Source organism: Bradyrhizobium sp. SZCCHNR1098 (assembly GCF_032489375.1).
In the GTDB taxonomy this organism is placed as follows: Bacteria; Pseudomonadota; Alphaproteobacteria; order Rhizobiales; family Xanthobacteraceae; genus Bradyrhizobium.
In genome coordinates this window covers 56,387-113,279 of record NZ_JAUEXY010000007.1, presented here as the reverse complement: position 1 = coordinate 113,279, position 56,893 = coordinate 56,387, and the positions used below count along the sequence as shown (strand labels likewise).

Here is a 56,893-nt window from a genome sequence, read left to right as displayed (position 1 = left end):
GGTATCGGTGGTGAAATAGGGATTGCCGGTGCCGCCCCCGAGCACCACGATGCGCCCTTCGGCCAGCGACTTGTGCGCTGCAGCGCGCGTGAACAGCTCGCAAACCTCCGGCATCACGAAGGCCGAGAGCGCCTGCGCCGGGGTACCCTTGCGCTGAATCGCGGCTTCGAGCGCCAGGCAGTTCATGACGGTCGCGAGCATGCCCATCGTGTCGCCGGTCGGGCGCGATACGCCCTGCGACGAGACCTCGACCCCGCGCACCATGTTGCCGCCGCCGACGACGACGGCAATCTCGACGCCCAACTTCTGAGCCGCAATGAGGTCGTCGGCGATGCGGTCGATGGTCGGCTGGTCGATGCCGAAGGAATGAGGGCCCGCGAGATATTCGCCGGACAGCTTGACCACGACGCGACGATAGACCGGCTCAGCCATGTGCCAATGCTTCCCTGTCTCGCGCGTTGGGATCCGGCGCACGCATGCGCCGGATCGAACCAGGTTCAGTCGTTACTTCTTGCCGCTGGCGGCGGCGACTTCGGCAGCGAAGTCGGTCTCTTCCTTCTCGATGCCCTCGCCGAGGGCATAGCGGACGAAACCGGCGACCTTGATCGGACCACCGACCTTGCCTTCGGCTTCCTTCAGCGCCTGCGCGACGGACTTGCCGCTGTCGTGGATGAAGGCCTGCTCGAGCAGGGTGACTTCCTTGTAGTAGGTCTTCAGACCGGACTCGACGATCTTCTCGATCACGTTTTCCGGCTTGCCCTGCTGACGATATTTGTCGGCGAGCACGTCCTTCTCGCGCTTGACGAGTTCCGGATCGAGACCGGCCGCATCGATCGCCTGCGGATTGGCCGCGGCGACATGCATCGCGAGCTGGCGACCGAGCACGGCGAGCTCGTCGGTCTTGCCGGGCGACTCCAGCGCCACGATCACGCCGAGCTTGCCGGCACCCTCGATGACGGCGCCATGGACGTAGCTCGACACGACGCCCTGGCTCACTTCGAGCGAAGCCGCACGCCGCAGCGTCTGGTTCTCACCGATGGTGGCGATCGAATCGGCAATCGCGGCCTCGACCGTGATGCTGCCCACCTTGGCGGCCTTGATCTTCTCCACGTCGGCACCGACGTCGAGCGCGACCTGGGCGATCATCTTGACCAGGCCCTGGAAGTGCTCGTTGCGGGCGACGAAGTCGGTCTCGGAGTTGACCTCGACGACCACGCCCTTCTTGCCCGAGGTCAGCGCGCCGATCAGGCCCTCGGCCGCAACGCGACCGGCCTTCTTGGCGGCCTTCGACAGGCCCTTCTTGCGCAGCCAATCCTGCGCGGCCTGCATGTCGCCGCCGTTCTCGGTGAGCGCGGCCTTGCAGTCCATCATGCCCGCGCCGGTCGACTCGCGCAGGTCCTTCACCATCGCTGCGGTGATGTTAGCCATTGTTGAACGTCCTTTTGCCTGTCCAAAGCGCGACGCAGCGGATGGCTGGTCGCCGCCCGCTGCCAGGAAAAACCTATCTCAGTCGCGATGGCCGGCGTGAGACGCCGGCCAGATTCTCTTGCGTCGTCTTAGGCGTCGGCGAGCGACTTGGCCTGGGCAACCCAGGCATCGGCCCGGCTCGGCAGACCCACTTCTTCGCCGATCTGGTGTGCCGTGTCGTGATCGAGCTCGGCGAGCTGCCAGTAGTGGAAGATGCCGAGGTCGTTCAGCTTCTTCTCGACGGCCCCCGAAACGCCGGTGAGCTTCTTGAGATCGTCGGCGGTGCCACGCGGACCGGGCAGCCCCTGGAACTTCGAGGCGACCGACGCTGCCGGAAGCTCTTCCTCCAGCGGGGCGGCGGAAGCCCCGACGTCGATCCCGAGTTCGCCCTGCGCCCGCGAGATGCCGTCGATCGCGGCACGCGCGATCAGGTCGCAATACAGCGAGATCGCACGGCCCGCATCGTCATTGCCCGGCACGACATAGGTGATGCCCTTCGGGTCGCAATTGGTATCGACGATCGCGGCAACCGGGATCTTGAGGCGCTGGGCCTCCTGGATCGCGATGTCTTCCTTGTTGGTGTCGATCACGAAGATCATGTCGGGCAGACCGCCCATGTCCTTGATGCCGCCGAGCGAGCGATCGAGCTTGTCGCGCTCGCGCTGCAGGGTCAGCCGCTCCTTCTTGGTGTAGGAGTTGGCTTCGCCAGAGGACAGCACCTCGTCGAGATGACGCAGGCGCTTGATCGAGGCCGAGATCGTCTTCCAGTTGGTCAGCGTACCGCCGAGCCAGCGCGAATTGACGAAATACTGCGCGCAACGCTTGGCCGCATCGGCCACGTTGTCCTGCGCCTGGCGCTTGGTGCCGACGAACAGGATGCGGCCGCCCTTGGCGACGGTGTCGCTGACAGCCTGCAGCGCCGTGTGCAGCAGCGGCACGGTCTGGGCGAGATCGATGATGTGGATGTTGTTGCGGGCTCCGAAAATGAAATCGGCCATTTTCGGATTCCAGCGGTGAGACTGGTGACCAAAGTGCACGCCAGCTTCGAGCAGCTGGCGCATCGTGAATTCAGGTAGCGCCATTGGATATTCTCCGGTTGATTCCTCCGGAAACGCGTGAGCAAAGACAGACCGTTAAGGCCCGGCTTGCCACCGGACGCCCTCTAGGAGAGCCAAGTTTCCGTGTGAGATGGCGCGCTATATAGCCGGATTTTGGCGCAACGCAAGGAAAATGGGCCTATTCGGCCTGCAGAAGCTCCGCCAGCGCCGCCCTCGCCTGCCCTTCCTGGAGCGGAACGAAGTCGACCGGGCCCTTGTTGTCGGCGCCCGACGAGGCCGCCGCCATTACGCCCATGCCCAGCAGGCCAAATGCCATGCCGCCGCCCTGCATGGCCCTGGACCGATCGCTGGGCCTGATCGAGAAGAAATAGGTCCGCCCCGGTTCGGTATTGAAATCGAGCACCGAGTCGCCCGGGAACAGGGTCTGGGTGGCGACGAGGTGGTGCGGACCGGCCGGCCGGTCGAGGTAGACGTAGGTACCGGGGATCAGGCGGCTCAGCGCGACGCCATCGACCTTGGCGTCGCAGGTGGTCCTGTCGAGCCAGGCATCCTTCAAACTCATGATGACGATGCGGGAGTGTCCGGAACGCGGCGCCCCGATCTTCTGTGACACCACCGCATACTCGGTGCCTTCTTTGCCTGTTAGGCACCCTGATACCAGAAATGCCGCCCCCAATCCCAGCAGCGCCCGCCTGTTCATTGCCCTCTCCCCGTAAAAACCCGGATAGAGGCTATGATGGGAACCGGGGAACTATCAATCTGCTGGAGCAAAGACGGTGGAACTGTGCTCAGCGATCCACACCGGCCGGCGTCAGCGCGGCCCGATCGGCGTCGAGATTTGCCCTCAGCCGCGCAGCGTCGTCGAAGAAGACCTGCTCGTCCTGTACTGGAACCAGGCGCAAGGACGGCGGCATCAGCACGTGGCTGACATTGGGACGGCCGGAATTCGCCAGCGCCTCCGACCGCTGCACGGTCTGAACCGCGATCGCGACCACGAGCAGCAGCCCGACTACCATGCCCTTGGCGAGCATGTGGGTGCGCCCGACCTCGCGCAGATGCAGGAAGCATGTCGCCGCCAGAACGATCCACGACACGACATAGCCGTAGGTGAAGACGGCCGTCCAGGTCAGGGCGAACGAGGCAATCTGGGCGAACTCGCTGTAGATCCAGAATGCGATCAGACCCGCCTGCGCGATCAGGAGGTGGCGCAGAAAATGCGAGCGACCGGAAAACAGCCGCGCCAGCAGCGCCCAGACGCCGACCCAGGCAACGACGACCCCGATCATGGTGAGGGTCGGCACGAGATAATCGGACAGATGCGCCTCGGTGGTCTGCGCAAACCAGGTCATCAGCGCATTGATCGCGAGCAGGACGACGCCGAGCGCGATCGCCGCGATGATCGGCAGCGCCCCGCGTTCGGAGCCCGCGAGCCGCTCCGGCTCGACGGTATGGCCGGCGTCGCGGATCCGAAGCAGTGTCTGGCCGATCCGGATCGGCTTGATGCCATCGAGGACGAGCTGCGGCTTCCGGCTCTTGCTGCGATCGAGAAAGAGACCGTTGGCGCTGCCGAGATCCTCGGCGACGAGGCGCCCCTCGCCGTCACGGAAAATCCGCACATGGCGCGCGGCGACATAGGGATCGTCAAGGATGACGTGATTGTCATAGCCACGGCCGATGCTGATCTCGGTGGCATCGACGCGGAAGCGGCCGGCGACGTCGCGATGCTTGGAGAGGATCTCGATCCAGATCATCGTGCGACCTGCAGGCGTTCGAGGAAGCTCTTGCCGAGGCGCAAGGCGTCGTCGTAGGCGATCGCTTGCAGGTTCAGCCGCGACACCAGCGCCTCGTCGGCGTGGTCCTGCGTGACCGCGACCAGCACGACGTCGTAGAGGCCGTCGAACTCACGATAGCCTTGCGCGCACCACAATACGCGCAGCGGCGGATGAGCGGCCGCCGGCGCGACGCCGACGAAATCCGCATGGCAATGCTGCGGCGTGTACCATTTGCGGAACGAGCCGCCCATGGTCAGCCGCGGCTGCGCCAGTTGCGTCAGCACGGTCGCGAACTGGAATTGATTGAGGTCGATCGATTTCGCGTAGGAGTGGCTGACCTCGACCACGCCGGTGTTGAGGTCGGAGGCGACATACACGCTCGCCTCGGCCTTGCAACTGGTCGAATTGATGCTGGCGCGCGGCTTCGGCGACGCGCTGGCATTCGTGCTCGCCCAGCATTCGAACCAGCCCGCGCGCGTCTCCGGCGCCTGATAGGACCCAAATACGCGGTCGCGGAAGCCCTCCTCGCCCAAGGATTTGTAGAGCGCTCCGCGCCAGCTGGTGAGCTGCGCGACCACGTCCTTGCGCAGATCGGCCGCCGCCGGCCTGGCATCCTGACCGCGCGCCAGCAGCGCGGCGGCGAAGCGCGCCGGCACCAGGAAGCTGATGAGCTGACCGCCGCGGCGGGTGGCGACGTTGATGCCCACCACCTGGCCTTGCGCATTGACCGCCGGCCCGCCGCTCATGCCGGGATTGAGCGCGCCGGTGAAGTGGATGTGATCGTTGTAGCTGTGCTCGACGAGACCGTTGTAGGTGCCCTCGATGATGGTGAAGCCGAGATCGAGCGGGTTGCCGAGCGAATACAGCCGCTCGCCTTTCGGCAGGCTGCCGTCGAGCGCGGCCTTGTCGAAGGAGAAGAACGGCGCGTTCTGCTTGTCGACGCGAACGAGCGCGAGATCGTTGGGCAGGTCGACGGCGAGCAGCGTCACGCCGCCTTGTGTGCCATCGGCTCCCGTATATTCGAGCCGGTAGGTCTTCGGCTCGAGCGCGGCGTCCGACACGACGTGATAGTTCGTGACCGCGAGCCCGTCGGCGGAGACCAGAAAGCCGGAACCGGTCGAGGTTTGGCGACCGGCATCGGCCACGAGCGTGCGGATCTGAAGCAGGCGCGGCGGCGCCGAGGCATAGACGGCTTCGGCGCCCGGCAGCGCCTGCGCATTGGCATAGGACGGGACGCCCGCAACCCCAGCACTGCCAAGAGCTGCCATGATCGCGCCTCGCCACAGCAGCGCGCGCACGGTGCCAACAAACGCTGATATCAATGGTGCCCCCGCAACACGTCGTCGACTGCCGACGTCGCGCGCCCACGATCGATCAATCCGGCGGTCCGGCCAATATCGAAAACGGGCCTGCGATGCAACCGGCGCGCCGCGGCTGCGCCGGCCGGCTCAGCAATGCGGCACGTTCGGTGGACACCGCTTGCCCGGGGCCTGCGGCGGAGCAGGTCGCGGCGGTGGTGCTGCCGGTCTCGCCATCGGCGGCGGTGCGGCGGGCCGCGCCATCGCGGCCACCGGCGGCGGGCTTGGACGTGCCATCTGCGGCGGCGGGCTCGGACGCGCCATTGGCGGCGGCGGAGCCGGCCGCATCATCGGCGGCGGAGCGGGCCGGGCCATCGGGGGCGGCGCCGGCCGGGCCATTTGTGGCGGAGGAGCTGGGCGCATCACAGGCGGCGGCGCGGGCCGCGCCGGCGCCGCTCGAAGCACGGGCGCAGCCGGCGGCCGTGGCGGCGGCGGACTCAGCCGCGCAGCCGTCGGCGGCGCTGCGCGATGCTGGATCTGGTCGGGCACGGCCGGCTGCAGCCGCGGTCGCGCGTCCGGTGCGTGTGGAATGGCCGCCGGCGCAACCGGGCGAGGAGCCACGGCCGCGGGAGGTGCGGCGGGTACGCCGGGCGGCGTGCGGTTCGCCCGCATGTCCGGCCGGATCGCAGGCGTCTGCACCGCAGCGGGAAGCCCCGGCGCGCCACGTTGGCCCGGCACCGGAAGCGCATTCGCGTTTGGCGGGCCCTGCCCCGGCCGGCCGGCCGGATTTGGAAGCGCAGCCTGCGGAACGCCAGCAGGCAACGGTCCGCCCGGTCCGGCGGGTCGCGCGGCAGGATTGGCGACCGGTGCGGGCGGCGGCACCTTGCCCTGCTGGATCAGGGTCGCGCGCTGCATCACCGCGGGCGGCAATGCCGGCGCCGTCGCCACGGCCGGCTGGGTTGCCGCAGCGGGACCGGTGGACATCGGACCGGCAGGTGCGGGACGATTGATCACGGTGTTGATGACCGCGGTGTTGTGGATGTTCTGGTAGATGATGTTGTTCGGCGGCGGCGCAACGAAAGCCGGCGGCCGGACATAGACCGGGATCGGCACGAACACCGGCCGCGGCAGGATGAACAGGCCGACCGGCGCGAACGGCGGCGGCAGCTCCACGAACTCCGGCGGAGGCGGCGGCAGGATGTAGACCGGCGGCGGGGGCGGCGGCACGAAATCGAATTCGGGATCCGAGAACAGCAGCACCGGACGTTCGACATAGATCACCTCGTCGAGCGGCGGCGGCGGCACGTCGTATTCGATCATCGCGAAGGTCGGCGGCGGCGCCGGCGCTGCCGACAACATCGCCAGCCGCCGCCGGGCGTCCTCGGCATGCGCGCCATAGGGATAGCGCTTCAGATAGGACCAATAGGCTTCCGGGCTGTCGGTGCGAAACGTCCGCCGCCAGGTCAGCGCCTCGCGGCGAGCGGCGACCAGGGCGCGCACGCGCCGCGCCAGCGGATCGCTCGGATAGGCGGCGATGAAATCCTCATAGCCCTGCAGCGTGTCGCGCTCCAGCGCGGCGGCATAGGCCTCCTGCACCGGCAGTTCGCGGATCGGGCGCGAGCGCAGCGCCGCGGTCTGCTCGGGCGAATCCGGCGTGGCCGGCGCGTCCGGCGCCCGCTCGAAGAAGGTGAAGGCGGCCTGGATCTTCTGCGCATCCCACGGCACCTGCGCGCCCTTGGTCTCCTCGTTGACGCGCAGCCGCAGCCTATCGAACACCTCCGGCAGCGACAGGCCGCCGGTGCGGATCATCTCGGCGAGCGAGCGCGCGTAGATGCCATAGGCGCCGGTCTCGTTCGGCGCGATCGTGCCCGGCGCCGCATTGAAGGCGATCAGCATGTTGGCATCGGGCTCGACCAGCGCCAGGCCGCCGGCGATCGCCGGGCCGCCGGCAATGAAGGGCTGCTGACGCGCGGCATCGAGCACCACGACGCTGGCCTTCACCGGCGTCGCCGCAAGCTGGCGGATGTAGTCGCTGAGGCGCAGGCCCTCGGTCGGAATGTCGACGTCGCTGCCGATGTTGGCGTCGACGGGAAGAAAATAGTTCTCGCCGGCGAGCTGCATGCCGTAGCCGGCGAGATAGACCATCGCGACGGTGTTGGTGTCGGCTGACTGGGCCTTGTGAATGAAATCGCGAAAGCTCTTGCGCAGCGTGTCGGCATCGAGGTCGCGGGCGCCCACCACGTCGAAGCCCGCCGCCTGCAGCGTCTGCGCAATCAGGCCGGCATCGTTGGCCGCCGTGGCCAGCGGACCCTTGGCATAGGCCCCGTTGCCGATCACCAAGGCGATGCGCTTTTCGGCGCCGGGCTGCTGCGCTGCAGCAAGCCGCGGCAAGCCCGCCAAGGCGAGCAGGCAGAGCGAGACACTCAGGACGATCTTCGCGGTGATCTTGGTCAAGCGCATGGTTCAAGCCCCTTCGAGGCACCCGCCGCGGATTCAGCGGGAGAATGGCTGAACCGCGGTTGAACGAAGGCATGTCCGTACGGCCCACGCGCAGCTTTTTTGTTCCTCGTCCCCCCGTTCGACCAGCAAGATCGCCGGACGCAGCCGCTCCAGTGGAACGATCGCCTCGATTACAGCTGCTGCACGTCGACCACGCCGGTCACCGCCTTGATGGCACCTGCGATTTGTGGCGAAACCTTGAAGCGCCCCGGCAGCTTCATCTCCACCTCGGTTTCGAGGTCCAGCATCATGACCAGCGACACCTCGCCTTCGCCTGCGGCGGTGCGGGGCGCCAACGGCGGCGCGGCGCTCTTGGCGATCGCCCCGTTGCCATTGGCCGCGACACCTTCCGGCCCCTGCAGGCGCTTGACGATGGAGTCGAGCGGCTTGGTGTCGCGCAGGAAGATGCGCAGGCCACGTTGCGTCTTGGCGGCGGCATCATCGAGCGGCTCGGCATGGAGTACGCGCGCGCGCACATCCTCGCCCTGCAGCTCGGCGCCGAGCTGCAGCAGCACCGCCGCGCCCGGCTCGAGCACGTCGCGATATTGTGCGAGGCCTTCGGAGAACAGCACCGCCTCGAAATGGCCTGTCGGATCCGACAGGCCCATGATGCCCATCTTGTTGCCGGTCTTGGTGCGCCGCTCCATGCGCGACACCACGGTGGCGGCGACCTTGCCCGCGGTCGCGCCGGTCTTCACCGCGCGCGAGAACTCGGCCCAGCTCTGGACGCGCAGGCGCTTCAGCGCCGCGGCGTAGTCGTCGAGCGGATGGCCCGACAGGAAGAAGCCGATCGCATCATATTCGCGCCGCAGACGCTCGGCCGGCAGCCAGTTCTCGATGTTGGGCAGGATGATCGCGGGCGCGTCGGCGGCGTTGCCGAACATGTCGTTCTGGCCCGAGGTCGCGGCCTCGTGCGCGCGCTGGCAGGCGGCGACAATGGCGTCGGCGCCGGCGAACACGCGCGCGCGGTTCTTGTCGAGCACGTCGAACGCACCGGCCGCAGCCAGCGTCTCGATGATGCGCTTGTTGATCGCGCGCGGATTGACGCGGGAGGCGAAGTCGGCGAGCGAGGTGAACGGCCCGCCCTTGTTGCGGGCCTCCACGATCATCTCGATCGCCTGCGGCCCGACGCCTTTCAATGCTGCCAGCGCGTAGAAGATGGTGTTGCCGCTGACCTCGAAGGTCGGGCCCGAGCGGTTGATCGACGGCGGCTCGACCTTGATGCCCAGGCGCTGCGCCTCGGTACGAAATTCCGAGAGCTTGTCGGTGTTGTTGAGATCGAGCGTCATCGACGCTGCGATGAACTCCACCGGATAATGCGCCTTCATGTAGGCGGTGTGGTAGGACACCAGCGCGTAGGCGGCCGCGTGCGACTTGTTGAAGCCGTAGTCGGCGAACTTGGCGAGCAGGTCGAAGATCGTGTCGGCCTGGTCCTTCGGCACGCCGTTCTGGGTGGCGCCCTCGACGAAGCGGACACGCTGCTTGTCCATCTCGGCGCGGATCTTCTTGCCCATGGCGCGGCGCAGGAGGTCGGCTTCGCCGAGCGAATAGCCGGACATCTGCTGCGCGACCTGCATCACCTGCTCCTGGTAGATGATGACGCCGAAGGTCTCCTTCAGGATCGGCTCCAGGATCGGGTGCAGATATTCCGGCTCCTCCTCGCCGTGCTTGCGGGCGCAGTAGGTCGGGATGTTGGCCATCGGACCGGGACGATACAGCGCCACCAGCGCGATGATGTCCTCGAAGCGGTCCGGGCGCATGTCGATCAGCGCCCGCCGCATGCCCTGACTTTCAACCTGGAACACGCCGACCACGTCGCCCCGCGCCAGCATCTGATAGCTCGGCGCGTCGTCGATCGGCAGAGTCGCGAGATCGACGTGGACGTCGCGCTGCTTCAGAAGCTTCACGGCGACGTCGAGCACGGTCAGCGTCTTCAGGCCGAGGAAGTCGAACTTGACGAGGCCGGCGGGCTCGACCCACTTCATGTTGAACTGGGTAACCGGCATGTCCGATTTTGGATCGCGATACATCGGCACCAGCTCGCTCAGCGGCCGGTCGCCGATCACGATGCCGGCAGCGTGGGTCGAGGCGTGCCGCGTCAGGCCTTCGAGGCGCATCGCGATATCGAAGGCGCGGGCCACCACCGGGTCCTCGTCGCGGAAGGCCTGCAGCTTCGGCTCGCCCTCGATCGCGGCGGCGAGCGTCACCGGCGCGGCCGGATTCTGCGGCACCAGCTTGGTCAGCTTGTCGACCTGGCCGTAGGGCATCTGCAGCACGCGGCCGACGTCGCGCAGCACGCCGCGCGCCTGCAGGGTGCCGAAGGTGATGATCTGCGCCACCTGGTCGCGGCCGTAGCGCTGCTGCACGTAGGAGATCACCTCGCCGCGGCGGTCCTGGCAGAAGTCGATGTCGAAGTCCGGCATCGAGACACGCTCGGGATTGAGGAAGCGCTCGAACAGCAGCGCGAACCGCATCGGGTCGAGATCGGTGATGGTCAGCACCCAGGCGACCAGCGAGCCGGCGCCGGAGCCACGACCCGGCCCGACCGGAATGCCGTGTGCCTTGGCCCACTTGATGAAGTCCGACACGATCAGGAAGTAGCCCGCGTACTTCATGCGCATGATGACGTCGAGCTCGAAGGCGAGCCGCTTCTGATAGTCCTCCTCGGTCATGCCCGGCGCCATGCCGTGCACCTTGAGGCGCCGCTCCAGCCCCTCCTCCGCCTGTCGCTTCAGCTCGGCGGCCTCGGCGCTCGCGGCGTCCACGGCATCGCTGCCGGTGCCGGCGCCGACCGTGAAAAACGGCAGGATCGGCTTGCGCGTCCGCGGCCGGTACGAACAGCGCTCGGCGATCTCGACCGTCGAGGCCAAGGCCTCCGGAAGGTCGGCGAACAGCACCGCCATCTCGGCGCGGGTCTTGAAGCGGTGATCCGGCGTCAGCTGCACGCGCTCGGTGTCGGCGACCAGATGGCCGCCGGCGATGCACAGCAGCGCATCATGCGCCTCGTAGTCGTCGGCGGTCGCGAAATACGGCTCGTTGGTCGCGACCAGCGGCAGGCCCTTGCCATAGGCGATATCGATCAGGCCGCCTTCGACGCGGCGCTCGCGGTCGACCCCGTGGCGCTGCAGCTCGATGTAGAGGCGGTCGCCGAACAGGCTTGCCAGCCGCTCGCAGCGCTGCGTCGCAAGTGCCGCCATGTCGTGCTGGATCGCGAGCGAGATCGGCCCATCGGGCCCGCCGGTGAGCGCAATCAGACCATCGACACCCTCGTTCAGCCACTCGAACTTGATGTGCGGCGCCTGATGCGTCGGCGTGTCCAGGAAGGCGCGCGAGTTCAGCCGCATCAGGTGGCGGTAGCCCTCCTCGCGTGCGGCGAGCAGGACGATTCGCGAGGGCTGCGCGACCGCACCGGCATTGCGGGCATTCGGGTCCATGTCGCCGAAATCGATGGCGAGCTCGCAGCCGGCGATCGGCTGGATGCCATAGCTCGCCATCTTGTCGGAGAATTCGAGCGCACCGAACATGTTGTCGGTGTCGGTCAGCGCCAGCGCGGGCTGGCGATCGGCCTTGGCGAGTTCGCCGAGCTTGCCGATCTTGATCGAGCCCTTCAGCAGCGAATAGGCGGAGTGAACGTGGAGATGGACGAATCCGGCGCTGGACATGCTCGCTTTGCAACTTCCTGGGGCTTTTCCGAGATCGATCACGGTGTCGGGCCGGCTTCCGGGCTTGCTCGGGTCACGACCCGGCGCCATGCCCTATCTCCCGACCGACTCGCTCCGCATCATATCGGACGCCCTCCGGCGAGTCCGGCGCCCTCGCCTGCCTTGTCCCCAGCCGCTGCGCTCGGAAAACTAAAGCTGTGGAATGATTTGCGCCCAGAGCGCGATCATGCCGACGAACAGCGTGATCGACGCCAGCGCGGCGGCTTCTTGAACGAAAACCTTCAGCATCGTGACCTCCCTGAGCCAGAACATATGAAGAACAATGTTCCTTTTCTGTTCTCAGGTCAAGCGCGCTGATCGACCCGTTGCCGCGCCCGCGCCGCAGATGGTTAATCCGGCCCACAAACAAGAAGCCCCGGCGCGAACGCCGGGGCTTTGCAATCCGCCGATCGTGCGCGGAGCGACTCAGTACCGCGTCGCGACCGGGCCGCCGAAGCGGTAGTTCAGGCGGGCGGTGAACAGATCGACGTCCTGCTTGATGCTGTCGGAGCCGAGCGCGCCGAAGCTGACGGTCTGGCGATCCATGAACAGATGGTCGTACTCGACGCCCAGCGACCAGTTCGGCGCGAAGCCGTATTCGAGTCCGGCACCGACCACGCCGCCCCAGCGCGTGTCGTCGTTGGAGGCGAGGAACGCGCCGGTCGCCGCGTTGGTGATCGTGTACTTGTTGCTGGTCACAGCCGCGCCGCCCTTGGCGTAGAGCAGCACGTTGTTGATGGCATAGCCGACCTGGCCGGTGAACAGGCCGAACGCATCGGTCTTGGTGCGGTTACGCGTTCCGAACAGCGCGCTCTGATTGTCGCCGGTGAGGTCGGCCCAATTGCCCTGCGCCTCGACGCCGAACACGATCTGGCCCATCTGCCAGCGATAGCCGACCTGGCCACCGACGGTGCCGCCGGATGCATCATGCGAACCCTCGCGGCCGCCGCCGACCAGATCCCAGGTGTTCTCGCTCCAGCCGCCGCCACCGTTCACGCCGATGTAGAAGCCGCTCCAGTCATAGATCGCAGCCATCACCGGCGGCGGTGCCTTCGTGTAGGGACGCGCAGCGAGATCCGCGGCAAGCGCCGGCGAGGCCAGCACCACGAGCGCCGTCGTCGTCAACAGAAGTTTCTTCATCACAGGTCCAGTCTCGTCTCATTTGGCCCCCAGGCCAGCCGCATCTCTTAACGATCTGCGCCACAATTGCTGTAGCCGCTCGGTCACAGCTCGCTGCTGAAAAGCCACGAGACATGTTGGGAAATTAATCTTTAATCACAGTGTGTTGATGGAACTTTCCAGCTTGCAATCGAGGGCCGACCGACTACACACGCGTGAGGGCCGTCGCGCCGGTGCTTCGCCATGAAGCGCGCGCGTTCTGGTCATCAAGGGATGAAGGGAGATCGTTGATGCGTGAGGTTTTATTTGCGGCCCTGGCTGCAGCCGGCCTCGTGGTCGCAACCCATGCGCCGGCTCACGCCGTCGGTGTCAGGCATGCGTTCTGTCTGCAGGGTGATGAGTTTCCGGGCTTGAGCCACTGCACCTTCGACACTTACGCGCAATGCCAGGCGACGGCGTCGGGACGCCTGCTGAACTGCATCGCGAATCCCTATTTCGCCGGCGTCAGCAATGACCCGCGCGCGACGCCCTATCCGTATCCGCACAGGCAACGGATCAAGCCGCGTCCGCCGGCGCCAAATCCCTACGCGCCGTTCCCCAACCCATTCGTGTTCGAAGAGGACTGACCCGTCCCCACCTTCGACGCAGCGAGCTGTCGTCTCAGGCCATACCATCGAAGGTTCGTCGAAGCCGTGGCTCCGACGAACCGAAGCAATCGAGGGTGACGTTGCGTCAGCGCATCATCCCGAAACCCGGACCGAACTTGTAGTTCAGCTTCACGAGCCCGATGTCGACATCCTGCTTGATGCGATGAGTCATCGCGGGCGCGCCGGCCGCGGCGACGAAGTTCAGGTTCTTGTTGCCCAGGAAGATGTGGTCGTACTCGACGCCGACCGACCAGTTCGGCGCGAAGCCATATTCGAGGCCGGCACCGATCGTGCCACCCCAACGCGTGGTGTTGGCGCGATCGAGCATCACGTTGGTGCCCGTGGTGAAGGTGTCGTAGCGATCGCCGACGACCGCGGCACCGCCCTTGATATAGCCGAGAATGTTGTCGAAGGCATAGCCGACCTGGCCGGTGAACAGGCCGAAGCCGTTGGTGCGTGAACGGTCGCTGACATTGGGAAGAATCAGGTTGCGATTCGTGCCTTTGAAATTCGCCCAGTCGCCCTGCGCCTCGACGCCGAACACCCAATTGGCCATCTGATAGCGGTAGCCGACCTGGCCGCCGACGGCCGCGCCGCCGCCGCCGGAGCAGCCTTCGCGGTTGGCTGCCGGGTTCACCGCCACACCGGCGTTCGAAACCAGATTCCAGCAATCCCGACTGGAACCTCCGCCGGCGTTGAAGCCGACATAGAAGCCGCTCCAGTCGTACACCGTCGCCACGACGGCGGGCGGCGCCTTGGTGTACGGCCCCTTCTTCATTGGAAGATCAGCTGCGAATGCAGACGTCGCCGCGGCGATTGCGCCGAGCCCCACCGTTGCGCCGAAAAGCGTCTTCATCATCGAACTCCGTAGCTTCTGTCCCAAAGTCCCCAGGCCCTCTGGTTTCGTGCGAAAAACATGCAGCGCGACGAAGCGATCCTGCCACCCGCATTCGCTCCGCCGACATCAACCGATGTGCAGATCAGAACCATTCTTTCCGGCTTTTATGGGATTGGGCGCAAAGGCCTGTTTTCCAAGGCTTTGCCCGCAACATGAACAAACAACTAATAAGATGTAAGGAGGAGTCGTGGCCGGCGTCCATCCATGGCCACAATACGCGCGACGGCAAAATCGTGATCGGGAAACTCCCGGTCACGGAACGAACCCTGTCACGTCTCAGTCGTGAATTCTTCAGGGCAGCACGACGAGTCTTGCGAATGCGTAGCATCATCATGCGCAAAGCGGACGAATGTGTGGTGCTTCCCGGCCCATGCTGAACGCACGCTCGTCCGGAGCGGCATCGTCATCACGTGTAGTAGATCGCCAACTTCAGCGCGGGATCGTCATTGGACTGGAAGGTCGCGTATCGCAGCCTCACGCGGCCCTTCTTCGGATGCTCGAGCAGCTTCTCGCCGGCAGCAAGCGCATTGACGTCGTGCGCCGCCCACAGGCCGTCGAACTCGCGGCTGCCGCGCCGAAGCCGCTCGATCAGATCGACGAAAGCGGGATCGCCCGCCCACAGATCGTAGGTCGCGCGAAACTGCGCGACCATGCGTTGCGCCAGCTCCTTCCATTGCGAGCCGAACAGCCGGCGCACGCCGGGCTTGCACAGCATCAGCACCAACGTGTTGCGCTCATCGTCGGCGAGTTGAGAGAAGCCGAAGATCTCGTCCGCCGCGGCATTCCAGGCCAGCACATCCCATCGCCGTCCTGAGATGTAGGCCGGCTGGTTCAGACTCTGCACGAGCTCGCGCAGCCGGACCGGCACCTGCTCGCGCACGAACGGCTTGCGCGTAGGATCGCGCACCAGCGCCTTGAGATGAGCATGCTCGGTTCGGCTCAGGCGCAGGGCGCGCGCCAGCGCATCGATGGTCGAGGAGGACGGCTTCACGGCCCGGCCCTGCTCGATTCGGATGTACCAGTCGACGCCGATGCCAGCGAGCTCGGCCACTTCCTCCCGTCGCAGCCCTGCGGTGCGTCGCCGCCGCCCGGCCGCGAGTCCGACCGCTTGCGGCGTCAGCTTCTCGCGCCGCGAGCGCAGGAAGTTGCCGAGCTCGGCATGTCGCGGATCACTCATGTGCTGGATCCCTCATGGTTCGCTCCCGCGGGAGGTGTGGCCAGCGTGGGCTTGCCTAATCCCAGGATAATACCAGGCCTTCCTGCGCGGAGCATAGACCGGCAGGCTGGAGCCTCGCCACCGCGAAAATGGAGAAGGACCATGAAGGCCGCCGTGCTCAAACGATTTGGATCGCCGCTCGAGATCGAGCATGTCGAAGACCCCGTGCTCGGCACCGGCGAAATCATCGTCGACATCGCCGCGGCCGGCGTGCTGTCCTATGCGAATGAAGTGTTCAGCGGCGAACGGAAGTACCTGCTGGACCTGCCGGTGATCCCCGGCACCGGAGGGGTCGGCCGGGTCAGCGCCCTCGGCCCCGACGCGACGCATCTCGCCATCGGCGACTGGGTGTTCTGCGATCCAACCGTGCGCTCGCGTGACGCAGCCTTCGCCCCCGACATCACCCTGCAGGGCTTGAGCGCGCGCGGACCGGGCGGGCTGAGGCTGCAACAATATTTCCGGCACGGCTCGTTTGCCGAACGGATGCGCGTGCCGACGGAGAACGCCAAGCCGATCGGGGCCATCGACACTGATGACGCTGCGCGCTGGTGCGCGCTCGGCACCCTGCTCGTGCCCTATGGCGGCTTTATTGCCGCCAATCTGCACGCGGGCGAGACCGTCCTGGTCAGCGGCGCCACCGGCAGGTTCGGCAGCGCCGCGGTCGCGGTGGCGCTTGCCATGGGCGCCGCTGCGGTCGTGGCGCCCGGCCGCAACGAGGTCATGCTGGCGGAGCTGAAGCGCCGGTTTGGATCCCGCGTCCATCCGGTCAGGCTCTCGGGCGACGAGGGCGAGGACATCGCACGCATGAAGCGCGCGGCGCCGCGCCCGATCGACTGTGTGCTCGACATCATGCCGCCGTCGGTCACCGCCCAGGTCGTGCGGTCGGCCGTGATGACCGTGCGTCCCTATGGGCGCGTGGTGCTGATGGGCGGCGTCGGGATGCTGGGCGGAGCCGGGCTCGAGCTGCCCTATCCCTGGATCATGCGCGAGTGCGTCACGATCCACGGCGTCTGGATGTACCCGCCAAGCGCGACGGTCAGGATGGTGGAGCTGATCAGGGCCGGGCTGCTCGACCTTGCGCAGTTCGAGCCGACCTGTTTCGACCTCGATCATGCCAACGACGCGGTCGCCCATGCCGCCGCCCATCGCGAGCCGTTCAAGATGACGGTGATCAGGCCCTGACTGCGGCCGGACTCAGTCGAGCTCGACGACCTTGCCGCCGACGATGGAGACGCGCCGGTCCATGCGGCCCGCCAGCTCCATGTTGTGGGTCGCGATCAGCATCGCGACCCGCGTTGCCTTCACAAGCTGCATCAGCGCGTGAAAGACGTGATCGGCGGTGCCAGGATCGAGATTGCCGGTCGGCTCGTCCGCCAGCAGCGCACGCGGCGCATTGGCGACCGCACGCGCGATCGCGACGCGTTGCTGCTCGCCGCCGGAGAGCTCGGCCGGACGGTGCTTGATGCGCTCGCCGAGCCCGAGATAGGCCAGGATCTCGGTCGCCCGCTTCACGGTCTCCGACCGCTTGAGGCCGCGGATCATCTGCGGCAGCATCACGTTCTCCAGCGCCGTGAACTCCGGCAGCAGCCGGTGCGACTGGTAGACGAAACCGATATCGGTCCTGCGCATCTGGGTGCGCTCGATGTCAGTGAGCTGCGACGTCGGCACGCCCCCGACATAGACCTCGCCCTCGTCGGGGCTCTCGAGGAGGCCCGCGATGTGCAGCAATGTCGACTTGCCCGAGCCCGACGGCGCCACCAGCGCCACCGACTGCCCCGCCCACAACGCCAGCTTGGCGCCGTCCAGGATGGTCAGCTGCTGCTCGCCCTGCATGTACCGCCGCTTGATCTCGTGGAGATAAACGACCGGCACATCCTCTGCCCCCTGCTCTTCCATCAGCGCCTCACTCGTAGCGAAGCGCTTCGACCGGGTCTAATCGGGCCGCGCGCCATGATGGATAGAGCGTAGCCAGGAAAGACAGGGTCAAGGCCATGATCAGAACGGCCGCGGTCTCGCCGGCATCGATCTCAGCCGGCAGCTTCGACAGGAAATAGAGCTCATTGGGAAACAGATCGGTGCTCGTCAGCCAGGACAGAAACTTCCTGATCGAATCGATATTCATCGAGATCAGGAGGCCGACGACGAATCCGGTGAGCGTGCCGACCACCCCGATCGAGGCGCCGGTGATCAGGAATATCCGCATGATCGCCCCCTGCGAAGCCCCCATGGTGCGCAGCACGGCGATGTCCTGGCCCTTGTCCTTGACCAGCATGATCAGTCCCGAAACGATGTTGAGCGCCGCGACCAGGACGATCAAGGTCAGGATCAGGAACATCACGTTACGCTCGACCTGCAGCGCATTGAAGAAGGTCGAGTTGCGCTGGCGCCAGTCGACGAGAAAGATGGGTCGGCCGGCCGCCTCGGTCACCGTCTTGCGAAACTCCTCCACCTTGTCGGGATTGCTGGTGAAGATCTCGATCGCGGTGACGTCGTTGTTGCGATTGAAATAGGCCTGCGCTTCGGCCAGCGGCATGAAGACGAAGCTGGCGTCGTATTCCGACATCCCGATCTCGAACACTGCCGCGATCTTGTAGGGCTTGATGCGCGGCGTGGTGCCCATCGGCGTCACGGCGCCCTTTGGGGCGACCAGGGTGATGCTGTCGCCGGCATGCAGCGACAGCTGGTCCGCGAGCCGGCGCCCGATCGCCACGCCCTGCCCCTCGTCGAAACCTTCCAGCGAGCCCTGCTTGATGTTCTTGGCGATCGACGTCAGGTTCGTGAGGTCCTGCGCGCGAATGCCGCGGATGAACACGCCTGACGCATTGAATGGCGACGAGCCCAGACCCTGTCCGTCAACCACCGGCGCGGCAAGGCGGATGCCCTGCACCTGCGCGATCCGCTCGGAGACGTCCTTCCAGTCGGTGAGCGGCGACTCCAGCGGCTGCACCAGCAAATGCCCGTTCAGACCGAGGATCTTGTCGAGCAGCTCCTTGCGGAAGCCGTTCATCACCGCCATCACGATGATCAGGGTGGCGACGCCGAGCATGATGCCGAGGAAGGAGAACCCGGCGATGACGGAGATGAACCCCTCCCGGCGGCGCGCACGCAGATAGCGCCCCGACAGCATCCACTCGAAGGGAGCGAAGGGGGTGGTGGTCTGCACCGGTTCGGTCATGGCGTCATCCATTGTGCGATCATCCCATGATTCGGGCCGAATGTGGCCGGATTGGCCTGAAGGGACGGGCAGCCCCGGTGGATAATCCGATGATCGAACGCGCGTCTCAGCCAGCCAATGTTCCGCCGCCGAGCCGTGCCACGACGTCCGCGGGGGACATCATCTGGCGGGCGCCGTCGCTGCGGGTCTTCACCTCAACCTTGCCCTCGGCAAGGCCCTTGGGGCCGACCATGATCTGCCAGGGGATGCCGATGAGGTCGGCCGTGGCGAACTTGCCGCCGGCACGCTGCTCGGTGTCGTCGTAGAGCACGTCGACCCCCTTGGCGAGGAGATCGCGATAGAGCTGCTCGCAGGCAGCATCGGTGTCGGAGCCGCCCTGCTTCAGGTTGAGGATCACGGCGCGGAACGGAGCGACCTCCTCCGGCCATCTGATGCCGGCGTCGTCGTGACAGGCCTCGATGATCGCACCAGCCAGCCGTGACACGCCGACGCCATAGGAGCCGCCGTGGATGGCCACCTCCGCCCCATCGGGGCCCGCGACCAGCGCCTTCATCGGCTCGGAATATTTGGTGCCGAAATAGAAGATCTGGCCGACCTCGATGCCGCGGGTATGGACCCGCCGCTCAGCCGGCACCTCGGCTTCGAAGCGGGCGGCGTCATGGACGTCCTCGGTCGCCGCATAGAGCGACGTCCATTGCTTGATGATCGGCGTCAGGTCGCCGTCATAATCGACGGAGGCCGGAGGGATCGGCAGGTCGAGCACATTGCGGTCGGAGTAGACGCCGGATTCACCGGTCTCCGCGAGCACGATGAACTCATGGCTGAGATCGCCCCCGATCGGACCGGTCTCGGCGCGCATCGGGATGCCCTTCAGGCCCATCCGCGCAAAGGTGCGCAGATAGGCGACGAACATCTTGTTGTAGGCGCGCCGCGCGCCGGCCTCGTCGAGGTCGAACGAATAGGCGTCCTTCATCAGGAATTCGCGGCCGCGCATCACGCCGAAGCGGGGACGCTGCTCGTCGCGGAATTTCCATTGGATATGATAGAGATTGAGCGGCAGGTTACGGTAGGACTTCACATAGGCACGGAAGATCTCCGTGATCATTTCCTCGTTGGTCGGCCCGTACAACAACTCACGCTTGTGGCGGTCGCTGATGCGCAGCATCTCCGGACCGTAGGCATCGTAGCGGCCACTCTCGCGCCAGAGATCGGCGAGTTGCAATGTCGGCATCAGCAGTTCCAGCGCGCCGGCGCGGTTCTGCTCCTCGCGCACGATCTGCTCGATCTTCTTCAGCACCTTGAAGCCCAGCGGCAGCCAGGCATAGATCCCGGCCGCCTCCTGCCGCAGCATGCCGGCGCGCAGCATCAACCGGTGCGAGACGATCTCGGCTTCCTTCGGATTTTCTTTCAGAATGGGCAGGAAAAACCGCGACAGACGCATGGGCGAGGCCTTCGAGATTCGGTTCGGGCTGGCGCAGTCAAACCGGATCAGGCGGCAAAACACAAGGCTGGGTTTGAGAAAAAGCGGCTAAGCCGCCGGATTCCCAATCAATTTACCGGTTTCCCTGAAGTGGAGGATGAACCCCGCCGCGGCGCCATCTCAAGGCTGGCCGCGGCGCGGCCAGCCTTGATCCCCTCGCCCGGACCGTCCTAGCGCGACCGTCCCTGCTCCGAGGACCATTTGTCGAGATCGCTGATCTCGGCGCTGCCTTCGATGGTCGAGACGACGCCCTCGCGGGTCACGAGCATCGTGCGCGGAATGTCGCCCTGCCAGGACGGATCGATCTCGAACCGGAGGCGCTCCACATAGCCGTCGGCGAAAATGAAGTTCTCCGCCGTGGAAAGACCGGCCTTGTCCAGCATGGCCTGGGTCGCGGCATTCAGATTGGGCACGAGGTCGGCGCTGACCGTGACCACGTCGATCTCGGGATGATCGGACATGAACTTGCCGAGCTGCGGCAGCTCGATCTTGCAGGGGCCGCAGGTGACGCCCCAGAAATGGATCAGGGTCGGACGACCCGCATGGGCCCGCAGCACCTCGCGCCACGTGCCGCGCTCGAACGGCTTGAGCGATGGCGGCGCTGCGGTGCTCGACGCCGTCAAGGCGACGAGGCCAAAGATCGCAAGGGCAGCGAATGCGCGTTTCATGACTCATCTCCGATCGGCTGCAACCGATAGCCGTCCGACTTGGTCATCCAGGACAGGAAGATCTGCTTGCCACGGGCGACCAGCAGCGGATGATCCGACGCATTGTCCGTGCTGGCAACGGCGCGCGGCTTCGACCACGTCTCGCCATCGTCCCGCGATTGCATTCCCATCACCGTGGTGCGCTCGCCGTCGAACTCCTTCCACACCAGTGTCGTGCTGTCCTGGGTCGCGAGCACATAGGGTCGCGTCGGATTGCGGTCGGCCTGGCCGATCGCCATCGGCTCCGAGAACGTCCGGCCGCCATCGCGCGAATGCGCGTAGAACAGCCCCTTACGAACCTTGCCGCTGGTGAACCAGGCGACATGATAGGTGCCCGCCGGCGCCACGGTCAGGCTCGGCCCCTGATGCGGGCAGGCCTTGATCTGCCAATCATCGGTGCTGACCCGGTGGACCTCGCCGGGGGTGCCGAGATCACTGAACGTGATCACGGCATGGTCGCGCACGCTGCCATCGAAAATGTTGCGGAACATCACGACCGGACGACCCGGCCCCGCGAACGCAAGCCCGAGCCGGCAACATTCGCAGGTGTTGTCCTGGGCGAGCGTCGCTTCGGCGTAGGTGGCACCGCCATCGCGCGACGACGAGAAGAACAGCCCTGCGCCCTCATAGGAACGCCCGGCGGCCTTCGCCGGCGCCCGGTTGCGCTTGTCGAGCCAGGCCACGAAGACGGTGCCATCCTGGTCCAAAGCCAGCGCCTCGAAGCGCTGGCTTTCGTTGCTGGCCGTGATCGGGCGAACCGCTGCGAAGCTTTTGCCACCGTCCTCCGACCTGGAGTACAGCACCTGCCCGTTGAAGGCCTGGTCGCGGAAAATCGAGAACGCGACCGCAACCGCGCCCTTGCCATCGACCACCAGCTTCGGCCGCGCATCGGGCCCCCAGTCGAGGTTGAGCTGCTGCTCGGTGACCGGCACGGTGGCGGAATACGTTTTCCCGCCGTCGGACGAGCTCGCAACCGAGATCCGTCCCCCGGCCATCCAAACGAGCCAGAGCTTGCCGTCGCCAGCGAAGAACGGCGTCACCTTGGTTGCGCATCGGAGCTCAGTGCCCTCGCATGCTGCCTCCGCCCCATGCTGGTGCGCCATCTGGGCTTGGGCGGTGAGCGGACAAAGCATGGCGATCGCCAGCCCGACGAGCCCGCTCCGAAGCTGTGCGATCCTTGTCATTTCGGTCCTCATCGGAATGCCACCTTCATGCCGGCCAAAAAGGCGCGCGGTGAGCCGGCGTAGATCGTCCCGGTGCCCGCCAGTCCCTGCACGCCGGCGCCCGTCACCGTATTCTGTAGGTTGTTTGCGGAGGCGATGTAGGTGCGGTCGAACACATTGCGGACCTCGAAGAAGACGTTCATCGACTTGAACGTATCCGAGGCAAGCTCGGTCTTGTAGTGGACGTTCAGATTGACGAGCTCATAGCCCGGTGCCTTCAGCAGATTGGCGTTGTCCATATAGAAGGAATCCTTCCACTGGACCTCGACGAAGGCACCAAGCCCCGCAAGCCTCCCGCTATGGTGATCGTATCCGAGCCGTGCGGTCAGCTCGTTCGGCGAGATGCCGGGAATCTTGTTGCCAACGCGGTTGAAGCTGAACAGCTTCGAGCCGCTCGCAAGGTTCTCGGTATATTCAGTGTAGACTTGGTCGAGGTAGGTGTAGGCGGCGGTGAACCGCCAGCCCGGCAGAAACCTCCAGTCGGCCGCCAATTCGACGCCGCGATGCTCCGAGCGCGGTGCATTGAAGGTGTACGACGTGTTTTGCGTACCTGTGACGGCCTGGGTGACGATCTCGTTGCGAAAGAACTCATAGAAGCCCGTCGCACTGAAGGTCAGAGACCGGTTCGGCGTCCAGTCGAAACCGACGTCGTAGCCCAGATTGGTCTGCGACTTCAGCTGGGTGTTGTTGCCGAAATCGCCGGTTGGCAACACGAACAGGTTCGAGACCTGCGGCGTGCCGTAGCCGGTGGCAACGCGGGCGCGCAGCAGCCAGTCGCTGTTCACGCGGTAGAGCAGCTCCAGCTCGGGAGCGAGATTGTCGAACTTCCGGTCCGCCGTCGTGATCGTCGTCGTTGTCGTCGCGCCGTAGGTATAGGCGGTGTTCACGCCGCGCAGATGGGTACGCTCCCAGCCGAGACCGGCCACCGCCGTCAGTGCCGCTGTCAGCTTGAGCTCCTCGCGCGCCCGCAGGCCGTAGTTGGTGGTCTCGCTCCAGGTGTTGGCCGAGAGGCCGCCGAGCGCCGCGTTGCCGCCGGGCACGACGAAGCGCGTATCTCCGGATGCGGTCAGCGTGTTGTAGAATGCGCCGAAGAAGGCGGTCGATTCCAGCCCGAAGATCTCTCCCCTTTTGGTGATGTCGCTCATGTAGTTGTAGGACGGATAGTCGCCGATCGCGCTGGTCGATCCTGTCGGCTGGCTGATGTTGCGGTCGTCGAACACGAACTGGTTGCGCCAGCTCGTGTCGTTGTCGAAGTCGTGCTCCCAGCGGCCCCCGACGATGGTGCGGCGGTCGTTGCGGCCGAGCCCGGCTTGCAGCGCGGTCTCCTGGTCCACCCCGCCGAGCGTATTGAGGCCGTTCTTGTTGAGCCCAACAGCCGCGCAGCCGGCTGCCCTGGAGGCCCAGGTGGTGCAGCCCTGCTGATACGGGTTTTGATAGTATTGGCTCAGCGTGTATCGGATTGGCAGCCGCGTGACCAGGTCGTTGTTGATGATCTTGACCGTGAAGCGGTCGTCCGGCGTCGCCTTGTAGGTGCCTAGAAAGTTGACGGTCTGGGTGTTGAACCAGCTGTTGCCGAGATAGCCGTCGCCGCGGACGTCGCTGGTGAACAGCGAGCCCTCGAAATTGCCGACCTTCTTGCCGAACGTCATGTAGTTGCTGAGATAGCCGAAGCTGCCGCCTTCGCTGCCGATCTCCGCGCCGTCGATGCTGCCGCCCGGACGGGTGCGGAAATTGATCGCGCCTCCGGTCGCATAGTTGCCGTAGAGCGCCGAGGACGGCCCGCGGATCACGTCGACCGCACCGTAGGCGTGGGGATCGATCAGGTCGCTGCGCGACAGCCCGTCCGGCTGCGTGACGGGAAAGCCATCCTCGAACAGCGCGATGTTGCGGATGCCGAAGCCGTTGCGGGCATTGGAGCCGCGGATCGAGATGCCGAGATCGCGCGGTCCGTTGCCCTGCTTGAGCGAGACGCCGGGGCTTTCGCGCAGGATGTCGCCGACGGAAAACGCAGGCCGGTCATCGTAGCGGCTGCGGTCGATCGTGGTCGCGGTCTGGCCGGACGGCGACTGGCTGAGCTGGCTGCGAGCGGCGCCGGCACCCGAGGCTGGGTCGGACACCGCTCCTCCCTGCCCGGAGCTGCTGGCCACGGATGCGGCAGGCGGCTTCGGCACGTGAGTGCGGACGGATGTTGCCTGCGCGATCGGCTTGCGCACGGCCCGTTGTGGCGCGGCGCGCGGCGCGTCGACGGTGACGGACGGCAATTCCTTCTCGGTCTCGGCGCTCGCGATCGTGGCCGATTGCAGCAGCATGAGCTGCAGGGCGAGCACGCTCACACCACCAAGGGCATGACGACGGAACATGTTTGACTTCCCCGATGCCGGCTGCACGGCCGGTCTTCCTGGTTCAGAACGGATTGGCGCGCTGCTGCGGCGCCGATGACGATTTCTGTGCTCAGGAAAGGAAGGGAGGTCCTCTTGGTTGCGCCTGTGCCCGGGCGAGCAAATGAACGAGGCGGAGCTCGCGCGCAGTCCAGACAATGGATGCCGTCAGACGCAGCGGAGCCGCATCGAATGGCGCGGGCGGCGCGTCGAGCGCCGCGGCGGCGTGCAGCACGCAGCACATGACGCAGTCGAGGCCGCAGGCGGTGCGGTCGGTATCGCCATTCGATGGCGCCGCATCCGTCTCGGCATGACAGATCACCACCCCGCCGAACGGATCGGCCGTCGCGATCGTCACAGCCGTCATGGCGGACGCCGCCACTGGCGCCAGCACCTGCAACAGCATTGCTAGCAGAGCGACCGGCAGATATCGGCCGAGCTTTCGACGGAAGCGGGCGGCAGGCCCCCGAGCACGGCCGACCGCCACCAGCCGGCTCGCGAGCGAACCGGCTATCATGGCAGCGTTCACCACCCGTTGCATCGAGGCCGGCCTCTCCGTCGGAGTCGCGGGGCGCCCGGCCTACATCTTCATGCCGGAATGATCGTGCTGCTTCATCATGCTGCCACCCTCGCCGCCCGGCCCCTTGGCGCCGACCGCCTGCACCTCGAGCGTCACGGACACCTTGCCGGCCTTCTCGAACTCCAGCGTGACCGGCAGCTTGTCGCCCTGCTTCAGCGGGCTCTTCAGATCCATCAGCATCAGGTGATAGCCGCCCGGCGCCAGCGCGACGGTCTTGCCCGGCTCGATCGTGAGTCCCTTGTCCAGCGGACGCATGGTCATGACGCCGTTGGTGACAGCCATCTCGTGAATCTCGACTCGCCCGGCGACGTCGCCCGTCACTGCGACGAGGCGGTCCGGCGCGCTGCCCTTGTTCTCGATGGTCAGATAGCCGGCGCCCGTCTTGGCGCCGCCCGGCGTGGCGCGGCTCCATGGCTGGGTGATGACGAGGTCACCGGCCTTCACATCCGCGGCGAAGGCGGCAGAAGATCCGCCCAACAGGAGAGCGAATGCAAGCAGAGAGCGTCCGAGGAAGGTCATGTCGGTTATCCTTTTCTTGGCGGCAATGCGCCGGCGGCTCGATCGATTGGCACGTGTCCGCGCGCCAGTCACGGCCGAGCAGACAACGCACGGTGGTTATGCGATTTGGGAGATAAGGGCCGCACAGCAGCCAGCGCGTCACGCTGCGGGCGGAGCCCTTGCCTGCGCGTTCGAGAAGGCCTTGGTGATCCGGCCGGCCGGATCACCGGCGCGCCACACGACCCCGCCCGATTCCCGTTGCGGTGTGGCGATGGCGGACAGCTCCGGCCCATCCAGTGTGACCGGCTGCGCCAGGCAGCACAGCGAACAGCCGTGGAGTGCGAGCTTCGCCGGCGACTCATCGTCCAACGACTGGGAACCAGACTGGCTGTGGCAGATTTCGAGGCCGCGCAGCGGGTCAGCCGCCGCTGAAGCCGCCGCCCAGGCAGCACCGATCGGCGCCAGGATCTGCACCATCAGTGCGATCAGCATGATCGGGAGAAACGCCTGCAGCCGCTGCCGCATCAAAGCCTGCCAAATGAACTGAATTCTTGTGCCCGAGCGAACGCCAGGAGTCGAGGTCGCGCAAGGCACAGTCGGCACATTTCGCCAGCGGTCGTTGATTAAGAACAATCCCGCCGCAACCGATGGGCCGACCGCTTTCACGGTAATTCAGCACCCATCACGAGAAAACACGAAAATAAAACTCGTCAATTGCAAGCACTTACCGATCATTTCAGAGAGTGCGCGAATTTTGAACAATCGTTGCCGAAAAGGATGACAAACGCAAAAAGATCGTCTACGAATTTGGGCCTCAGGCTAACGCTTGCGGAAGTCTGGTGGTCCAAGTCTCGGGAGGAGCCCTGGCGCGCAACAAGCAGCGTCACCCCGCTTAACAAGATCAAATCTGAACTTGCGGGATATCTAAAGGGTCGACACAATTTCCGAGCAGGGCCCGCTGCCCTGCTCTATTTTTTTGCAGTCGTCGCAGCGCGCCACAATATTTCCCGTTAACGGTATCGCGGGCCGGATGAACGCCGCCTGAACACGCAATCACATCAGGCCACCGCAGCCGTCGCAAAGCGCGCCAATGGAGCACGCCACCGCGCCTTGGCCGCTGGCCAGGGCAGCGTCACCGACAGCGGTTCGCGGCCGATAACGGTCCAGCGCAGCACACCATCATCCATCGCGAGAATGCCCGCCGCCTCGGCCGGATCGCCCGAGATGAACGTCTCGGTCAGCGACTGCAAGGTCAGATGCGGTGTGCCATCGACCGTCGTCAGGGTATTCCAATGAACATGCCCGGCGAGCGCGATGATCGGGCACGGCGCGTCCGCGATGGCCGTGCGGATTTCGTCGGCCTCGGCATAGGCCGCGTGTCCCGGATTGGCTTCGAAGTAGTAGTTGCCGATCTGAGCATGCCCTGACAATGGCACGTGGCTGACGAGCAAGGTTGGACGATCATCCTGCGCGAGCAGTTGGACCAGCGCGTCGAGATCGCCCGCGGAGAGGCGAAGGCCGCGCGTCGGCGTGAGAGTCACGTCGGGTTGCCAGAACACGCATCTGACATCACCGATGATCAGGGTGCGCGACCCGCTCGGACGATCCATGATCGCTTCATTGTCGGCGAGACTAAGCAATGCGACATCATGATTGCCGCTGACGTGATGATGCGTCGGCGCAAGCTTTGCAAAACACATCGCGACATCGCTTTGCAGCAGACGATCGCGCTCGGGATCTTCGTCAGAAATCCGGTCGCCGAGATCGATGACCGCATCGATGTTTTCGGCGTTCACCTCCGTGACGAAGCGCTCGAGCAATTGCAGCGCCGCCGATCCCCGCTTCGTTGGTGTATCCCGGCCGTGATGGATGTCGGCGATCACGGCAATGCGTGTCGGGGCCAAAGGCTCTCTCCCAAAGCTGCGCTGCCGCGTACCACGAGCACATCACGGTTTTCTGACATCGCGCGTGCAGCGCGACAGTCGCTCGGTGCAACGCACAACATCCGGCTGTGGCGTGATCAATGGGGTTGTGAAACACTGCTGCTCTCGGCGGCGCGATCAATGACGCCGCCGGACAACGATGGGACAGGGAGCACGGGATGTCCGGCACTAAAAAAACGTCCACGACGAGGCGCGATCTTCTCCAGGCGGCGACGGCCGCGGGCTCTGCGGCGGCCCTTCTCGCCGGCTTCGGCATCAATCCGGCGATGGCCGCCGAGATGGGCCGCTCCGAAAAGCCCCTCAAGGCGGCCTTCTCCAATGCCGGCCTGCAGGCGACCTGGTGCGCCCAGGGCAAGCAGGCCGCGGAATGGTGGGGCAAGCTGCTCAATGTCGAGGTCACCTGGTTCGACGGCCAGCTCGATGCGGTGAAGCAGCGCGCCGCAATCGACAACATGGCGTCGCAGAAGTGGGATTTCGTCGCCATCCAGGCGTTCGGCATCGGAACGCTGACGCAGCCGGTGCAGAAGATGATCGATGCCGGCATTCCCGTGATCGACATGGACACGCTGATCGCGCCGCTGGATCAGATCAACGTCCATTCGTTCCTGGCACCCGACAACGAGTTCATGGGCGCATCGGTCACGCAGGCTCTGGCGACTGCGATGGGCGGCAAGGGCAAGATCATCATGACGCAGGGCGCGCTCGGCCACACCGGCGCGCAGGGCCGCGCCAAGGGCTTCAATTCGGTGATCAAGCAGTTCCCGAACATCGAGGTGCTGGACACGCAGCCGGCCGACTGGGACGTGTCGAAGGCGGCACGGCTGTGGGAGACCTATCTCACGAAATACCCGCAGATCGACGCGGCGTTCTTCCACAATGACGACATGGCGCTCGCCGCCTACAACATCATGAAGGCGCGCAACCGCACCAACATCCTGATCGGCGGCGTCGACGCCATGCCGCCGGCGATCCAGGCGGTCAGCGAGGGCCGCATGTTCGCGACCGTCCGCAATCCGTCCTGCCGTATTCATGGCGGCGCGATCGTAGCAGGCGTCGCCGCGGTCACCGCCGGCGAGAAGAGCGGCCAGGGCATTCCGAAGCACGTCATCACCGATGGGCCCGTCGTGACCAAGGCCAATGCCGCCGGCATGCAATGGATGGAGGATCACTTCCTGATCTGAAGTCCCTCCCCATGTCGAACAGCCGCCCGCCTCTTCTGGAATTGCAGGACATCACCAAGTCGTTCGGCGGCGTCACCGCGTTGCGCGGCGTCGACTTCACGCTTCGCCCCGGCGAGATCCATGGTCTCGTCGGGGAGAACGGCGCTGGCAAGAGCACGCTGATGAAGATCATCGCCGGCGTGCACACCGGCTTCTCCGGCCGTTTCCTGCTCGACGGCCGCGAGGTTCATTTCAACTCGGTGCGGGACGCCCGTGCGGCCGGCATCGCCATGGTGCATCAGGAGCTCAGCGTCGCACCTGATCTCACGGTTGCCGAGAACGTGTTTCTCGGCAACCAGCCGACCAATGCCCTCGGTATCGTGCAGTGGCGCCGGATGGCGCGCGAGGCCGCCGAACAGCTCAAGAAACTCGGGATCGACGCCGATCCGATGAGCCGGCTCGGCGATCTCCCGATCGGACTGCAGCAACTGATCGAGATCGCGCGTGTGCTGTTCTCCGGCGCGCGCATCATCATCCTGGACGAGCCGACCTCGGCGCTGTCACCGCCCGAGGTCGAACGGCTGTTCGCGACCTTGCGCGCGCTACGCGAGCAGGGCACCGGAATCATCTTCATCTCGCACTTCATCGAAGACATTCTGCTCATCTCCGATGAGGTGACCGTCTTCCGCAACGGTCGCAAGATCATGGAGACACCTGCGGCCGATACCAGTAAGGCGGCGCTGATCGAGGCCATGATCGGCAAGGGCCGCGATGCGCTGGAGGACAGCTACACCCACGACATCACCCTGCCCGCGCCGCCGGCCGACAAGCCGGTGGTGGTCGAGGCCGCGGGCTTGTCGCTGGCGCGCAATTTGAAGCGCGTCTCATTTTCGGTGCATGCCGGAGAGGTGCTCGGCATCTACGGCTTCATGGGCTGCGGCCAGCTCGAGCTGGCGCGGATCCTATTCGGCAAGCTCGCGCCCGACGCCGGCGAGCTGCGCGTCTCGGGCGAGCGCAACCGCTTCAAGAGCACGGCGGATGCGCGCCGCGCCGGCATCGCCTTCGTGCCCGAGAGCCGCCGCGACATGCTGTTCCTGCAGGAGCCCGTCTACAAGAACGTCTCGATCAGCATCCTCGACCGGATCAACGCGGTGCTGCTGAAGCCGGCGCGCGAGCGCGCGCTCGCGAAGCGCCAGGTCGAGCAGTTGCAGATCCGTCCCGCCGACGTCGAGATCGACCTCGGCCTGCTCTCGGGCGGCAACCAGCAGAAGGTCGCGCTGGCCAAATGGCTCAGCCACCCGCCCCGGCTCCTGGTGCTGTGCGAGCCGACCCGCGGCATGGATGTTGGCGCCAAGAGCGACGTGATCGGAATCGTGCGGCAGCTGCGCGACCAGGGCATCGCCGTGATCGTGCTCTCGACCGAGCCGGAGACCGTGCTGTCGATGGCCGACCGTGTCATTGTGCTCAAGCGCGGCGAGGTCGTGCGTGAATTCGCCGGCGAGACCATCAGCAAAGACCGTCTGCTCGAGGCGGCGTAGGGAGATTGTCATGGCGCATGGCGAGACCGTTCCGATGCCGGAGGCGCAACCGCGACGCGCCGGCGGGGTCGCAGCGCTGCTGCGCTCGCAGATGCGCAACATCGCGCCGTTCCTGACGCTGATCTTCCTCACCGCGTTCTTCGCAATCGCGAGTCCATCCTTCGCCACGCTCGACAATGTCGGCAACATCCTGACCCAGGTGTCGGTGACCGGCATCATCGCGGTCGGACTGACCTTCGTGATCCTGTGCGCCGAGATCGACCTGTCGATCGCTGCCATCGCCAACGTGACCGGCATCGCGGTGGCCTATTTCACCTTGCAGGAGTCCTACGTCAACATCGCCAATTTGCCGATGCCCGGCTTTGCCGCCATCCTGCTCGCGCTGGCACTGTGCGCGCTGCTTGGCGTGGTCAACGCCTTCGGCCTGACCGTGATCGGCATTCCCTCGTTCATTATGACGCTCGCGATGATGCAGATCGCCGCAGGCATTTCGGCCATGCTGGTGCGTGGCCAGATCGCCTACAAGGTGCCGCCCATCATCACGACGCTCGGCTCCGGCTCCTTGGCGGGGGTGCCCTGGATCGTGATCGTGGCCGCCCTCATGCTGCTGCTGGGGCACCTCGTGCTGACCTACACGCGGTTCGGCCGCTACGTCTACATGGTCGGTGGCAACCGCGAGGCAGCGGAGTATTCCGGCCTGAACGTCAAGCTGATCCTCGGCAGCGTCATGGTGATCTCGGCGGTGTGCTCGGGAATTGGCGGCATGCTCGGCGTGGCGCATTTCGGCAGCGCGCAGCAGAACGAGTTCGACACCTACCTGCTGGATTCGATCGCTGCCGTCGTGGTCGGCGGCACCAGCCTGTTCGGCGGCCGCGGCGGCATCGGCAACACCATCGTCGGCCTGTTCGTGCTCGGCGTGCTCAACAACGGCCTCGACCACGTCAACATCGACAGCTTCCTGAAGATTCTGATCCGCGGCCTGATCCTGCTCGCCGCGCTGGTGATCAACGTCTACGCGCAGCGGCTGCGCGCCAAGGCGGCGGATTGAGCGTGTGTCGTAGGGCGGCCGCGTGCCCACCATCGAGCTACGTGGCACGTGAGACATGGTGGGCACGGCGCGATCTGACAGTGCAAACGACGACAGACCGTCGCCGCGTGCCTTTGCCCACCCTACGCATCTGTTTCCGTCATTGCGAGCGAAGCGAAGCATTCCAGAGGCTTGCGAAGATTCTGGATTGCTTCGTCGCTTTGCTCCTCGCAATGACGTTGACCCCGTGAATCAAAAACCAGGCTGCCAGTGACGCAGCTCGCGCGCGGCGCGTGTCACGGCCTCGATCGACGTGAACGATGCCGTCTCCACCATCAGCGTTCGGGCCAAGCGCAATGCCCGCGCCTCGCAGGTCGCGCGCCGCTTCTCATCCTCGATCAGCTCGAAATCGATGTTGTGCGCCAGGCCGAGAATACGACGGATGATCTTCGCGGCTGCAAATCCGACGGCATCCTGGAACAGGCGCGCCATGAAGGCCTGACGTTCGGCCTCAAGCCGCGCAGTTCCTGCTTCACCGGGAAACAGCGAGAGCGGATAGGCATCGCCGATGGCCTCGCTGCGCCACAGCGCCAGGAACTTGCCCGCGAACGCGCTCCACACCTGGTCCACGGTGATCAGCACCCAGCCCTCGAATGCCGCCCTGTCGGCGGGCGCGCGCTCGTGTCCGGCCGACGCAAAATAGGCCATCAACAAGTTGGCCAGGACAGCACCGACGTCGAAGCCCATCGGGCCGTAGAAGGCGAATTCCGGATCGATCACCCGGGTCTCAGTCTCCGTGACCATGATCGATCCGGTGTGCAGGTCGCCATGGATCAGCGCCTCGGCGCTCGACAAGAACTTCAGCTTCAGCCGGGAGACCGCGACATGAAGATCGAGATCGGCACGAATGTCGGCCGCGGTCGCGTCGAGCCATGGTGAGGTCCAGCGGTTCTGCTCAGCGATCCGATAGGGATCGGTGAAGATCAGGTCCTCCGTGATCTTGCACAGCGCATGATTGCCGGCAAAGCTCGCGATCGCCTCCTTCTTCGCGGCGGCAGACAGCGCGAGGTCGGACGAGAAGAACAGCGTCCGCGCCATGAAGGTCGTGATGTGATCGACGAAGGCCGGATAGATCGTGCCCGCGACCAGCCCCTTGCGCATGATGATGTGCGGCTCCAGCAGCTCCATCGCCGTCAGCGCCAGCGCCGGATCATGATGAACGATGGCCGGCACGAGGCCCGGGGCAAGGCGGTTCTGATGCGTCAGCGCCAGATGCTCATAGTGGGCGCGTGACAGCGGCAGCGGCCAGCTCTCGCCGACCAGCCGCACGTAAGGCAGCGCCTGCTTCACCGCGAGTCCGCCGGACGATCCCTTGACGATGAAGACTAGATTGAGGTTGCCATCGCCGACCTCGGTGATCGACCAGCGCTCGGCCGGTCCGCCGAGTTGCCCTGCAACTGAAGGGATCCCCGCGAGATAGTTTCGAAGATCAGTCTCGTTCAGAATGCGATAGCCCGATGGCGTCCCGTTCCGGGCCTCGGCCGATGTCGTCACGCGCAACCTCCCTATCGAACTTGTTTTGACCTCCTATAGCAAAAAAGCCGACGCGCGTCCGCGCATCGGCTTCGAGAGAACGTTGTGCGATGCGAGCGGCAGCTAGAACGGAATCCCCATCAGCCGCGACAGTCGCTCGATGCTGAGATACCCGGCCTGATAGGCCACGAGTGCCAGGCCGAACACGACCGCCGACAGCAGCGTCGTCCAGATCAGGCGGCGTCCCATCAGGCTGATGGTCGGCGCCCCGGGATCGGTGCCGGGCGAGCCGCCGCCCGTCTCGTGCTGGCTGCGCACGCCGAACGGCAGGGTCACGAACAGCATGACCCACCACAGCACGAAGTAGATCGCGAGCCAGGTAGAGATCGTATAGGCCATGATCGCCCCGCTGCCTCAGGCCTGCTCGATCTCGACGAGCGCGCCGGAAAAATCCTTCGGATGCAGGAACAGCACCGGCTTGCCATGGGCGCCGATCTTCGGCTGGCCGTCGCCGAGCACGCGGGCGCCCTCCTTGATCAGCGTGTCGCGCGAGGCGATGATGTCGGCCACCTCGTAGCAGACGTGATGGATGCCGCCATCCGCATTGCGCTCGAGAAACTTCGCGATCGGCGACGCTTCGCCCAGCGGCTGAATGAACTCGATTTTGGTATTGGGCAGGGTCACGAACACGGTGATCACGCCGTGCTCAGGCAACGGGACGGCTGGGGATATCTCGGCGCCGAACGCCGCGCCGTAGATCTTGGCGGCCTTTTCGGCGTCCTTGACCGCGATGGCGACGTGGTTGAGCCGGCCCAGCATGACAACCTCCACTTTTCTTTTGAACCGCCGTTTGATCGGCCTGCGTCAGACTTCCAGGACGTGAACCAGACAGATCGGCTTCTTGCCCCATTGCTCATTGACCGCCGAACGCACCGCCCGCCGCACGGATTCTGCCGCTGCGTCTGGATCGCGCCGGCGCGCCCGCGGCAGACCTTCGAAGGTCGAGACGACAGCATCGAAGACGATGTCGTCCATCTCCTCGCCCGCCGCATTCTTCTCGGGGATGCCGACCATGTCGACTTCCGGATCGTCGGCCAGCTCGCCCTTCTCGGTGATGGCGAGCGCCACGAAGATGCAGCCGGCAAAGGCCATCTTGCGACGCTCGACCACGGCGCGCGACTTCGAATCCTCGACGATGCTGCCGTCCTTGTAGAGGCGCCCTGCCGGCAGCTGGTCGATGATTCCGGGATCGCCGGGACCGAGCTTGACGAGATCGCCGTTGCGACAGGTGATCACCTTGGGCACGCCGCAGGCGCGCGCCAGCCTCGCGTGCTCGTGCAGATGCAGCGCCTCGCCATGGACGGGGATCAAGAGCTGCGGCCGCGTCCACGCGATCATGTCGCGCAGCTCGTCGCGGCGCGGATGGCCGGAGACATGAACCAGATGATTGCGGTCGGTGATGATCTCGATACCCTGCTGCACCAGCCCGTTGATGACGGCGCCGACCGCCTTCTCGTTGCCGGGGATGGTGCGCGACGAGAAGATGACAGTGTCGCCCTTGTTCAAGGTGACCAGCGGATGATCGTCATTGGCGATGCGCGAGAGCGCGGCGCGCGGCTCGCCCTGGCTGCCGGTGCAGAGCGCGAGCACCTTGTCGGCCGGGAAATGGCCGTAGAGATCCATGCCGCGGAAGTTCTGCACGCCGTCGAGATAACCGGTCTCACGCGCGACCTGGACCACGCGCTCCATGGCGCGGCCGACGATGACGACCTCGCGCTCGGCCGCGCGCGCCGCTTCGGCGACGGCGCGGATACGCGCGACGTTGGAGGCGAAGGTGGTCACGGCCACGCGGCCGCGCGCCTCCTTGACCAGGGTCGTAATCGTCTTGGCAACCTCGGCCTCCGACGGCGAGCGTCCCTCGCGCACCGCGTTGGTGGAATCCCCGATCAAGGCGAGAAGTCCGGCGTCGCCGAGCTCGCGCAGCCGCTTCTCATCCGTCGGCGCGCCCAACACCGGCGTCGGATCGATCTTCCAGTCACCGGTGTGCAGGACGGTGCCGACCTCGGTGTGGATCGCTAGCGCGTGCGATTCAGGGATCGAATGCGCGACCGGAATGAACTCGACGTTGAAAGGACCGATGTCGACGCGGCCGCCGGAGGGGATCACCTTGACCGGGATCTTGGCCGGGAGGCGCTCAGCCTCGCACTTGGCCTCGAACAGCGCGGCGCTGAACTTGGTCGCGTAGATCGGGCATTTCAGCCGCGGCCACAGATCGATGATGGCGCCGAAATGGTCCTCATGCGCGTGGGTCAGCACGAGGCCGACTAGGTTGTTGCGCTCCTTCTCCAGGAAGGCGACGTCGGGCATGATCAGGTCGATGCCCGGCAAATGCTCCTCATCGCCGAAGGAGACGCCAAGATCGATCGCGAGCCACGAGCGCTGGTGGCGATTGCCGAGCCCGTAGATCGACAGGTTCATGCCGATCTCGCCGACACCTCCGAGCGGCGCAAATGTCAGTTCGTCGGGACGTGCCATCTAGACCGCTCCTTTGGATGCGACCGAGCCGAAATGAACATCACCGGCCGTGATCGGCTCCAATCGTCCCTCCGCGGTCCGCACCAGCATACAACCCTGTTCGTCGATCGTGTCGAAAATCCCCTCGATGATAGCATGTCCGGACCTGATGGCGACCGGCTGGCCGAGGCCTGCCGCCCGCTCCAGCCAGAGCCTGCGGATATCACCGAAGCCCCGCCCCTCGTTCCAGATGCCGAAATATTCGACCCAGGCATCCGACAGCGCCGAGAACAGATCCTCGGCGGTCACCTGGATGCCGAGGTCCGCCAACGATACCGCCGGAGTCGGGGTATCCGGCGGCGCCGCCACCACGTTGGTTCCGAGGCCGACAACCACCGCCAATCCGCCAGCCACCTGCTCCGCCTCGAGCAGCATGCCAACGATCTTGCGGCCGTCAACGAGAACGTCGTTCGGCCACTTCAGCGCAAATGACGCGTGTGCTCCGGACCGCAGCGCAGCCTCGATGCTCACCTGGCGCAACGCGCTCTCGATGGAGAGGCCTGCGGCAAAGCCGAGTGTGGCTGCGATCGCAGGAGCCACGTTCAGCACTTCCAGCACGCTCGAGGCCAGATTGCCACGCGGGGCGATCCACGGACGCTGGCGCCGGCCGCGCCCAGCCGTCTGCTCCGATGTGACGAACCAGCATGGCGCCCTGCCGCCCTCTCGGGCTGACTTCAGCGCCTCGACATTGGTCGAGCCGGTCTGGTCGAACGTGACGAGTCCGTAGCCAGCCTTGGCGGCCTGGGACCCTAGCGCAAACGTCATCTAGAACAGCGATTTCGCCGCGGCCGCCGCCGCGCTGACGAGCGGGCCGGGATAGGCGAAGAACAGGATGTTGAAGATGCCGGAGATCGCGAGCACGGTGCGCAGCTCGATCCTGACCGGATCGAGCGTCGGCAGCGGCTCGTCGAAATACATCGTCTTGACGATCAGCAGATAATAGTAGGCGCCGACCACGCTGGTAAGGACGCCGATCACCGACAGTGTGAACAGCCCGCCCTTGATCGCGGCGACGAACACGTACCATTTGGCGAAGAAGCCCGCGAGCGGAGGAACGCCGGCCAGCGAGAACAGCAGCATCGCGAAGAAGAAGGCGAGCAGCGGATTGGTCCGGGAGAGCCCTGCAAAATCGCTGATCTTCTCGAACGACTGGCCATTGCGCTTGATCGCCATGATCACGGCAAAGGAGCCGAGCGTCATCGCGACATAGATCGCGATATAGGTCAGTACGCCCTGCGCGCCCTCGACCGTGCCGGCGGCGAGGCCGACCAGCGCGAAGCCCATATGGCCGATCGAGGAATAGGCCATCAGGCGCTTGATGTTGGTTTGGCCGATCGCAGCGAACGAGCCGAGCGCCATCGAGGCGATCGAGACGAACACGATGATCTGCTGCCACTGGAAGGTGATGCCGGGGAACGCGGTCAGCGCGACGCGCGCAAACACGGCCATCGCCGCGACCTTGGGCGCGGAGGCGAAGAACGCCGTCACCGGCGTCGGCGCGCCTTCGTAGACGTCCGGCGTCCACATGTGGAACGGCACCGCCGAGACCTTGAAGCACATGCCGGCGAACAGGAAGACGAGGCCGAAAATGATGCCGACGCTGCCGGTCTTCGTCGCCGCTGCGATCCCGGCAAAGCTCACCGTGCCGGTGAAGCCGTAGATCAGCGAGGCGCCGTAGAGCAGCATGCCGGAGGACAGCGCGCCCAGCACGAAGTACTTCAGGCCGGCCTCTGTCGACTTGACGTTGTCACGATGGCTGGCCGCGACAACGTAGAGCGCGAGCGACATCAGCTCGAGACCGAGGTAGAGCGTGATCAGGTCGCCGGCCGAGATCAGCACCAGCATGCCCAAGGTCGAGAGCAGCACCAGGATCGCATATTCGAAGATGCGGCGGTCCGGCGCCGACAGGAATTCGACCGACATGATCAGCGTCGCGATCGAGCCGATCAGCGCCAGGATCTTCAGGAAGCGCGCGTAGCTGTCAGCGATGAAGCTGCCGCCGAACGCCTGGCCGCCCGGCTGCCCGAGCACCAGGATGCCGACCACGATCAGCAGAGCGACCGCCAGCCAGGTGACGAGCCCCGTCGTCCCCTGTCCGCGAAACGCGCCCAGCATCAACAGCGCCATGGCCCCCACGGCCAACAGCAGCTCCGGCAACACCACCCAAAGCTGAGGCCCAAGATTCTCGATCATCGTCTGTGTCCCGACCCCTCAAGGTCTCATCATTGGAGCAGCGCGGCGGCCTTCACGGCCGTCACGGCGGTATTGTAGTTGTTGACGAGCTGCTGCACCGACGCCGCCGACATATCGAGGATCGGCTTCGGATAAACGCCGAACAGGATGGTCAGCGCCACCAGCGGAAACAGGATCACGCCCTCACGCAGGGTGAGATCCTTGATGCTGGCCAGCGACGGCTTGGTCAGCGCACCGAACACCACCTTGCGGTAGAGCCACAGCGCGTAGGCCGCCGAGAGGATGACGCCGAAGGTCGCGAAGAACGCGGTCGGGATCGACACCTTGAAAGTGCCGAGCAGGGTCATGAACTCGCCGACGAATCCGGAGGTGCCGGGCAGGCCGACATTGGCCATGGTGAACACCATGAACACCAGCGCATAGACCGGCATCCGGTTGACGAGGCCGCCATAGGCCGCGATCTCGCGGGTGTGCATCCGGTCGTAGACGATACCGACGCAGAGGAACAGCGCGCCCGAGACGATGCCGTGGGAGATCATCTGGAACACGCCCCCGGCCACGCCCTGCATGGTGCCGGCGAAGATGCCCATCGTGACGAAGCCCATATGCGCCACCGACGAATAGGCAATGAGCTTCTTGATGTCCTCCTGCATCAGCGCGACCAGCGAGGTGTAGATGATCGCGATCGCCGAGAGCGTAAAGACCAGCGGCGCGAAGTCGTGCGACGCCAGCGGAAACATCGGCAGCGAGAAGCGCAGGAAGCCGTAGCCGCCCATCTTCAGCAGGATCGCGGCGAGAATCACCGAGCCCGCGGTGGGCGCCTCGACGTGCGCATCCGGCAGCCAGGTGTGAACCGGCCACATCGGCATCTTCACCGCGAAGGAGGCGAAGAAGGCAAGCCATGCCCAGGTCTGCAAGGAGCGCGGCACCGCCGTATGCATCAGGGTCGGGATGTCGGTGGTGCCGGCGTTCCAGTACAGCGCCATGATGGCGAGCAGCATCAGCACCGAGCCAAGCAGCGTGTAGAGAAAGAACTTGAAGGAGGCGTAGACCCGGCGCGGGCCGCCCCAGACGCCGATGATCAGGAACATCGGAATCAGGCCGCCCTCGAAGAACAGATAGAACAGAACGAGGTCGAGCGCGGAGAACGTGCCAACCATCAGCGTTTCCAGGATCAGGAACGCCATCATGTATTCGCGCAGCCGGTTGGTGACCGACTTCCAGCTCGCGATGATGCAGAACGGCATCAAAGCGGTGGTCAGGATTACGAACGGCAGCGAGATGCCGTCGACGCCCATGTGATAGCTGATGCCGGCCGCCAGCCAGTTCGACTTCTCGACGAATTGGAAGTCGGTCTGTGCCGGATCGAAGCGCAGCACCAGGATCACCGACACCGCGAAGGTGATCAGCGTGGTCCACAGCGCGATCCAGCGCGCGTTGCGCCGGGCCGCCTCGTCGTCGCCGCGCACCAGATAGATCAGCAGCGCGCCGACGATGGGCAGGAAGGTGACGACAGAGAGAATTGGCCAGGTGGTCATTGCTGGCCCCCCATGAACATGAACCAGGTGATCAGGCCGGCGACGCCGATCAGCATGGCAAAGGCATAATGATAGAGATATCCGGTCTGGATCTTGACGACGTTGCGCGTGATGTCGAGCACCCGCGCCGAGACACCATCCGGACCGAACCCGTCGATGACGAAGCCGTCGCCCTTCTTCCAGAGGAAGCGGCCGAGCCACTTCGCAGGACGGACGAAGATCACGTCATACAGCTCGTCGAAGTACCACTTGTTGAGCAGGAACTTGTAGAGCAGCGGCTGCTGGGCCGCCAGCTCCTCCGGGATGTCCGGACGACTAATGTAGAAGAAGTAGGAGACCGCAAAGCCCAGCACCATCATGATGAACGGCAGTTGAGCGAGCCAGAACGGCATATGCTCCATGTCCTCCAGGATGTGCGGGTTCATCTTCAGCGACTCGCCGAAGAAGTGCTCGACACCATGGGGATCGGTGAACACGCCCTTGAACGGGAGGCCGGCCAGGATCGAGCCTGCCGCGAGCACGCCGATCGGGATCAGCATCCAGATCGGGCTCTCGTGCGCGGCATCATAATGATGCTGATCGTGCGGCGTGCCGAAGAAGGTCTTGAACACCAGGCGCCAGGAATAGAACGAGGTCAGGCCGGCGGCGACAATGGTGAGGAAATACGCGTAGGTCGCGAACGGATTGTGCGCGGCATACGCGGCCTCGATGATCGCATCCTTGGAGAAGAAGCCTGCGAAGCCGGGGAAGCCGGTCAACGCCAGCGTGCCGACCGTCATCACCGCGAAGGTGTATGGGATCTTGCGCCACAGGCCGCCCATGTTGCGGATGTCCTGCTCGTGATGCATCGCGTAGATCACCGAGCCAGAGCCTAAGAACAGCAGCGCCTTGAAGAAGGCGTGCGTGAACAGGTGGAACATGCCGACCGAGTAGGCCCCTGCTCCCATCGCCACGAACATGTAGCCGAGCTGTGAGCAGGTCGAGTACGCGACGATGCGCTTGATGTCGTTCTGCACGAGGCCGACGGTCGCGGCGAAGAACGCCGTGGTCGCGCCGAAGAACATCACCACGGCCTGCGCATTGGGCGCGAGCTCGAACAGCGGCGACAGGCGCGCCACCATGAACACGCCGGCGGTGACCATGGTCGCGGCGTGGATCAGCGCCGAGACCGGGGTCGGACCTTCCATCGCGTCCGGCAGCCAGGTGTGCAGCAGGAACTGCGCCGACTTGCCCATCGCACCCATGAACAGCAGCAGGCAGGTCAGCGTCAGCGCGTCGGCATTCCAGCCGAGGAAGTTGATGGTCTTGCCGGCGAAGCTTGGCGCTGCGGCGAAGATGGTTTCGAAGTCGGTCGACTTCGCCAGCAGGAACACGGCGAAGATGCCGAGCGCGAAGCCGAAATCGCCGACGCGGTTGACGACGAAGGCCTTGATGGCGGCAGCGTTGGCCGACGGCTTCTGGAACCAGAAGCCGATCAGCAGGTAGCTGGCGAGACCGACGCCCTCCCAGCCGAAGAACAGCTGCACGAGGTTGTTCGCCGTCACCAGCATCAGCATCGCGAAGGTGAACAGGCTGAGATAGGCGAAGAAGCGCGGACGGTTCGGATCCTCGTCCATGTAGCCGATCGAATAGAGATGCACGAGCGAGGACACGCTGGTCACGACGACGAGCATCACCGCCGTCAGCGTATCGACGCGCAGCGCCCAGGAGACCTGCAGCTCGCCGGAATTGATCCAGGGCAGCAGCTCCTTGACCCCGGCCTCATGATGCATGAAGCCGACGCTGATCAGCATCGCCCAGGATAGGCCGGCCGACACGAACAACAGCGCCGTCGTGATCACCTGCGCGGCCCAGGTGCCGGCCGCGGGCGGCTCGGCGACATGATGGTCATCGTGCCCATGACCGTGATCGTCATGTGCGTGCGCGTCGGCGGCGCCGTGGTGATGGCCGTCGTCGTGATGATGCTCGACCACATCGCCGCTCGGATGGCGTCCATGCGCCCCCAGCAGCGCGATCAGGCCGGCCAGGATCGCGCCGAGCAGCGGCAGAAAGACAATGGCCTGGATCATTCGCCCGTCCCCTTACGCATGACCTTGCCGGCAAGCCGGCCCCCATCTGTGCGGATCATGCGCCCTTAGCCCTTCATCAGATTGACGTCTTCAACCGCAATCGAGCCGCGGTTGCGGAAGTAGACCACCAGCACGGCGAGGCCGATCGCGGCTTCCGCCGCCGCAACGGTCAGAACCAGCAGCGCGAACACCTGCCCTACGATGTCGCCGAGGAAGGTGGAGAACGCCACCAGGTTGATGTTCACCGCGAGCAGGATCAGCTCGATCGACATCAGGATGACGATGATGTTCTTGCGGTTCAGGAAGATGCCGAGGATGCCGAGCGTGAACAGCATCGCGGCGACGGCGAGGTAATGTCCCAGTCCGATGGTCATTTCACCCACTCCGCGGCGTCCGTATCCTGCAGCCCCTGCCCGACCGCAACCTTGCGGACGGCCATCGCCATCTCGGGCGTGCGCGCGTTCTGGACGTTGATGTCCTGGCGCTTGACGCTCGCCTTGTGGCGCAGGGTCAGCACGATCGCGCCGATCATCGCCACCAGCAGGATCATGCCCGACAGCTGGAAGTAATGGATGTATTTCGTATAGAGCACGAGGCCGAGTGCCTCGGTGTTGGTGACGTTGGTCGGGATCGCCGCGGTGATCGCCTTCGGCGCCGTCGGGTTGATGACCCAATACGACACCGTCAGCAGCAGCTCGAACAGGAAGATACCGCCGATGACGAGGCCAATCGGCATGTACTGCAGGAAGCCCTCGCGGAGCTCCGTGAAGTCGACGTCGAGCATCATGATCACGAACAGGAACAGCACCGCAACCGCGCCGACATAGACGACGACCAGGATCATCGCCAGGAATTCGGCTCCCATCAGCACGAACAGGCCGGAGGCGTTGACGAAGGCGAGGATCAGATAGAGCACCGAATGAACGGGGTTCTTGGAGACGATCACCATCACGGCCGAGGCTACGCAGACCGCCGCGAAGAGATAGAAGAAGAGCGCAGGAAGGATCATCGGACGGCCTCAGCGGTACGGCGCGTCGAGCGCGATGGCTTTGGAGATCTCGCGCTCCCAGCGGTCGCCGTTCGCGAGCAGCTTGGCCTTGTCATAGTACAGCTCCTCGCGGGTCTCGGTCGCGAACTCGAAGTTTGGTCCCTCGACGATGGCGTCGACCGGGCAGGCCTCCTGGCACAGGCCGCAATAGATGCACTTCACCATGTCGATGTCGTAGCGCACCGTGCGGCGGGTGCCGTCGTTGCGGCGCGGGCCGGCCTCGATGGTAATCGCCTGCGCAGGGCAGACGGCCTCGCAGAGCTTGCAGGCAATGCAGCGCTCCTCGCCGTTGGGATAGCGGCGCAACGCGTGCTCGCCGCGGAAGCGCGGCGAGATCGGGCCCTTCTCGAACGGATAGTTCAGGGTCGGCTTGGGCTGAAAGAAGTAACGCATCGCGAGGAAGAACGCGGAGACGAACTCCTGCAGCAGCAGCGACCGTGCGGTGGCGGAAATGTTCATGACAGCCTCATTTCGGCGCGATGCCGGCGAAGTGCAGCACGCCCGCGACGATGACCACCATGGCCAGCGACAGCGGCAGGAAGACTTTCCAGCCCAGACGCATCAACTGGTCGTAGCGGTAACGCGGCACGATCGCTTTCGCCATCGCGATCAGGAAGAACATGAAGAACAGCTTGAGCGAGAACCAGATGACGCCCGGCACCCAGTTGAACGGCGGCAGGTCGATCGGCGGCAGCCAGCCGCCCAGAAACAGGATCGTCGCCAGCGCGCACATCGTGGTGATCGCGACATACTCGCCGAGCATGAACAGCAGGTACGGCGTCGAGCCGTATTCCACCATGAAGCCGGCAACGAGCTCCGATTCCGCCTCCACCAGATCGAACGGCGGACGGTTGGTCTCGGCCAGCGCCGAGACGTAGAACACCACGAACATCGGGAACAGCGGCCAGACGTACCAGTTCAGGATCGTCAACTGAGGCAGGCCGATCAGGCTGGCGAGACCGCGCGCATGCTGCGCCTCGACCACCGCTGAGAGGTTCAGGGTGCCGGCGCAGAGCAGCACCGTGATGATCACGAAGCCGATCGAGACCTCGTAGGACACCATCTGTGCCGCCGAACGCAGCGCCGCCAGGAACGGGTACTTCGAGTTCGACGACCAGCCGGCCATGATGATGCCGTAGATCGACAGCGACGAGATCGCGAAGATGAAGAGGATGCCGACATTGATGTCGGCGATCGCCCAGCCGAGATTGGTCGGGATCACCGCCCAGGCCGCCAGCGCCAGCACGCAGGAGACCAGCGGCGCCAGCAGGAACACGCCCTTGTTGGCGCCGGCCGGAATGATCGGCTCCTTGAGCACGAACTTCAGCAGGTCCGCGAAGGACTGAAACAGGCCCCAGGGCCCGACCACATTGGGACCCCGGCGGATCTGCACCGCCGCCCAGATCTTGCGGTCGGCCAGCAGGATGTAGGCAATCGCGACCAGCAGCACGACCAGCAGCAGGACGCTCTGCGCGACCATGACGATCAGCGGCCAGAGGAAGTCGGTCCAGAACGAGCTTGCAAAGAAATCAGCCATCAGGTCACGCTCACTCCGCTGCCGTCAGCATCTGCCCGGAAGCCAGGCGGGAGCATTCCGCCATGACCGCCGATGCGCGCGCGATCGGGTTGGTGAGATAGAAGTCGTCGATCAGCGGCTTGAACGGCGCCTTCTCGAGGTTGCCGCCCTTGCCCGCCAGGGTCTTGATGTCGGCGATCTTGCCCGCCTCGATCTGGTCGATGCGGCCAAGATGCGGCACGGCCTTGATGATCGCAGCGCGCAGAGCGGCCAGCGAGTCGTAGCCAAGCTTCTTGCCGAGCACGTCGGACAGCGCGCGGATGATCGCCCAGTCCTCGCGTGCCTCGCCCGGCGGGAACGACGCCCGGCCGGCCATCTGCACTCGGCCCTCGGTGTTGACGTAGAGGCCCGACTTCTCGGTATAGGCCGCCCCCGGCAGGATGATGTCGGCGCGATGCGCGCCGCGGTCGCCATGGGTGCCGATGTAGACGACGAACACGCCCTCGGGCACCTCGACCTCGTCGGCGCCGAGCAGGACCATCACGTCCATGGTACCGAACGTCGTCATCTGCGCGGCCGTGAGGCCGGTGCCGTTGAAGCCGATGTCGAGGGCGCCGACCCGCGATGCCGTATTGTGCAGCACGGCAAAACCGTTCCAGTCGTCGCGCACGGCGTTGACGTCCATCGCGATCTTGGCGGCCAGCGACAGGATCGCCGCACCGTCGTGGCGCGCTGCGGCGCCGGCGCCGACCAGCACGATCGGGTTCTTGGCGTTACGGAAGGTGGTCGCGAACGAATGCTTGCCGGCAGCGACGTCGCTCAGGGAGTCGGTGCCAGCGCCGATGTGCTCGTACGCATAGGTCAGATCGGCCTTGGGACCGACGACGCCGACCTTGAGCTGACCGGAGCGCCAACGCTTGCGGATGCGGGCGTTGAGCACAGCCGCTTCCTTGCGCGGATTGGCACCGACGATCAGGATCGCGTCGGCCTGCTCGATGCCGGCGATGGTCGGATTGAACAGGTAGGACGCACGGCCGAGCTTGGCATCGAAGCTGTCACCGCCCTGCACCGCGACGTTGGTCGAGCCGAGTTTGGCGAGCAGATCCTTGAGCGCGTACATCTCCTCGACTGCGGCGAGATCGCCGGCGATGGCGCCGACGCGCTTGCCATCGATGCGCGACAGCTTGGTCGCGATCGCCTTGAACGCTTCCGGCCAGGATGCAGCGCGGAGCTTGCCATCCTCGCGAACATAAGGACGGTCAAGCCGCTGCGTGCGCAGGCCGTCGACGACATGACGCGTCTTGTCGGAGATCCACTCCTCGTTCACGGCATCGTTGATGCGCGGCAGGATGCGCATCACCTCGCGGCCGCGGGTGTCGACCCGGATCGCCGAGCCGAGCCCATCCATGACGTCGATCGACTGCGTCTTGCCGAGCTCCCAAGGGCGTGCGGCGAAGGCGTAGGGCTTCGAGGTCAGCGCACCGACCGGGCAGATATCGACCAGATTGCCCTGCAGCTCCGAGCTCAGCGCCTGCTCGAGATAGGTCGTGATCTCCATGTCCTCGCCACGGCCGATCGCGCCCATCTCCGGCACGCCGCAGACCTCCGCCGAGAAGCGGACGCAGCGCGTGCACTGGATGCAGCGGTTCATCGAGGTCTTGACCAGCGCGCCGAGATACTTGTCCTCGACCGCGCGCTTGTTCTCGGCGAAGCGGCTGGTGTCGACACCATAGCCCATCGCCTGGTCTTGCAGGTCGCACTCGCCACCCTGGTCGCAGATCGGGCAGTCGAGCGGATGGTTGATCAGAAGGAATTCCATCACGCCTTCGCGTGCCTTCTTGACCATCGGCGACCGGGTCGAAATTTCCGGCGGCTCGCCCTTCGGGCCCGGCCGGCAATCGCGCACGCCCCAGGCGCAGCTCGCGACCGGTTTCGGTCCGCCCTTCACCTCGACGAGGCACATCCGGCAGTTGCCGGCGATCGACAGCCGCTCATGATAGCAGAAGCGCGGGATCTCGGCGCCGGCCGCCTCGCACGCCTGCAGCAGCGTGTACTCCGGCGGCACATCGATCTCTTTGCCATCGATGATGATCTTGGTCATTGCCTCACATCTCTCTCAAACCACGAGCCACCGCGCCGTCGCGCACCGTGAAGGCGCGACAGGCGCGAAGGAAAACCTTGCTGGCAGGTCGGCCTGCCATCGCCTACTCCGCCGCCACCATGTGCGCGGGATCGCGCACGCCGACGTCGTCGACATCGGCCTTGTGCGAATACTGGTCGATCCGCGCCTCGATCTCGTGACGGAAATGCGTGATCAGGCCCTGGATCGGCCAAGCGGCGGCGTCGCCCAGCGCGCAGATCGTGTGCCCCTCGATCTGCTTGGTGACCTCCAGCAGCATGTCGATCTCGCGCTTGTGCGCCCGGCCCTCGGCCATGCGGGTCAGCACGCGCCACATCCAGCCGGTGCCCTCGCGGCACGGCGTGCACTGGCCGCAGCTCTCATGCTTGTAGAAATAGGAGATGCGCGCGATCGCCCGGATCAGGTCGGTCGATTTGTCCATCACGATCACGGCGGCGGTGCCGAGACCGGAGCGCAGCTTCGACAGGCTGTCGAAATCCATCGGCGTGTCGATGATCTGATCGGCCGGCACCATGCGCACCGACGAGCCGCCCGGAATCACCGCCTTCAGATTATCCCAGCCGCCACGGATGCCGCCGCAATGCTTCTCGATCAGCTCGCGGAACGGGATGCCCATCGCCTCTTCGACGTTGCAGGGCCGCTCGACGTGACCGGAGATGCAGAACAGTTTTGTGCCGACATTGTTCGGACGGCCGATGCCGGCAAACCACGCCGCACCGCGGCGCAGGATGGTCGGCGCCACCGCGATCGACTCGACGTTGTTGACCGTGGTCGGGCAGCCATAGAGGCCGACATTGGCCGGGAATGGCGGCTTCAGCCGCGGCTGGCCCTTCTTGCCCTCGAGGCTCTCCAGCAGCGCGGTCTCCTCGCCGCAGATATAGGCGCCGGCGCCGTGGGCGACGTAGACATCGAACGGCCAGCCATGGATGTTGTTCTTGCCGATCAGGTTGGCCTCATAGGCCTGATCGATCGCCGCCTGCAGCCGCTCGCGCTCGCGGATGAACTCGCCGCGCACATAGATGTAGCAGGCATGCGCATTCATCGCGAAGCTGGCGAGCAGACAGCCCTCGACGAGATGATGCGGATCATGCCGCATGATCTCGCGATCCTTGCAGGTGCCGGGCTCGGACTCGTCGGCGTTGACCACGAGATAGCTCGGCCGGCCGTCGGTCGATTCCTTCGGCATGAACGACCATTTCAGGCCGGTCGGGAAGCCTGCGCCGCCGCGGCCGCGCAGGCCCGACGCCTTCATCTCGTTGATGATCCAGTCGCGGCCCTTCTCGATCAGCGCCTTGGTGCCGTCCCAGCTGCCGCGCCGGCGTGCGCCTTCAAGGCCCCAATCGTGCAGGCCATAGAGGTTGGTGAAGATGCGGTCCTTGTCGTCGAGCATGATCAGACGGCTTCCTCGGATGTCAGCGGTTCGACTGCATGGTGGCGATGAAGGCGGCGCAGCCGCCGAACACCAAGGCCCACAGCAGACTGGACTCCAGCGTCGCGTTGAGCGCGAACCGCTGCAGCACGAAAATGAAAGCGGCGGCTGCGAGCGTATGCAGTGCCACGTAGCGCCAGTTCTTCATCGCGGCGCCCTCTTCGGTCAGGGCCGCAACGCGGGTGCGGTTGCGGCTCATGTCTTTTCCTTCAACGTGGCCGGACCGCCGGCGGGCGCCGAGAACTGGCGGCCGTTCTGCGGACCAGGCGTCGGCAGGTTGCCGGTCGCGAAGCCGTCGAGCACCTTGCCGAAGCTCTCCGGCGTCAGGTCCTCATACGTGTCCTTCCAGACCTGCACCATCGGCGCATTCACGCAGGCGCCCAGGCACTCGACCTCTTCCCAGCTGAAGTCGCCATCCTTCGACAGATGGAAGGGGTCGTGATGAATGCGGTGCTTGCAGACCTCGATCAGCTCCTCGGCGCCGCGCAGCCGGCATGGCGTCGTGCCGCAGACCTGGACGTGGGCCTTCTTGCCGACCGGCTGCAGCTGGAACATGGTGTAGAAGGTAGCGACCTCGAGCACGCGGATGTAGGGCATGCCTAGCATGTCGGCGACGACGCGGATCGCAGCTTCGGACACCCAGCCCTCGTTCTGCTCCTGCGCGCGCCACAGGATCGCGATCACCGCCGAGGCCTGCCGGCCTTCCGGGTATTTCGCGATCTGAGCCTTGGCGAAGGCGAGGTTTTCCTCCGTGAACGCAAAGCTCGCGGGCTGGACTTCCTTCGGGGCAAGACGGCGGACGGACATGGCTCTTCAGTCTTTCATTGCATGCGGCGCGCGGCACTTGCATTGAGCGCTGCGACGCGATTCTGCCAGAAGGCACTTGCAGTTCCGAACACGTTATAGCCGACGTGAGCGGACGCCTTGATGCGGTCGAGGATCGACAGCTCGGTCACGATCTCGAAGCGGCCGCTCGCGGGGTCGTAGACCATCAGTTGCATCGGCGTTTCATCGAGGATGTAGCGCGACACCGTATGATTGCGATCCTGGCCGTGCTCCTCGCACAGGACCATGCTGTCGGTCGCAAGCAGCCGCGCCCCACCCTTGATCGCCTCGATCTCGACGCCCTCGACGTCGAGCTTGATCAGGTACTTGCCGGAAGCGGCGACGTTGCCGTCGTCGATGAGATCGTCGAGCGCCATCACTGGCACCTGCTCACCGCCAGCGCTGTCGCCGGCGATACTGAAGGCCTCGTGCTTGGTACCGGTGAGATGCGCGACGCCGCGGCGTTCGCCGATGGCGCACTTCATCACTTCGAAGCGGCCGCCGTTGATCTGCGCATTGTTCGCAAGCTTGGCGAAGTTCGCCGAGGACGGCTCGATCGCGATCGCCTTGTGCGAGCCGTAGGGCGTGCTCGACACCAGCACCGACCAGTAGCCGTAATTGGCCCCGCCATCGATGAAGGTGTAGTCGACATCGACAGTGCCGAGGAACAGGAGCTCGAGCTCGTCCTCATAGTGATAGTCGCGGTTGAGAAGCTTGCTCCAGTAGCCGTCGCCATAGGGGAACTCGAACACGGCGTCCGGGTTGAGCTTCACCGCGATGTCGCGCTCGGGCAGCGCCAAGCGCAGCAGGTTGGCGCAGCGATTGTAGCCGCGATGCGAGAAATGCGAGGAAATCTTCGAGCCGGTCGACAACGCCAATGCAGCCGTGCGCTCCCAGAGGTTCGCTCCTTCGAGCGCTCCGGAAGCACGATCGAACTGGATCGGCGCATGGCCCATCAGCGGTCCACCTCTCCGAACACGATGTCGAGCGAGCCGAGAATGGCCGAGACGTCGGCGAGCAGATGGCCGCGACACAGGAAGTCCATCGCCTGCAGATGGGCGAAGCCCGGCGCGCGGATCTTGCACTTGTAGGGCTTGTTGGTGCCGTCAGCGACAAGATAGACGCCGAACTCGCCTTTCGGCGCCTCGACTGCCGCATAGATCTCGCCGGCGGGGACGTGCACGCCCTCGGTATAGAGCTTGAAGTGGTGGATCAGCGCTTCCATCGAGCGCTTCATCTCACCGCGGCGCGGCGGCGCGATCTTGTTGTCGGTGATCATCACCGGGCCCTGCCCGTCCGGTGCGCGCAGCTTCTGGATGCACTGCTTCATGATACGCACCGACTGGCGCATCTCTTCCATGCGGACCAGATAGCGGTCGTAGCAGTCGCCGTTCTTGCCGATCGGAACGTCGAACTCCATCTCGGCATAGACATCGTAGGGCTGCGACTTGCGCAGGTCCCAGGCCGCGCCCGAGCCGCGCACCATCACGCCGGAGAAGCCCCACTCCCAGGCCTGCTTCAGGGTCACGACGCCGATGTCGACGTTACGCTGCTTGAAGATGCGGTTGCCGGTGAGAAGCCGGTCGAGATCGTCGACCACCTTCAGGAACGGATCGCAGAATGCGTCGATGTCGTCGATCAGCTTCGGCGGCAGGTCCTGGTGGACGCCACCGATGCGGAAGTAGTTGGCGTGCATGCGCGAGCCGGAGGCCCGCTCATAGAACACCATCAGCTTCTCGCGCTCCTCGAAGCCCCACAGCGGCGGGGTCAGCGCGCCGACGTCCATCGCCTGGGTGGTGACGTTGAGCAAATGCGACAGCAGCCGTCCGATCTCGGAGTAGAGCACGCGGATCAGTTGGCCGCGGCGCGGCACCTCGATGCCGAGCAGGCGCTCGGCGGCGAGGCAGAAGGCATGTTCCTGGTTCATCGGCGCGACGTAGTCGAGCCGATCGAAATAGGGCATCGCCTGCATGTAGGTCTTGGTCTCGATCAGCTTCTCGGTGCCGCGATGCAGAAGGCCGATATGCGGATCGACGCGCTCGACCACCTCACCGTCCAGCTCCAGCACAAGGCGCAGCACACCGTGCGCCGCCGGATGCTGCGGGCCAAAGTTGATCGTGAAGTTGCGGAGTGCCGGGCTCTGCTCGTTCATGCTCGCGCTCCCACTCACTTCGTCGCTTTCTCGTCGCCGGGCAGCGGATAGTCCGCGCCTTCCCAGGGCGACAGGAAATCGAACTTGCGGAATTCCTGGTTGAGCCTGACAGGCTCGTAGATCACCCGCTTCTCCTGGTCGTCGTAGCGCACCTCGACGAAGCCGGTGGTGGGGAAGTCCTTGCGCAGCGGGTGGCCGTCGAAGCCGTAATCCGTCAGCAGGCGGCGCATGTCGGGGTGACCGACGAAGATCACGCCGTAGAGGTCATAGGCCTCGCGCTCGAACCAATCCGCCCCCGGGAAGACGTCGATCAGCGACGGCACCTGCGTCGTCTCGTCGGCCTCGGCCTTGAGCCGGATGCGTGCGTTCAGGGTCGGAGACAGGAAGTGGTAGACGACGTCGAAGCGCTTGGCGCGCTCCGGGTAGTCTACCGCGGTGATGTCGGTGATGTTGACGAACCGGAGAGCCGGATCATCACGCAGATACTTCACAACCTCGACGATCCGACCCGGCTCCACGCTCACCGTGAGCTGATTGAAAGCGACCGAATGGCCGATCGCCGCGCCCGGAAGCGCGCTCACGATCGTCTGCCCAAGGGCGTCGAGCCTGCCGTCGTCCATAACGAAAAAACCTTCAGCGTTCGATGGTGCCGGTGCGCCGGATCTTCTTCTGCAGCAGCAGAACACCGTACAGCAGCGCTTCCGCGGTCGGCGGACAGCCGGGCACATAGATATCAATGGGAACGATGCGGTCGCAGCCGCGGACCACCGAATAGGAATAGTGATAGTAGCCGCCGCCATTGGCGCACGACCCCATCGAGATGACGTAACGCGGCTCCGGCATCTGGTCGTAGACCTTGCGCAGCGCCGGCGCCATCTTGTTGGTCAGGGTGCCGGCGACGATCATCACGTCCGACTGGCGCGGCGAGGCGCGCGGCGCGAAGCCGAAGCGCTCGACGTCGTAGCGCGGCATCGACACCTGCATCATCTCGACGGCGCAGCAGGCCAGGCCGAACGTCATCCACATCAGGGAGCCGGTGCGGGCCCAGGTGATGAGATCGTCAGCAGTAGCAACGAAGAATCCCTTGTCCGACAGTTCGTGCCTGACCTCGAGGAAATACGGGTCGTTGGCACCGATCGGCCTGCCGGTCGCGGGATCGAGAATGCCCTTCGGGGCCGGTGCGATTACCGGACCGGTCGAGGACGTGGTCGGGCTCAATCCCATTCAAGCGCGCCTTTCTTCCATTCGTAGGCAAACCCGACCGTCAGCACGGCCAGGAACACCAGCATCGACCAGAAGCCGGCCGCGCCGAGCTTGCCGAATGCCACTGCCCAGGGGAACAGGAAGGCGACTTCGAGGTCGAAGATGATGAAAAGGATGGCCACCAGATAGAAGCGGACGTCGAACTTCATGCGCGCGTCGTCGAACGCATTGAAGCCGCATTCGTACGCGGAGAGCTTCTCGGGATCGGGCTGCTGGTAGGCGACCAGGAAGGGCGCGATCAGCAGAACCACGCCGATGATGGCTGCGACACCTATGAACACGACGAGGGGGAGATAGTTCTGGAGGATGCCGGTCATCGGCGCCACTTTCCTCTGCGGTTTCGGTGCAAACCGCAGATTCGTTGCATTGGAATTGGTCGAAGCCTTAGCGCAGCGCACCAAGCCGCGCAAGACAAGCCGTCTCGCCGGTGTCATCCCTCCCCACATTGCGGAAACCTGGACACACCGAGCCACGGCGCCACGGATGACGCGTGCAGGAGCCGCATTGCAGACCCGCAGCATTACGGTGTCGCACGGACCGGCGCGGGATGCTGAGGTGATCAGCGATCGCGAGCACGCACGCCGTCGTGCGCAGGCTGGGCGGGGGCGGAGACGGATGCGGATCAGCGTTCGATCGAGCGATCCAAGCAAGGCGACTGGACCGTCACCCGATAGGCGTCCGTTGTCACTTCAAATGGTCACGAAGGGCCGCCGGATCAAGATCACCCGCGGCGGCCGGCGCGGCCGCGGTCACCGCCGATGCCGGCATGGGTGCCGATCATGGGCTCCGGCCGCATACTCCCGATTGCCGGCGCGCCGACTGCAACCGATGAAACCATTTTGAGGAAACGAAGAAACCGGATCGAAACAAAGCGGAGGTACATGTCCAGGCAACAAAGTGGCGCTCTGAGACGCCGGGAGGCTGACATGAACCACTCGCTGCATTCCGCAGACCGATCGACTCACCTGAAGATCGTCGTCGTTGCCCTGATCGCAGGCATCGCGGTAACCGCTTTCGGTATCGCGACCCGCGCCAATGTGGATTACAGCCAGACGGCATCGCACGTCGTGAAGGCCGGCAAGCCTGTGACCGTGACGAGTTCCAGCGACTCGATGGTCCGCTGAGCCGTCGGTCCGCTGCTGACAGCGGTCGCAGGCCACCCGCTGGGTGGCCTTTTTCGTGCCCGATCGGAAAGATTAGCGACGGAGAGCCTGCAGTTCGGCGAAGCGTCGGATGGTGGCCGGGGAGAGATCGCGCGGTCGCACGGCTTGCGGCGGCAAAGGATCAAATCGAAAGCTAAGCCATTGAAAACATGGCGCGAGAGACGGGGCTCGAACCCGCGACCTCCGGCGTGACAGGCCGGCGCTCTAACCAACTGAGCTACTCCCGCGTGATCGCGAAATCCGCGGAGGAGTGCGACTTAAAGGGGCGATGTTTCGAAGTCAAGGACAATGAACCGATAGCTGTGCGAAGTCCTTGATGAGCGGTCAATCGCGGTCTCTCTCAGTGGCGTCGGGCATCCGCCGTAAATCGCGCATGATGATGGGCCAAGTCGATGATCCGTCTTTTTTCTTCGGGACCGCAACGGCACGGCCGCAAAGGAAGATGAGTTTCGAATCGCCGGACTGGGTATCCTTTAGGTCCCATGCGCGCGCAGGAGCGCGCAATTCAGCCGCCGGCGGGCGGTACCGATCACAGCGGGTCGCGACGTCGCATTCCGCAGCAAAGGAGCCGGCGGATGCGCTTTGATCGGGGGAACCACTGATAGCCTGATGAACCCTGGTATCTGGCATGCAATAACTGATATATTAGTATACCGATGCATACGGTAACATATTATTCCCTCTCCTGTCCTTGTGGTGCACATGTCCGATCCGCTTCGCAGCTACACCCACTCCGTCACCGAGCGTCTGCTCCGCTATGTCGTGATCGACACCCAGTCGGACCCGACATCGCCGACCTGCCCTTCGACGCTCAAACAGAAGAATCTCGGCCGGTTGCTCGCAGCCGAGCTGCAGGCGATGGGCCTCTCGGACGCCCATCTGGACGACCACGGCTACGTCTATGCGACCATCCCGGCCACCACCGACAAGGCCGTGCCGGTGATCTGCTTCTGCTCGCACATGGACACGTCGCCCGACTGCTCCGGAGCCGACGTGAAGCCGCAGATCGTGCGCAACTACCAGGGCGGCGACATCGTGCTGCCTAAGGACCCGAGCCAGATCATCCGTGCCGCCGAGCATCCGGCGTTGAGGGACCAGATCGGCAACGACATCGTCACCACGGACGGTACCACGCTGCTGGGGGCCGACAACAAGGCCGGCATCGCCGAGATCATGGACGCGGCGCAGTTCCTGATCAGCCATCCGCAGATCAAGCACGGCACCATCAAGATCCTGTTCACGCCGGACGAGGAGATCGGCCGCGGCGTCGACCGGGTCGACCTGAAGAAGCTTGGCGCCCATTTCGGCTACACGATGGATGGCGAGACCGCAGGCAACATCGAGGACGAGACCTTCTCCGCCGACGGTGCCACCATCCTCATCAACGGTGTCAGCGCCCATCCCGGCTTTGCCAAGGGCAAGATGGAGCATGCCATCAAGATCGCATCTGCGATCATCGAGCGGCTCCCGAAGGATAGCTGCTCGCCGGAAACGACGGAGGGCAAGGAAGGCTTCCTGCATCCGGTCGGGATCTCCGGCGCGCTCGAACAGGCGCGGCTCGATTTCATCGTGCGCGATTTCAGCGAGCAGGGCTTGCGGCAGAAGGAAGCGCTGCTCGAGGACATCGTCAGGGACGTCCTGAAGGACTATCCGCGCTCGCGCTACCGGATGGAGGTTCGGCAGCAATACCGCAACATGAAGGAGGTCATCGATCTGCATCCGGAGATCGTGACCTATGCCGAGGAGGCGATCCGCCGCGCCGGCCTGACGCCGGTCAGGACATCGATCCGCGGCGGGACCGATGGTTCGAGGCTGTCGTTCATGGGCCTGCCCTGCCCCAACATCTTCGCCGGCGAGCATGCCTTCCACTCGCGTCTCGAATGGGTCAGCGTCCAGGACATGGAGAAGGCGGTGCAGACCATCGTCCATCTGGCGATGATCTGGGAAGAGCAGTCCTGAGCGCCGTCAGGCGCGCGCCGTCACCAGCCAGATCGAGCCGGCGAGCGTCACGCTGTCGCCGCGTACATACTGCGTCAGCAGTTCGCGGACCGACTGCCGCGCCGCATCGCGCGTCTCCTGGGGATGCCCCTCCAGCGCGCGGCTGGCGGGGCCGATCTCGAAGGCCGATTGTACGGCCGCATCGAGCCCCTTGCCGATCGCGACGTCGAGCGACAGCGCATGTGCCTCCAGCGCGACGTTGCTGAAGCCGGCCTCGCCCAGGATGCGCGTCACCCGCGCTTCCGATGCGAAGGCAAATGGACCGGGATCGTCGGGCGCCATCTCCGGCAGCTTCGGGACGTGGCGATAGACCGCCTGCAACGGCGCGATCATCCAGGGATTGGCTTTCGGCTCGCGCCAGCAGGCGAATACGACCCGGCCGCCCGGCTTCAGCGCGCGGCGGATGTTGGCGAACGACGCCACCGGATCGGCGAAGAACATCACGCCGAACCGCGACACCAGCAGATCGAAGCTCGCCGGCGCGAACGGATGCACGGTCGCGTCGGCCAGCACGAACTCGGCGGGAAGCCCGGCCGGCGCCACCGCGCGCGCCCGCTCCAGCATCGGGGCGGAAATGTCGACCCCGAGCACATGCCCGCCGGGCGCCACCTGCCCGGCCAGCGCGATCGACAGGCCGCCACAACCGCAGCCGATATCGAGCACACGATCACCCGGCTTGGCCGCGATGCGGTCGATCAGGATCTGCGACACCGGTGCGAGCAGGATGTCCTGCGCCTCCTGGCGATCGGACCAGCGCTGGCCGCCCGGCCCGTTCCAATAGGCGATCTGGTCGGCGTTGCGCTCGTCCCCTGCCGGCAATTGCATGATGTGCCCTGTCTGATTGAGGTCATCGCAAGAGCCGGCATGGCGCATGCAGCCGCCTGTCCTGTCAAGGCACGAGGCCGCGATGCGCTCGCGGAAGAAAGTGGGCCGGTTCTGACCACGGTTCGGAGAGACTTTCGCCGACGGCGAGAGCGCTCCAACGTCGGCTCAGCCGCGCGAACTCCTGTCGGATGGCGTCGCGCCGCACCGGCGTGTAGACCGCGCGCTCCTCCGCTGACATCCCAGCCAGCAGGCTGCGCGCCGACGGCGCCATCTCGGCCCCGCGCGCCCGCAGCGCCGGATCGTCAGCCTGCTGCAGCCAGTCCTGCCAGCACACATAGGTGGCGCGCTCGGAGCGGGCATAGTCCTCGCTGCGTTCCGGCATCAGGCGCTGGTCCCTGGCCTCATGCCTGCGACGCAGCCGCGCGGTCTCGCGGGACGAGGTCGCATGCGGGACCAAATGAAAAGTCCCGGCCGTGCCGCCGGCCGCGAGCCGCCCGAACACGGCGCCGTCGATCCCGAGATGCTTTTCGACGATGAAGTGTTGCAGATCATGCGGCATCCAGGGATCGAAGCCAGGCGCCGGGCTCATTTCGAGGGTGCGTCCATCACCGAGCGTCGCGCGCACCGCGTAGCGGCGCTCGCCGGTGCGGACGAAGGAAACAGTCATGGGCGGTCGCGGACGACGAGACATGGGACACTCGCAATTGGCAGCCGCGGCTGAAAAACGGCCCCATCATACCGCCGCGGGCGAGGGATCGATAGATGCGCGCGGACCTGCTGGCGAGCGCAGCAGCGCAATGCAATAGCGGGACAGCCTCTGGTCTCGCTGGTTCTGGTCTCGCTCTTGCTTCGATCAGGCGCGTCAGGAGCCACATGCGCACTCTCATCGTTGCCGATCTTCATTACTCGCTGCCGCAGTTCGACCGGCTGGTGGCGGCTGCCGATCATTTTGATGCGGTGGTGTTCGCCGGCGATGCGCTCGATCTCGCCTCGATCGTCGACATTCGCGCCCAGATCGTGGTCGTGAAGACATATCTCGTGCTCCTGGCGGCCAAGACGCGGGTCATGATCTGCTCGGGCAATCATGACCTGGAGGAGCGCAGCCCGGATGGCGAGAAGATCGCGGCCTGGATCGGGACGGTCCGCGAGCTCGGCATCGCGGCCGACGGCGATGACGTCCTGATCGGCGATACGCTGTTCTCGCTTTGCACATGGTGGGACGGTCCGCTGGTCAAGGCCGCGA

Annotated in this window: 53 protein-coding genes and 1 tRNA gene (2 of these 54 cut by a window edge); 9 read left to right on the top strand and 45 right to left on the bottom strand. The window is 65.1% G+C overall.

The features are described from left to right. The 9 genes from pyrH to QX135_RS16665 form a co-directional block, all read right to left on the bottom strand. Positions 1–432: the 5' portion of a UMP kinase gene (gene pyrH / locus QX135_RS16705; RefSeq protein ID WP_315738234.1), read on the bottom strand. Its footprint begins 285 nt before the window's first position; only the first 432 of its 717 coding nucleotides appear in the window; its start codon is at positions 430–432; its stop codon lies beyond the left edge, outside the window. Positions 433–504: 72 nt separating this feature from the next. Next, the gene (tsf, locus tag QX135_RS16700; protein WP_315711597.1) at positions 505–1,428 is read right to left on the bottom strand and encodes a translation elongation factor Ts; all 924 of its coding nucleotides are present in this window, start codon (positions 1,426–1,428) and stop codon (positions 505–507) included. Positions 1,429–1,556: 128 nt separating this feature from the next. Further along, complete coding sequence (locus QX135_RS16695; RefSeq protein WP_315738235.1) at positions 1,557–2,549, bottom strand: 30S ribosomal protein S2; 993 nt, start codon at positions 2,547–2,549, stop codon at positions 1,557–1,559. Positions 2,550–2,703: 154 nt separating this feature from the next. Beyond that, positions 2,704–3,225 (bottom strand): hypothetical protein, encoded by a 522-nt coding sequence (locus tag QX135_RS16690; RefSeq protein ID WP_315780211.1) that lies wholly within the window; start codon positions 3,223–3,225, stop codon positions 2,704–2,706. An 88-nt stretch (positions 3,226–3,313) separates the two neighbouring features. Further along, the gene (locus tag QX135_RS16685; protein ID WP_316176386.1) at positions 3,314–4,276 is read right to left on the bottom strand and encodes an FHA domain-containing protein; all 963 of its coding nucleotides are present in this window, start codon (positions 4,274–4,276) and stop codon (positions 3,314–3,316) included. Next, entirely contained in the window at positions 4,273–5,565 is a 1,293-nt protein-coding gene (locus QX135_RS16680) for a S1C family serine protease (RefSeq protein WP_409999299.1), read from the bottom strand. Before QX135_RS16680 ends, QX135_RS16685 begins: the two co-directional genes overlap by 4 nt. Positions 5,566–5,745: 180 nt before the next feature. Beyond that, positions 5,746–8,055, bottom strand: coding sequence for a caspase domain-containing protein (locus QX135_RS16675; RefSeq protein ID WP_316234172.1), 2,310 nt, complete (start codon positions 8,053–8,055; stop codon positions 5,746–5,748). Between the two features lie 170 nt (positions 8,056–8,225). Next, the gene (gene dnaE / locus QX135_RS16670; protein ID WP_315775306.1) at positions 8,226–11,756 is read right to left on the bottom strand and encodes a DNA polymerase III subunit alpha; all 3,531 of its coding nucleotides are present in this window, start codon (positions 11,754–11,756) and stop codon (positions 8,226–8,228) included. Positions 11,757–12,221: 465 nt separating this feature from the next. Continuing rightward, positions 12,222–12,935, bottom strand: coding sequence for an outer membrane protein (locus QX135_RS16665; RefSeq protein ID WP_315770845.1), 714 nt, complete (start codon positions 12,933–12,935; stop codon positions 12,222–12,224). Between the two features lie 269 nt (positions 12,936–13,204). On the opposite strand from QX135_RS16665, the gene QX135_RS16660 reads away from it, so the two are divergent. Further along, the gene (locus QX135_RS16660) at positions 13,205–13,540 is read left to right on the top strand and encodes a DUF3551 domain-containing protein (RefSeq protein WP_315738242.1); all 336 of its coding nucleotides are present in this window, start codon (positions 13,205–13,207) and stop codon (positions 13,538–13,540) included. A 106-nt stretch (positions 13,541–13,646) separates the two neighbouring features. On the opposite strand, the gene QX135_RS16655 is transcribed toward QX135_RS16660, so the two are convergent. Next, positions 13,647–14,420, bottom strand: coding sequence for an outer membrane protein (locus tag QX135_RS16655; protein ID WP_315711586.1), 774 nt, complete (start codon positions 14,418–14,420; stop codon positions 13,647–13,649). A 57-nt stretch (positions 14,421–14,477) separates the two neighbouring features. Between QX135_RS16655 and QX135_RS16650 the strand changes: the two genes are divergently transcribed. Next, positions 14,478–14,615, top strand: a complete 138-nt coding sequence (locus QX135_RS16650; protein WP_315738243.1) for a hypothetical protein — start codon at positions 14,478–14,480, stop codon at positions 14,613–14,615. A gap of 250 nt (positions 14,616–14,865) precedes the next feature. Here QX135_RS16650 and QX135_RS16645 read toward each other — a convergent pair whose 3' ends face one another. Beyond that, positions 14,866–15,636, bottom strand: coding sequence for a helix-turn-helix transcriptional regulator (locus QX135_RS16645; protein ID WP_316176388.1), 771 nt, complete (start codon positions 15,634–15,636; stop codon positions 14,866–14,868). A gap of 141 nt (positions 15,637–15,777) precedes the next feature. Here QX135_RS16645 and QX135_RS16640 point away from each other — a divergent pair, with 141 nt between their 5' ends. Continuing rightward, positions 15,778–16,857: a zinc-binding alcohol dehydrogenase family protein gene (locus QX135_RS16640; RefSeq protein ID WP_315780223.1), complete on the top strand. Its 1,080-nt coding sequence runs from the start codon at positions 15,778–15,780 to the stop codon at positions 16,855–16,857. 12 nt (positions 16,858–16,869) lie between these two features. Here QX135_RS16640 and QX135_RS16635 read toward each other — a convergent pair whose 3' ends face one another. The 10 genes from QX135_RS16635 to QX135_RS16590 form a co-directional block, all read right to left on the bottom strand. After that, the gene (locus QX135_RS16635) at positions 16,870–17,571 is read right to left on the bottom strand and encodes an ABC transporter ATP-binding protein (RefSeq protein WP_315738246.1); all 702 of its coding nucleotides are present in this window, start codon (positions 17,569–17,571) and stop codon (positions 16,870–16,872) included. Positions 17,572–17,578: 7 nt separating this feature from the next. Continuing rightward, complete coding sequence (locus QX135_RS16630; protein ID WP_315711581.1) at positions 17,579–18,862, bottom strand: lipoprotein-releasing ABC transporter permease subunit; 1,284 nt, start codon at positions 18,860–18,862, stop codon at positions 17,579–17,581. Between the two features lie 94 nt (positions 18,863–18,956). Next, positions 18,957–20,291, bottom strand: coding sequence for a proline--tRNA ligase (gene proS, locus QX135_RS16625; protein ID WP_316176389.1), 1,335 nt, complete (start codon positions 20,289–20,291; stop codon positions 18,957–18,959). Positions 20,292–20,500: 209 nt separating this feature from the next. Then, a complete protein-coding gene (locus QX135_RS16620; protein WP_315810872.1) occupies positions 20,501–20,998 on the bottom strand; it encodes a TlpA disulfide reductase family protein in 498 nt (165 codons plus the stop codon). Next, positions 20,995–22,221 carry a sialidase family protein gene (locus QX135_RS16615; RefSeq protein WP_316176390.1) on the bottom strand — a complete coding sequence of 409 codons (1,227 nt, stop codon included), beginning with the start codon at positions 22,219–22,221 and terminating at the stop codon, positions 20,995–20,997. Before QX135_RS16615 ends, QX135_RS16620 begins: the two co-directional genes overlap by 4 nt. Before the next feature lie 8 nt (positions 22,222–22,229). Next, complete coding sequence (locus QX135_RS16610; RefSeq protein WP_316176391.1) at positions 22,230–24,620, bottom strand: TonB-dependent receptor family protein; 2,391 nt, start codon at positions 24,618–24,620, stop codon at positions 22,230–22,232. 91 nt (positions 24,621–24,711) lie between these two features. Continuing rightward, on the bottom strand, positions 24,712–25,155 hold the full coding sequence (locus QX135_RS16605; protein WP_316176392.1) for a DUF2946 family protein: 444 nt from the start codon (positions 25,153–25,155) through the stop codon (positions 24,712–24,714). 63 nt (positions 25,156–25,218) lie between these two features. Continuing rightward, positions 25,219–25,737, bottom strand: coding sequence for a copper chaperone PCu(A)C (locus tag QX135_RS16600; protein ID WP_315770855.1), 519 nt, complete (start codon positions 25,735–25,737; stop codon positions 25,219–25,221). A 138-nt stretch (positions 25,738–25,875) separates the two neighbouring features. Then, the gene (locus QX135_RS16595; protein WP_316176393.1) at positions 25,876–26,241 is read right to left on the bottom strand and encodes a DUF2946 family protein; all 366 of its coding nucleotides are present in this window, start codon (positions 26,239–26,241) and stop codon (positions 25,876–25,878) included. A gap of 533 nt (positions 26,242–26,774) precedes the next feature. Further along, positions 26,775–27,620, bottom strand: coding sequence for a metallophosphoesterase family protein (locus QX135_RS16590; RefSeq protein WP_316176394.1), 846 nt, complete (start codon positions 27,618–27,620; stop codon positions 26,775–26,777). Between the two features lie 197 nt (positions 27,621–27,817). On the opposite strand from QX135_RS16590, the gene QX135_RS16585 reads away from it, so the two are divergent. From QX135_RS16585 to QX135_RS16575, 3 genes are read left to right on the top strand one after another with little or no spacing between them, the layout of a single operon-like run. Then, entirely contained in the window at positions 27,818–28,840 is a 1,023-nt protein-coding gene (locus QX135_RS16585) for a sugar ABC transporter substrate-binding protein (RefSeq protein ID WP_315711569.1), read from the top strand. An 11-nt stretch (positions 28,841–28,851) separates the two neighbouring features. Further along, a complete protein-coding gene (locus QX135_RS16580; RefSeq protein ID WP_316176395.1) occupies positions 28,852–30,357 on the top strand; it encodes a sugar ABC transporter ATP-binding protein in 1,506 nt (501 codons plus the stop codon). 10 nt (positions 30,358–30,367) lie between these two features. Beyond that, on the top strand, positions 30,368–31,405 hold the full coding sequence (locus tag QX135_RS16575) for an ABC transporter permease (protein WP_315775060.1): 1,038 nt from the start codon (positions 30,368–30,370) through the stop codon (positions 31,403–31,405). A gap of 231 nt (positions 31,406–31,636) precedes the next feature. On the opposite strand, the gene mtnK is transcribed toward QX135_RS16575, so the two are convergent. The 21 genes from mtnK to QX135_RS16470 all read right to left on the bottom strand — a co-directional run bounded on the left by mtnK (position 31,637) and on the right by QX135_RS16470 (position 51,981). Further along, positions 31,637–32,938, bottom strand: coding sequence for an S-methyl-5-thioribose kinase (gene mtnK / locus QX135_RS16570; protein WP_316234171.1), 1,302 nt, complete (start codon positions 32,936–32,938; stop codon positions 31,637–31,639). A 102-nt stretch (positions 32,939–33,040) separates the two neighbouring features. Next, positions 33,041–33,316 carry a DUF1467 family protein gene (locus tag QX135_RS16565; RefSeq protein WP_315738259.1) on the bottom strand — a complete coding sequence of 92 codons (276 nt, stop codon included), beginning with the start codon at positions 33,314–33,316 and terminating at the stop codon, positions 33,041–33,043. Between the two features lie 15 nt (positions 33,317–33,331). Continuing rightward, positions 33,332–33,736, bottom strand: coding sequence for a methylmalonyl-CoA epimerase (mce, locus tag QX135_RS16560; RefSeq protein ID WP_315738260.1), 405 nt, complete (start codon positions 33,734–33,736; stop codon positions 33,332–33,334). Between the two features lie 45 nt (positions 33,737–33,781). After that, the gene (locus QX135_RS16555) at positions 33,782–35,452 is read right to left on the bottom strand and encodes a ribonuclease J (protein ID WP_315738261.1); all 1,671 of its coding nucleotides are present in this window, start codon (positions 35,450–35,452) and stop codon (positions 33,782–33,784) included. Further along, a complete protein-coding gene (locus tag QX135_RS16550) occupies positions 35,453–36,256 on the bottom strand; it encodes a biotin--[acetyl-CoA-carboxylase] ligase (RefSeq protein ID WP_316234170.1) in 804 nt (267 codons plus the stop codon). Then, positions 36,257–37,684 carry an NADH-quinone oxidoreductase subunit NuoN gene (gene nuoN / locus QX135_RS16545; RefSeq protein ID WP_316234169.1) on the bottom strand — a complete coding sequence of 476 codons (1,428 nt, stop codon included), beginning with the start codon at positions 37,682–37,684 and terminating at the stop codon, positions 36,257–36,259. 29 nt (positions 37,685–37,713) lie between these two features. Continuing rightward, positions 37,714–39,222 (bottom strand): NADH-quinone oxidoreductase subunit M, encoded by a 1,509-nt coding sequence (locus tag QX135_RS16540; protein WP_315738264.1) that lies wholly within the window; start codon positions 39,220–39,222, stop codon positions 37,714–37,716. Continuing rightward, entirely contained in the window at positions 39,219–41,291 is a 2,073-nt protein-coding gene (nuoL, locus tag QX135_RS16535) for an NADH-quinone oxidoreductase subunit L (protein ID WP_316234168.1), read from the bottom strand. Before nuoL ends, QX135_RS16540 begins: the two co-directional genes overlap by 4 nt. 65 nt (positions 41,292–41,356) lie before the next feature. Beyond that, a complete protein-coding gene (nuoK, locus tag QX135_RS16530) occupies positions 41,357–41,665 on the bottom strand; it encodes an NADH-quinone oxidoreductase subunit NuoK (protein ID WP_284418728.1) in 309 nt (102 codons plus the stop codon). Then, on the bottom strand, positions 41,662–42,300 hold the full coding sequence (locus tag QX135_RS16525; RefSeq protein WP_315738266.1) for an NADH-quinone oxidoreductase subunit J: 639 nt from the start codon (positions 42,298–42,300) through the stop codon (positions 41,662–41,664). The genes nuoK and QX135_RS16525 overlap by 4 nt, the downstream gene beginning before the upstream one ends. Positions 42,301–42,309: 9 nt before the next feature. Next, a complete protein-coding gene (gene nuoI, locus QX135_RS16520) occupies positions 42,310–42,798 on the bottom strand; it encodes an NADH-quinone oxidoreductase subunit NuoI (protein WP_006611003.1) in 489 nt (162 codons plus the stop codon). 7 nt (positions 42,799–42,805) lie between these two features. After that, a complete protein-coding gene (gene nuoH, locus QX135_RS16515; protein ID WP_316234167.1) occupies positions 42,806–43,876 on the bottom strand; it encodes an NADH-quinone oxidoreductase subunit NuoH in 1,071 nt (356 codons plus the stop codon). Between the two features lie 10 nt (positions 43,877–43,886). Continuing rightward, positions 43,887–45,956, bottom strand: a complete 2,070-nt coding sequence (nuoG, locus tag QX135_RS16510) for an NADH-quinone oxidoreductase subunit NuoG (protein WP_316234166.1) — start codon at positions 45,954–45,956, stop codon at positions 43,887–43,889. Between the two features lie 103 nt (positions 45,957–46,059). After that, complete coding sequence (gene nuoF, locus QX135_RS16505) at positions 46,060–47,385, bottom strand: NADH-quinone oxidoreductase subunit NuoF (protein ID WP_315738269.1); 1,326 nt, start codon at positions 47,383–47,385, stop codon at positions 46,060–46,062. Positions 47,386–47,407: 22 nt separating this feature from the next. After that, complete coding sequence (locus tag QX135_RS16500; RefSeq protein WP_315711550.1) at positions 47,408–47,623, bottom strand: hypothetical protein; 216 nt, start codon at positions 47,621–47,623, stop codon at positions 47,408–47,410. Further along, entirely contained in the window at positions 47,620–48,231 is a 612-nt protein-coding gene (gene nuoE / locus QX135_RS16495) for an NADH-quinone oxidoreductase subunit NuoE (protein ID WP_316176400.1), read from the bottom strand. The genes QX135_RS16500 and nuoE overlap by 4 nt, the downstream gene beginning before the upstream one ends. A gap of 14 nt (positions 48,232–48,245) precedes the next feature. Then, positions 48,246–49,205, bottom strand: coding sequence for an FkbM family methyltransferase (locus tag QX135_RS16490; RefSeq protein ID WP_315738271.1), 960 nt, complete (start codon positions 49,203–49,205; stop codon positions 48,246–48,248). Then, a complete protein-coding gene (locus tag QX135_RS16485) occupies positions 49,205–50,401 on the bottom strand; it encodes an NADH-quinone oxidoreductase subunit D (RefSeq protein ID WP_316176401.1) in 1,197 nt (398 codons plus the stop codon). The genes QX135_RS16490 and QX135_RS16485 overlap by 1 nt, the downstream gene beginning before the upstream one ends. A gap of 14 nt (positions 50,402–50,415) precedes the next feature. After that, a complete protein-coding gene (locus QX135_RS16480) occupies positions 50,416–51,021 on the bottom strand; it encodes an NADH-quinone oxidoreductase subunit C (protein ID WP_315756759.1) in 606 nt (201 codons plus the stop codon). A 13-nt stretch (positions 51,022–51,034) separates the two neighbouring features. After that, positions 51,035–51,619, bottom strand: a complete 585-nt coding sequence (locus tag QX135_RS16475; protein WP_284418856.1) for a NuoB/complex I 20 kDa subunit family protein — start codon at positions 51,617–51,619, stop codon at positions 51,035–51,037. After that, positions 51,616–51,981: an NADH-quinone oxidoreductase subunit A gene (locus tag QX135_RS16470; protein WP_008964559.1), complete on the bottom strand. Its 366-nt coding sequence runs from the start codon at positions 51,979–51,981 to the stop codon at positions 51,616–51,618. The genes QX135_RS16475 and QX135_RS16470 overlap by 4 nt, the downstream gene beginning before the upstream one ends. A gap of 609 nt (positions 51,982–52,590) precedes the next feature. On the opposite strand from QX135_RS16470, the gene QX135_RS16465 reads away from it, so the two are divergent. After that, positions 52,591–52,788, top strand: coding sequence for a hypothetical protein (locus tag QX135_RS16465; RefSeq protein ID WP_315738273.1), 198 nt, complete (start codon positions 52,591–52,593; stop codon positions 52,786–52,788). A 189-nt stretch (positions 52,789–52,977) separates the two neighbouring features. Here QX135_RS16465 and QX135_RS16460 read toward each other — a convergent pair. Further along, a tRNA-Asp gene (locus QX135_RS16460) sits at positions 52,978–53,054 on the bottom strand. A gap of 475 nt (positions 53,055–53,529) precedes the next feature. Between QX135_RS16460 and pepT the strand changes: the two genes are divergently transcribed. Beyond that, positions 53,530–54,786 carry a peptidase T gene (gene pepT, locus QX135_RS16455; RefSeq protein ID WP_316176402.1) on the top strand — a complete coding sequence of 419 codons (1,257 nt, stop codon included), beginning with the start codon at positions 53,530–53,532 and terminating at the stop codon, positions 54,784–54,786. Positions 54,787–54,792: 6 nt separating this feature from the next. Here the strand turns inward: pepT and QX135_RS16450 are convergent, their stop codons facing one another. Then, complete coding sequence (locus QX135_RS16450) at positions 54,793–55,650, bottom strand: class I SAM-dependent methyltransferase (protein ID WP_316234165.1); 858 nt, start codon at positions 55,648–55,650, stop codon at positions 54,793–54,795. A gap of 64 nt (positions 55,651–55,714) precedes the next feature. Continuing rightward, positions 55,715–56,317, bottom strand: coding sequence for a hypothetical protein (locus QX135_RS16445; RefSeq protein ID WP_316176403.1), 603 nt, complete (start codon positions 56,315–56,317; stop codon positions 55,715–55,717). Positions 56,318–56,523: 206 nt separating this feature from the next. On the opposite strand from QX135_RS16445, the gene QX135_RS16440 reads away from it, so the two are divergent. Continuing rightward, a protein-coding gene (locus QX135_RS16440) for a metallophosphoesterase (RefSeq protein WP_316176404.1) crosses the window boundary here: on the top strand, positions 56,524–56,893 show its 5' portion. 458 nt of this gene lie beyond the right edge of the window; only the first 370 of its 828 coding nucleotides appear in the window; the start codon lies at positions 56,524–56,526; the stop codon falls past the right edge of the window.

What these genes read in the sequence shown, in the direction of transcription:
- nuoH (WP_316234167.1), bottom strand. Translation starts at nt 43,876, where the DNA reads ATGGCTGATTTCTTTGCAAGCTCGTTCTGGACCGACTTCCTCTGGCCG.
- QX135_RS16615 (WP_316176390.1), bottom strand. Translation starts at nt 22,221, where the DNA reads ATGACAAGGATCGCACAGCTTCGGAGCGGGCTCGTCGGGCTGGCGATC.
- QX135_RS16675 (WP_316234172.1), bottom strand. Translation starts at nt 8,055, where the DNA reads ATGCGCTTGACCAAGATCACCGCGAAGATCGTCCTGAGTGTCTCGCTC.
- pepT (WP_316176402.1), top strand. Translation starts at nt 53,530, where the DNA reads ATGTCCGATCCGCTTCGCAGCTACACCCACTCCGTCACCGAGCGTCTG.
- tsf (WP_315711597.1), bottom strand. Translation starts at nt 1,428, where the DNA reads ATGGCTAACATCACCGCAGCGATGGTGAAGGACCTGCGCGAGTCGACC.
- nuoN (WP_316234169.1), bottom strand. Translation starts at nt 37,684, where the DNA reads ATGATCGAGAATCTTGGGCCTCAGCTTTGGGTGGTGTTGCCGGAGCTG.
- QX135_RS16600 (WP_315770855.1), bottom strand. Translation starts at nt 25,737, where the DNA reads ATGACCTTCCTCGGACGCTCTCTGCTTGCATTCGCTCTCCTGTTGGGC.
- QX135_RS16575 (WP_315775060.1), top strand. Translation starts at nt 30,368, where the DNA reads ATGGCGCATGGCGAGACCGTTCCGATGCCGGAGGCGCAACCGCGACGC.
- nuoE (WP_316176400.1), bottom strand. Translation starts at nt 48,231, where the DNA reads ATGTCCGTCCGCCGTCTTGCCCCGAAGGAAGTCCAGCCCGCGAGCTTT.
- proS (WP_316176389.1), bottom strand. Translation starts at nt 20,291, where the DNA reads ATGCGTCTGTCGCGGTTTTTCCTGCCCATTCTGAAAGAAAATCCGAAG.
- QX135_RS16540 (WP_315738264.1), bottom strand. Translation starts at nt 39,222, where the DNA reads ATGACCACCTGGCCAATTCTCTCTGTCGTCACCTTCCTGCCCATCGTC.
- QX135_RS16555 (WP_315738261.1), bottom strand. Translation starts at nt 35,452, where the DNA reads ATGGCACGTCCCGACGAACTGACATTTGCGCCGCTCGGAGGTGTCGGC.
- QX135_RS16640 (WP_315780223.1), top strand. Translation starts at nt 15,778, where the DNA reads ATGAAGGCCGCCGTGCTCAAACGATTTGGATCGCCGCTCGAGATCGAG.
- nuoI (WP_006611003.1), bottom strand. Translation starts at nt 42,798, where the DNA reads ATGAACATTTCCGCCACCGCACGGTCGCTGCTGCTGCAGGAGTTCGTC.
- QX135_RS16685 (WP_316176386.1), bottom strand. Translation starts at nt 4,276, where the DNA reads ATGATCTGGATCGAGATCCTCTCCAAGCATCGCGACGTCGCCGGCCGC.
- QX135_RS16525 (WP_315738266.1), bottom strand. Translation starts at nt 42,300, where the DNA reads ATGATCCTTCCTGCGCTCTTCTTCTATCTCTTCGCGGCGGTCTGCGTA.
- QX135_RS16650 (WP_315738243.1), top strand. Translation starts at nt 14,478, where the DNA reads ATGCAGCGCGACGAAGCGATCCTGCCACCCGCATTCGCTCCGCCGACA.
- nuoG (WP_316234166.1), bottom strand. Translation starts at nt 45,956, where the DNA reads ATGACCAAGATCATCATCGATGGCAAAGAGATCGATGTGCCGCCGGAG.
- QX135_RS16690 (WP_315780211.1), bottom strand. Translation starts at nt 3,225, where the DNA reads ATGAACAGGCGGGCGCTGCTGGGATTGGGGGCGGCATTTCTGGTATCA.
- QX135_RS16565 (WP_315738259.1), bottom strand. Translation starts at nt 33,316, where the DNA reads ATGGCCTATACGATCTCTACCTGGCTCGCGATCTACTTCGTGCTGTGG.
- QX135_RS16595 (WP_316176393.1), bottom strand. Translation starts at nt 26,241, where the DNA reads ATGCGGCAGCGGCTGCAGGCGTTTCTCCCGATCATGCTGATCGCACTG.
- dnaE (WP_315775306.1), bottom strand. Translation starts at nt 11,756, where the DNA reads ATGTCCAGCGCCGGATTCGTCCATCTCCACGTTCACTCCGCCTATTCG.
- QX135_RS16620 (WP_315810872.1), bottom strand. Translation starts at nt 20,998, where the DNA reads ATGAAACGCGCATTCGCTGCCCTTGCGATCTTTGGCCTCGTCGCCTTG.
- QX135_RS16465 (WP_315738273.1), top strand. Translation starts at nt 52,591, where the DNA reads ATGAACCACTCGCTGCATTCCGCAGACCGATCGACTCACCTGAAGATC.
- QX135_RS16480 (WP_315756759.1), bottom strand. Translation starts at nt 51,021, where the DNA reads ATGGACGACGGCAGGCTCGACGCCCTTGGGCAGACGATCGTGAGCGCG.
- QX135_RS16485 (WP_316176401.1), bottom strand. Translation starts at nt 50,401, where the DNA reads ATGAACGAGCAGAGCCCGGCACTCCGCAACTTCACGATCAACTTTGGC.
- QX135_RS16490 (WP_315738271.1), bottom strand. Translation starts at nt 49,205, where the DNA reads ATGGGCCATGCGCCGATCCAGTTCGATCGTGCTTCCGGAGCGCTCGAA.
- QX135_RS16445 (WP_316176403.1), bottom strand. Translation starts at nt 56,317, where the DNA reads ATGACTGTTTCCTTCGTCCGCACCGGCGAGCGCCGCTACGCGGTGCGC.
- QX135_RS16605 (WP_316176392.1), bottom strand. Translation starts at nt 25,155, where the DNA reads ATGATAGCCGGTTCGCTCGCGAGCCGGCTGGTGGCGGTCGGCCGTGCT.
- QX135_RS16665 (WP_315770845.1), bottom strand. Translation starts at nt 12,935, where the DNA reads ATGAAGAAACTTCTGTTGACGACGACGGCGCTCGTGGTGCTGGCCTCG.
- nuoL (WP_316234168.1), bottom strand. Translation starts at nt 41,291, where the DNA reads ATGATCCAGGCCATTGTCTTTCTGCCGCTGCTCGGCGCGATCCTGGCC.
- QX135_RS16580 (WP_316176395.1), top strand. Translation starts at nt 28,852, where the DNA reads ATGTCGAACAGCCGCCCGCCTCTTCTGGAATTGCAGGACATCACCAAG.
- QX135_RS16470 (WP_008964559.1), bottom strand. Translation starts at nt 51,981, where the DNA reads ATGACCGGCATCCTCCAGAACTATCTCCCCCTCGTCGTGTTCATAGGT.
- QX135_RS16695 (WP_315738235.1), bottom strand. Translation starts at nt 2,549, where the DNA reads ATGGCGCTACCTGAATTCACGATGCGCCAGCTGCTCGAAGCTGGCGTG.
- QX135_RS16610 (WP_316176391.1), bottom strand. Translation starts at nt 24,620, where the DNA reads ATGTTCCGTCGTCATGCCCTTGGTGGTGTGAGCGTGCTCGCCCTGCAG.
- QX135_RS16655 (WP_315711586.1), bottom strand. Translation starts at nt 14,420, where the DNA reads ATGATGAAGACGCTTTTCGGCGCAACGGTGGGGCTCGGCGCAATCGCC.
- nuoF (WP_315738269.1), bottom strand. Translation starts at nt 47,385, where the DNA reads ATGCTCGACGACAAGGACCGCATCTTCACCAACCTCTATGGCCTGCAC.
- QX135_RS16660 (WP_315738242.1), top strand. Translation starts at nt 13,205, where the DNA reads ATGCGTGAGGTTTTATTTGCGGCCCTGGCTGCAGCCGGCCTCGTGGTC.
- QX135_RS16585 (WP_315711569.1), top strand. Translation starts at nt 27,818, where the DNA reads ATGTCCGGCACTAAAAAAACGTCCACGACGAGGCGCGATCTTCTCCAG.
- QX135_RS16645 (WP_316176388.1), bottom strand. Translation starts at nt 15,636, where the DNA reads ATGAGTGATCCGCGACATGCCGAGCTCGGCAACTTCCTGCGCTCGCGG.
- QX135_RS16550 (WP_316234170.1), bottom strand. Translation starts at nt 36,256, where the DNA reads ATGACGTTTGCGCTAGGGTCCCAGGCCGCCAAGGCTGGCTACGGACTC.
- QX135_RS16450 (WP_316234165.1), bottom strand. Translation starts at nt 55,650, where the DNA reads ATGCAATTGCCGGCAGGGGACGAGCGCAACGCCGACCAGATCGCCTAT.
- QX135_RS16500 (WP_315711550.1), bottom strand. Translation starts at nt 47,623, where the DNA reads ATGAGCCGCAACCGCACCCGCGTTGCGGCCCTGACCGAAGAGGGCGCC.
- mce (WP_315738260.1), bottom strand. Translation starts at nt 33,736, where the DNA reads ATGCTGGGCCGGCTCAACCACGTCGCCATCGCGGTCAAGGACGCCGAA.
- nuoK (WP_284418728.1), bottom strand. Translation starts at nt 41,665, where the DNA reads ATGACCATCGGACTGGGACATTACCTCGCCGTCGCCGCGATGCTGTTC.
- QX135_RS16635 (WP_315738246.1), bottom strand. Translation starts at nt 17,571, where the DNA reads ATGGAAGAGCAGGGGGCAGAGGATGTGCCGGTCGTTTATCTCCACGAG.
- QX135_RS16680 (WP_409999299.1), bottom strand. Translation starts at nt 5,565, where the DNA reads ATGGCAGCTCTTGGCAGTGCTGGGGTTGCGGGCGTCCCGTCCTATGCC.
- QX135_RS16630 (WP_315711581.1), bottom strand. Translation starts at nt 18,862, where the DNA reads ATGGATGACGCCATGACCGAACCGGTGCAGACCACCACCCCCTTCGCT.